Source organism: Streptomyces sp. NPDC002144, assembly GCF_053593695.1.
In genome coordinates, this window is sequence record NZ_JBSFDB010000024.1 from 115344 (window position 1) to 172172 (window position 56829).

Here is a 56829-nt window from a genome sequence, read left to right on the forward strand (position 1 = left end):
CACCGGCACCGAGCACGGCCGGGAGATGGAGGAGAACCTGCGCCTGTTCACCGCGGCCGGCTTCACCCTCGCGCAGGCCGTCCGGGCGAGCGCGACCGCCTACGCGTACACCATCGGTTTCGTCACCGAGGAGCAGGGCGTCCAACCCGCCCCGGGGGAGCGCCGGGAGGGCTACGACGTGGCGGAACGGGCCCGGCTGCTGGCCGAGTTCCCGCTGTCGGCGTCCGCGGGCGCGGAGATCTTCGAGGACTACGACCGGCACTTCGAGGAGGGCCTGGCGCTGCTCGTCGCGGGGATCGAGGCCCGTTACAAGCCGAAGGGGTGAGGCCCCGATGCGAAGGTCAGGACCTCACCCCACGAGGAGCACCCTCAGTCGGACTTCAGCAGCCGCGCCGAGCGGTTGGCGAGGTCGATCCGGATCGACTCCTTGCGGGCGAGCTGCCGTATCGCCTTGCCGCGCGCCCCGAGGCCGCCGGCCACCCGGTAGATCTCCGACCAGACCCGCATCCGGTCGCCGCCCGCGATCGCGGCGGCGGACAGCAGCCGGCACGCCTCGTCGACGTCGCCGCGCCCGGAGCGGATCTCGGCCATGCCGATCAGCACGTCCACGGGCTGCCGGCGGCGCAGGATCTCGGTGCCGACGCGCAGCGCGTCGTCGTGCTTGCCCGCGGTGAAGTGCCGGGTGAAGTCCTCGGCGAGGTACTTGCCGTGCCGGGAGAGCACCGCGGAGAAGGGGCCCTCGCCGTAGGCGGTCTCGCCGTCCGGCTCCTCGGGGGCCGCGGCGGGCGCCACGTCCACGGGGCCGGCCAGGCCCAGCGCCGTCGTCATCCGGGCGGTGAAGGCGGAGATGTCGAACAGCGCCTCGACGTCCTGGTACTCCTCCTCCGAGACCTCCTCGTCGAGGACGTGCCGCAGCGCGTCCAGCGCCGCCTCCGGCGTGTACTCGGCGAAGGAGCGGTAGCCGGGCACACCCTCCAGCACCTCGCGCGAGCCCACCCGGTGGTAGGTGACGGTCCGCAGACGCTGCTGCACCGCCTCGACCACCGACAGCGGCATCGGGTCGTCCACGCTGGAGAGGAAGAAGACGTCGGAGGCGGCGAGTTCCTCACGCACCCGGTCCCGGGAGAGCGCTCCCATCCACTCGACGCGGTCCGACAGCAGCGTCGAGGGACCGATCCGCCAGGTCTTGTGGCCGATCCAGGCGAACCGCCACGGCAGCCCCTGCGCGTACGCCAGTTCCGCGACCCGAGAGAACAGGTCCAGCCCCTTGCGGTCCTGCATCGAGCCGACCATCACGATCCGCGGCCGCTCACCCGGTGTCTGCCGGGCCCGGGCGCGGTGGGTGTCGAGCGGCACGGTGTTGTAGACGACGACCGGATCGCTCACGCCGATCTGCCGGAACATGTCGGCCTGCGCGGTGGACACGCACAGCACCTTGATCTTCGGCAGCACCTTGAGCATCTCGGCGTGCCGCAGCGCGTGCTGCTCGCCCTCGAAGTTCATGACGTACTCGGTCTCGTGGGCGTACAGCACCACGGACTTGCCCAGCGCGACCAGCGCCTCGGTGAGTTCGTTGGCGAGCGCCGAACGCCAGAACGGGGCAAGGCTGTTGATCAGGACGACCTCGGTGCCCTCCAGGTCGGCCAGCACGTCCTCGGTGCGCGAGTACACGCCGAGGTCGAAGTAGCGGATGTCGACCGGGGACTGCGCGAGCAGGGCCTGGGTGTAGGTGAGCACGGGGATCGCCACGCCGGTGACGTAGGAGAAGCCGAGACCCAGGATCGCCAGCGAGCGCGGGCGGTTCATCCGGCCCTCGACCGCCCGCAGGGCCCGCTCGGCGCGCGAGAGGTGGCCCCGCGGCCCGTCCTCGGGGGCGGACCAGCGGGGCGCCGGGCGCTCGAGGGGGATCTCGGCCTCCTCGATGCGGCGCAGCACACGGGCCGGGACGTCGTCGTGGAAGGTGATGAAGTGCTCGACCGGCTCGCCGTGCGCGTTGGCCGTGAACTTGCCCGAGCGCTGCAGGTCGGCGGCGACGTCGACGAGTTCGCCGACCGTGCCGACGTTGCGCAGCAGCGGGTGGTTGACCGTCGGGAAGACGATGTTGAGCGCGGGCGGGCTGAACAGGATCAGCGGGGTGCCCGCGCGCAGGGTCTGCAGATAGGTGGTGGAGAAGAAGGTGATGGCGAGGTCGTAGCCGTCGAGGGCCTCGGCCTCCAGCAGCGCGCTCTCGTCCAGCACGGTCACATCGGGCAGGGTCCGCAGCCATTCGAGGTGGCCGCGCAGGGTGGAGGGGTGCGGCTTGATCTCCACCTCGCCGAAGGCGGTGAGCGCCTCGCACAGCTCCGTCAGCTGCTCGCGGTGGTCGTTGCGGGAGAGCTTGCGCTGGTCGCTGAGCGGCTGGTCGAGGACGACCATGCGCAGCGGCTCACCGGGGCGTCCCGCGTGCCGGTGGGTGGTGGAGCGGGCCGCGCGCAGCAGCAGCGGGTCGTCGCTGTGGCCGAGCGCGCCGGTGATGTGGACCGGCGCGTCGGCGTCCGCGGAGCGGAACAGCAGGTGGTGCGCGGTCGCGGGGCCCCAGACGCAGACGGCGGCGGGGGAGGAGGAGCCGTAGTACCAGTTCTGGTCGCGCAGGCCCGCGTCGGTCCTCTTGAAGTGGAAGTCGAGGTGCCCGTCCTGGACGAGGACCAGCGGCAGGGTCCGGCCGAGTTCCCCGGCGACCCGGCGGCCGCGCTGCGACTGGTCGTTGAAGAACACCAGCCGGTCGATGTGCTCCTGCTCGGTGAACGCGCGGATACGGCGGCCCACCTCCTCGAGGAACTCGGCGGCGCTGAGCGGCTCGTCGACCTGGAAGAGGTTGTGCACCTTGAGGTCGTCGAAACGGGCCGCGGCCTCCTGCTCGATCCAGCCCGCCACATCCCCGTCCCGGTCGGCGGTGACCAGGTGGAACGAGTGGGCGTGGGCTCCGGGGGCCTTCATGATCTCCGCCGCGAGACCGACACCGTTGCGGTTCTCGACGAAGACTGCGATGCGCATAACCTTCATAAGAGGGCATGAAATACGAACGGGTTCCCTCCGTAATCGAACTTCGGGGGAACCATCGGTGAACAACTGGGGATACGAGCCTATGGGATTCCTATGCGGGAGACCAAAAGGAACAAAAAAGTAGGAAGCTCCTTGCGGTCGCGCGGTGTCGCCACCGTGCGACCGCAAGGAGCTTCGTGGGCCGAGCCCGGCTCAGCGCTTGACGGCCTTCTTCAACGCCCGTGCGCGCCGCACCACCCGGCGCGCGGTGGAGTTGTGCGGCAGGAAGGCGAGCCGTTCCGGAATGCCGCCCGGCAGGCCCAGCGAGGTCAGCCGGCGGCGCCTGAAGTACCGCTTGGTGCGCGCCGCGAGGTTCTTCGACAGATAGCGTTCCGCGTCCCGGCGCAGCGACGGGTAGATCTGCGGCTGCATCGCGAACCCGACCGCCTTGACCAGACCGTCCAGGGTCTGCGCGGGGATCGTTTCCTCGCCCTTGCGGCCCTCCAGGTCCGGGATCAGCGCGTCCGCCAGTACCGCCGGGACCCGGTTGCTGTTCTGGTACGGCGTCAGCCGCTCCAGGAGCGGCTCGGTGCCGATGCGGGCGACCGGGAGGTCGTAGAACGCCGACGCCGTGAACAGCGCGGTGGAGAAGCAGCCGACGACCAGTGAGGGCGGTGACTTCTCGAACAGCACCTCGGCGAGAACGGGCATGTCGAGCACGGTCAGCTCGACGCCCAGCTTCTCGGCCTCCGCCTCCAGGGCGCGGCTGTAGCGGGCCGGCGCGGTGGGGTGCGGCTTGAACACGATCGCGCGGTGACCGCGCTCGACGGCCCCGCGCATCATCCGTACGTGCAGGTTCTCCTCGTCCTCGGGGGAGAGGATGTCCAGCGCGGACAGGTACTGGCCGAGCAGCAGCGCCGCGTTGTCCGGCAGTGCGGGCAACTCCGCTACGGCGGCGGTAAGTTCGCCCATGACCTTGCGGAAGGCCTCGGTCGGCAGGAGCTGCGCGGGGACGTCGAACTCGGTGAGCAGCAGCGGCTTCAGACCCGGCACCAGGTCGAGGTGGAGCAGTCGGCGCACCCGGGTGCCGACCAGCGGGTCGAGCTTGTTGCGGGTGGGGCCGTAGCTCATCAGGCCGTCGGCGTAGACGTGGATGGGGGCGTCCGTGAACAACTGGGCCACGGACAGCGCCGGGGCGACCTGGATGGACTCCAGGACCAGCTCCACCCGGTCCTCGCCCAGCTCCCACAGCATGCGCAGATAGCGTTCGAAGAGCGGGACGTCGTCCTGGCGGGGCGTCCAGGCACCGGGATGGAAGGGGCGGATCGCCTCGTTCCAGGACAGTATGCCGTCGAAGTGGTGGCGCAGCGGCTCGAAGCCCGGCATCTCGTCGACCGGCAACGTCACTTCCGGCGTCGTGGAGTTGTTGAACACCAGCAGCAGTCGCCGGGCCTCCTCCTCCCCGTCCCGCTCCGGGAAGCAGCCCGAGTCCAGCGCGGCGGCCAGGGTGGCGGCGCCGTACAGCGTCGAGACGCAGAAGATACGAGTGGTACGGGACATCAGGCGGCCGCCTTCGCAGTGGTGACCCGGCGGCGCAGCCGCCGCAGCTTGGTGGAGCGGTGGAAGTCCATGGTCTCCAGGACGTCACCGAGCATGTCCTGTGGCATCCGCTTGATCGCCGCCGCGCTCATCGCCCGCAGCTGCCGGTGCACCGACGGCTCCCACTTCTCCTCGTCGGAAAGATGGTGGGCGATGATCGCGCAGTAGGTGCGTACGGCCTTCGGCAGCAGCTGGTCTGCGTCCGGGTCCTGCGCCGTCTCCTCTATCACCTGGTCGAAGGCGCGGATGAAGTCCAGCTGGCGGGCGTCGCCGATCTGGGTCAGCGAGGAGGCGACCCCACGGCGGTAGAACACACCGAGCAGGCTCACCACGGCGAACGACTCCGCCTCGCGGTGCAGCTTCCAGATCCACGGCCGGTCCTCGGCCGTGCGCAGCCCGTCGGTGAAGTGCAGCAGGCCCTTGTCGAGCAGCCGGCGGTGATAGGCACCGGCCCAGGCGAAGGCGTAGTCCACGGAGGTCGAGCGGTCGGCGGGCAGGATCGCCGCACGCGGGTCGAACACCTCCCAGCGCCGCCCGATCGGCACCCTTTGCACCGTGCGCGCGCGGGCGGTCGCCTGCACATGGTCGGTGCGTACGAAGTCGCAGCCCAGGCCCTCGATGGCCGCCACCAGTTCGGCGAAGTAGCCGGGGGCCAGCCAGTCGTCACCGTCCAGGAAGGTGAGGTACTCGCCCTGCGCCGCGTCCAGGCCGGTGTTGCGCGCGGTGGCGAGTCCCCCGTTCTTCTCATGGCGGATATAGCGCACCTGCGCGACATCGGAAAGCTCGTCGGCCGCGCGTTCGAGAATCGCCGGAGTCTCGTCCTTCGAATGGTCGTCGACCAGTACGAACTCGAAATCCTTGCGGGCGTTCAGTCGAAGGCTTCTGAGGGTGTCCGGGGCGTATTGCTGCACGTTGTAGAACGGCACGATCACGGAAAGCTTTGGCACGCCTGAGAGCCTATGAGGCGGCCCAGCTGGGTACTTTTCCGGTGTCCGTCCAGGGGGTGAACTCCATGTGACGGAACGGTGCATCCCCTGTGCTTCCGGCGATTCCGCGGGCCAGTTCGGCTCTCGGCGGGCTGCTGTTAACTTTTTGGACAAGTGCGGTTGGGCCGCTCCTAGGAATTGCTTCCTAGCGTCGTGGACGTGCCACCAAGTACAACGAAGCCCACGCGAATCGCCGTGCTCGCGGACTCCGACACCCGCTGGAAATGGGGTGCGTTGACCGCTGCTCGGATCGCTCCGGGCACGTCCATGGAAGCCGCACCCGACGAGGACGCGCAAGTCGGTCTCGAGCTGAGCGGATTCCTGCTGCGTGGCCGTGCCACGCCGACCGCGCGCCAGCTGGCCGAGGTGGGCGTGCGAGCCGACTCCCTGCAGGAGGTCACCGCCGTCGAGTTCCTGCGCGCCATGGGCGAGCAGGAGTACGACGTCGTCGTGCTCGCGCTCGTCGGCGGCGGCGTGCAGGCGATGCTGCACGGCCTCAAGCGCGTGTGGGAGGGTCGCAGCTCGCGACCCGTGGTGGTCACCGGCTACGTCGGCGTCGTCTACGAGAAGCTCGCCGACGGCCTGCTGCTGCGGCACGGCGCCGACCTCGTGCTCGCCAACTCCCGTCAGGACGCGGAGCGCTTCCGGGCGGTGTACGAAGGGGTGGGCACCGACGCCTCGTCGGTGACCGAGGTGGCACTGCCCTTCCTCGGCGGAGCGCCCTACGAAGGCGAACACGACCCGTACACCGTGGTGTTCGCCGTCCAGCCGTCCGTCCCGGACAACCGCAAGGACCGGGTGTACCTGCTCGACCGGCTGATCCGGCACGCCCGGCTGCACCCCGACCGCGAGGTGCTGCTCAAGCTGCGCTCCCGGCCGGGCGAACACACCACCCACATCGAGGAGCTGCCCTACCAGAAGCTGGTCCAGCGGCTCGATCCGCCGGCCAACTTCCGCCTGGTGTACGGGAACATGGGCGAGGTCCTCGACCGCACCGACCTGCTGGTCACCATCAGCTCGACCGCCGCGCTGGAGTCCCTGCACCGGCGCATCCCGACGGTGATCCTGTCCGACCTGGGCGTGCGCGAGGTGCTGGGCAACCACCACTTCGTCGGCTCCGGCTGTCTCGCCTCCTGGGACCAGCTGGACGCCGGGCACCGTCCGGTGCCGGACGAGGAGTGGGTGGCCCGCCAGGGCGTCGTGGCGGACGGCTCGTACGCGACCGCCTTCGACGCGGCGCGTGTGCGCATCGCCAAACTCCTCGGCCGGCCGGGCGGGCTGGCGCCGCTGACCCCCTACTACACGCCCGCGACGGCGCCCGGCTATCTGCCCGGCATCCTCGCCCGCCACCACTTGGGTCCGGACGGCAGTCCCCTGCCGGGGGCTCCCGCCGCGGACAAGGAGCCGGGGCCGGTCCGCCAGATCGTGCGGCGCGCTGCTCGGGGTGCGTACCGGCACGGGGTGCAGCGGGTGGCGCCTGTCATTCGGCGGATGGGGGAGCTGTGAGCGCCGCGTCCCCGGAGGGCGGCTTCGCCGCCCGTGAAACCTCAGCGAACCCCGCACAAGGAGTGCAAGCCATGTCCGACTCGCCGGTCCGTGCCGGGGCCTCTGTGCGCCGTGTGCTCGCCGTCATTCCCGCGCGCGGTGGCTCCAAGGGCGTGCCCGCGAAGAACCTCGCCCCCGTCGGCGGGGTGCCGCTGGTGGCTCGGGCGGTGCGCGAGTGCCTCGCGGCCCGTCTCGTGACCGATGTCGTGGTCTCCACCGACGACCAGGCCATCGCCGCCGCCGCCCGTGAGGCCGGCGCCGAGGTCGTGCTGCGCCCGGCCGCCATCGCGGGCGACACCGCGACCTCCGAGGCCGCCGTCCTGCACGCCATGGACGCGCATGAGGCGCTGCACGGCGCGGCCGTCGACGTGGTGGTGTTCGTGCAGTGCACCAGCCCGTTCATCATCCGCGAGGACATCGACGGGGTGGCGTCCGCGGTCGTCGAGAACGGCGCCGACACCGCCGTGACCGTCGCCCCCTTCCACGGCTTCATCTGGCGCGACGCCGAGGACGAGGTCGCCGCCGGCACCGTCTCCGAGGCCGACGCGGCCACCGGCGGCGGCTACGGCGTCAACCACGACAAGTCCTTCCGCCCGCGCCGCCAGGACCGCCCCCAGGACCTCCTGGAGACCGGCGCCGCCTACGCGATGGACGCCCCCGGCTTCCGCAAGCACCAGCACCGCTTCTTCGGCCGTACGGAACTCGTCCGTACCGACCCCGCGCGCGTGCTGGAGATCGACGACCCGCATGACCTCGCCCGCGCCCGCGCGCTGGCGCCCCTCTTCGACGCGGACCGCCCCGGTTCGCTGCCGACCGCCGCGGACATCGACGCGGTCGTACTGGACTTCGACGGCACCCAGACCGACGACCGGGTGCTGATCGACGCCGATGGAAAGGAGTTCGTCTCCGTGCACCGCGGGGACGGGCTCGGCATCGCGGCGCTGCGCAAGAGCGGCCTGCGGATGCTGATCCTCTCCACGGAGCAGAACCCGGTCGTCGCCGCGCGCGCACGGAAGCTGCAGATTCCCGTGCTGCACGGCATCGACCGGAAGGACCTCGCGCTGAAGCAGTGGTGCGAGGAGCAGGGCATCGCGCCCGAGCGCGTGCTCTACGTCGGCAACGACGTCAACGACCTCCCGTGCTTCGCCCTCGTGGGCTGGCCCGTGGCGGTCGCGAGCGCCCACGACGTGGTACGCGGCGCCGCCCGTGCGGTCACCACCGTCCCCGGTGGCGACGGCGCGATCCGAGAGATCGCCAGCTGGATCCTCGGCCCCTCTCTCGACTCCCTCGACAAGTAAGGACAGTTCACGCCCATGAGCACCAACACCCGCATCCGCACGTTCGGTTCGCGTGAGGCCGGCCCGGGTCGCCCCGTCTACATCTGCGGCGAGATCGGCATCAACCACAACGGCGAGCTGGAGAACGCGTTCAAGCTCATCGACGTGGCCGCCGAGGCCGGCTGTGACGCCGTGAAGTTCCAGAAGCGCACGCCCGAGATCTGCACCCCGCGCGACCAGTGGGACATCGAGCGCGACACCCCCTGGGGCCGGATGACGTACATCGACTACCGCCACCGTGTGGAGTTCGGCGAGGACGAGTACCGCCAGATCGACGAGTACTGCAAGGAGAAGGGGATCGACTGGTTCGCCTCCCCGTGGGACACCGAGGCCGTCGCCTTCCTGGAGAAGTTCGACGTCCCCGCCCACAAGGTGGCCTCCGCCTCCCTCACCGACGACGAGTTGCTGCGCGCCCTGCGCGCCACCGGCCGCACGATCATCCTGTCCTCGGGCATGTCGACCCCGAAGCAGATCCGTCACGCGGTCGAGGTCCTGGGCAGCGACAACATCCTGCTCTGCCACGCCACGTCGACGTACCCGGCGAAGGCCGAGGAGCTCAACCTGCGCGTGATCAACACCCTGCAGGAGGAGTACCCGAACGTCCCGATCGGCTACTCCGGCCACGAGACGGGCCTGCAGACCACGCTGGCCGCCGTCGCCCTCGGCGCCACCTTCATCGAGCGCCACATCACCCTCGACCGCGCGATGTGGGGCTCCGACCAGGCCGCCTCCGTCGAGCCGCAGGGCCTGCAGCGCCTCGTCCGCGACATCCGCACCATCGAGGCCTCCCTCGGTGACGGTGTCAAGAAGGTCTACGACTCCGAGCTCGGCCCGATGAAGAAGCTGCGCCGCGTCGCGGGCGTCGTCGCCGAGGCGGAGATCGCGGCGGCGGCCGGCGAGCCGGTTTCCGTCTGAGTCCGAACGCACTGGGTCCGAACGCACTGGGTCCGAACGCACTGGGTCCGAACGCACTGAGTCCGAACGCACCGAGTCCCAACGCACCGGGCCGGGACGCGACCACCGCGGTCGCCCCCGGCCCGGGCGCTCGGACCCCGCATCCTCCGCGCGCCTCATGAGCGCCTTACGACGGGACGGTCGTACGTCGATGAGCCCCCGCGCCGGGAACACCGGCCCCCACACCCTCGCGTTCGTCGAGAGCCCGGTACAGCTCCTGAACGTGCTGGAGTGGGCGCACGCGCACGCGCCCGACGTGGCGCTCACCCTCGTCGTGCTGTCCCCGACCGACCCCATGACCCGGGGCCAGCTGCGCCGGATGGCCGAACTGGCGCGCGAGGAGGGGCACCAGGTCCGCTGGGAGGAGGCCCGGGGCGGCCCCGCGGCCCCGTTCCAGACGATCGGCGGTCTCACGGCCAGGCTCCGGCGCGCCGACCGGATCGTCCTGGGCGACCCCTTCTCCCGCTACGTGCAGCTTCTGCTGACCATCACCCGGGCCCGTGACCTGGTCGTCGTCGACGACGGCACGGCGACGATGGAGTTCGTCGCGCAGCTCGCCCGGGGTGAGCGGCTGGTGCGCTGGCACCGCAAGGGCGGGCGGCCGGGCCCGCGCGACCTGATCTTCGCGCCGGTGTCCTCCAAGGCCCGGCGCCGGCTGACCCCGAGCGACAAGCGCCGTGTGACGGTGTTCTCCTCGATGCCGATGGACGAGACACCGCCCGGTGTCACCCTCCTCGCCAACGACTTCTCCTGGACCCGTTTCCGTTTCGGGCCGCCGCGGATCACCAAGGGCGCCGACATGGTGGGCACCTCGCTGGTGGAGACCGGTGTCGTGGACCCCGACCGCTACCTGGAGGCGGTGCGCACCCTGGCCAAGGCCCACGGCGCCACGCGCTACTTCGCCCACCGCCGGGAGAGCACCGCGAAACTCCACCAGCTGGGACTGGAGACGGGGCTGGAGATCGTCCGTCCCGACCTCCCCCTGGAGCTGATCGCCCGCCGGGGCCCGGTGGGCCGCACGATCCTCAGCTTCCCCTCCACGGTCGTCCACACCCTCCCCCTGGCCCTGATCGGCACGGAGGTCCGCGTGGCGGTCTGCGACATCGACCCCACCTGGCTGACGGAAAAGGCCTCCCCCCGAGCCCAGGGCTTCCTCTCAGACGTCACAGGAACGGCCCGAGACGTAACCCGCCTACAGACGTTGACCACGACAGCCTGACGCCGGGCGGGGGGCCTGGACGCCGGACGGGAGCCGGGGACGCCGGGCCGGGCATACCACTGCGGGGGAGCGGGGGGATGGCCTGATGACGTCGGCCTTTGCCCCGGGCCGCAGGCGGGCGGCGTGCCGTGGCGTGGTGATCGACGCTGCTCCGCGGGGAGTCGTGAGGCGTGCCCTAACGGCGTCGGCCTGTGCCCGGGCCGCAGGCCGGCGGTGTGCCGGGCTCTGGTGCAGCTGGATGCCGCTCCGCGGGGAGTCGGGGGATGGCCTGATGGTGTCGGGCTGCGCCCTCGGGCCGCAGGCGGGCGGTGTGGAGGGGCGTGGTGGGGCTGGATGCCGCTCCGTGGGGGCCGGGGGACGTGGCCTGATGGTGTCGGCTGGGCCCGGCTACAGGCGAGCGGCTGCCGGGGCGTGGTGATGGATGTCCTTCCGTGGGGGGTCGGGGGCATGGTCTGACGGGGTCGGCCTGTGCCCTCGGCTGGAGGCGGGCGGTGTGCCGGGCTGTGGTGGGGCCGGATGCCGCTCCGCGGGGAGTCGGGAGACGTCGTCTGACGGGGGCGACCTGTGCCCCCGGCCGCCGACGGGCGGTGTGCCGGGGCGGGGTGGGTCGGATGCGGCTCCGCGGAGCGGCCCGCGGGGAGTCTGCGGCTGGACGCGGCCCTTGCCCCGCCCCGTAACCGTGGACACTCGCCCTTGGCCCTGCGGGCATGGAAGGTCCCGGTCGGTGCAACGTGCTGCGGCTGTTCCCGTCCGGCCGAAGGGGACAGCCGCGGCGCGTTCGGGCCGACCTGTGCCCCGGCTGCAGGCGGGCGGTTGGCCGGGACGGCGCGGATGCCGCTCCGCGAGCAGTCGCGAGAGGTGGTCTGACGGGGGCGACCTGCGTCCCCGGCCGCAGGCGGGTGGGTGTGCCGGGGCGGGGTGGGTCGGATGCCGCTCCGCCGAGCGGCCCGCGGGGAGTCGGCGGCTGGACGTTGCCCCCCGCCCCGCCCCCCGGGCGGAGGGACCCGCCCTTGGCCCTGTGTCCCGTCCTGCGGGCCTGGGAGGTCCCGGTCGGGCCAACCCGCCGCTCCTGGACCCGTCGGGGCGGAGACAGCCGTTCCTGGTCATCACCGCCCGCACCAGTCAGGGTGTGCGTCGTCGGTCAGCTGGCTCGTCCGTGCGCCGGCAGGACCAGCCGCGCCCTCGGTCAGGCGTCCTTGTGGGCCAGTACGTAGGCGCGTGGGCGGGTTTCGTCGGGGGCTGGTTCGCGGAGGGTCTGGGCGTCCACGCGGAGGCCTGCCTTGGTCAGGTGTTCGGTGACCGTTTGCGGGGTGCGCCAGTAGTAGTCCAGGGAGATCCGCTGGTCGAAGCGCTCCGTGAGGTGGAGGTGGGTGTCCTCCTCGCCGGTCTGGAAGCCGAGCAGGACATGGCCGCCGGGGACCAGGACGCGGTGGAACTCGGCGAATATCGTGGGGAGTTGGTCGTCCGGGACGTGGATGACCGAGTACAGGGCGAGCACCCCGCCCAGCGTCTCGTCCGGCAGGTCAAGCGCGGTCATCGAACCGACGTGGAACCGCAGCCCGGGATGCGCCTGACGGGCCAGAGCCACCATCCGGGGTGAGAGATCCACCCCGAACACCGGCACCCCGAGGGCGTCCAGCCGGGCCGTGACATGCCCGGGCCCACTGCCGACGTCGGCCACCGGCGCCGTACCCGAGGAACGGACCAGCTCCGCGAAGGCGGTGACCAGCGCGAGATCGAGGGGTCTGTCCCCGAGCCAGTCGGAGAGCTGCTCGGCGTACGGACGGGCGATCGCGTCGTACGACGTCCTGGTGGCATGCAGGAAATCCGGGCTACCCGGTATCTCGGAGCTCACGGGCCCGCACCTTACAAGGACCCCGCGTCCGACAGGTGAACAGAACCGACTTGAGTCGACGGGGCGTGGTATGCGTAGAGAAACAAAAGGTTTACCCATCCCGAACCGCACCCATGCGTCGAGTGACCAGATTTTCTTCCCCAGACGGGTTGAAGTTTTGTTGATCGAGGGTCACCCGGCCGTCCCGGCGTCATAGCCTTTAGAGGGTGAAGCAACTGATGTCACTGGAGTCCGAAGCCGTCGCTCCCGGGGATGCAAAGCTCCCCGGCACGCTGCCCGAGTCGCTGCGTGCCGAGCTCGTGGCCTTCCGCCGCGATCTGCACATGCACCCCGAGCTGGGCAACCAGGAGTTCCGTACCACCGCCGCGATCAAGGCCCGTCTGGAGAAGGCGGGCCTGAAGCCGCGGGTGCTCACGCTGGGAACCGGGCTCATCTGTGACATCGGGGACTGGGACGGCGGCCGCCCCATGCTGGCCCTGCGCGCCGACATCGACGCCCTGCCCATCCCGGACATGAAGACCGAGTGCCCCTACCGCTCGACCGTGCCCGACCGCGCGCACGCCTGCGGTCACGACGTGCACACCACCGTCGTGCTCGGCGCCGGCCTCGTGCTCGCCGAGATGCACCGGCAGGGCAGGCTGCCCCGCCCGGTCCGGCTGCTGTTCCAGCCCGCCGAGGAGGTGCTGCCCGGCGGCGCCGCGGACGCGATCGAGTGCGGGGCGCTGGAGGGCGTCGGCCGGATCATCGCCGTGCACTGCGACCCCCGGGTGGACGCCGGCCGCATCGGACTGCGCGAGGGCGCCATCACCTCCGCCTGCGACCGCCTCGAGGTCGCGCTCGACGGCCCCGGCGGCCACACCGCGCGCCCGCACCTGACCACCGACCTGGTCACCGCCGCCGCCCGTGTCGTCACCGACGTGCCCGCGCTGGTCGGCCGCCGGGTCGACACCCGCGCCGGTCTCGCGATCACCTGGGGCCGCATCGAGTCCGGCCACGCCCCGAACGTGATCCCGCAGCACGCCGAGCTCTCCGGGACCGTCCGCTGCCTCGACCTCGGCGCCTGGCGGCAGGCCCCGGACCTGGTGGTCGCCGCCATCGACGAGGTCGCCAACCTGCACGGCGCCAAGTCGGAGATCAACTACGTCCGCGGTGTCCCGCCCGTCGTCAACGACCCGGACGTCACCGAGCTGCTGCGCGAGGCCATGACCGCCCGCCGCGGCGCCCTCTCGGTCGAGGGCACCGAGCAGAGCCTGGGCGGCGAGGACTTCTCCTGGTACCTGGAGCAGGTCCCCGGCGCCATGGCCCGGCTCGGGGTGCGCACCCCCGGCGACCGGACCGTGCGCGACCTGCACCAGGGCGACTTCGACGCCGACGAGTCGGCCATCACCGTCGGTGTGGAGCTGTTCACGGCGGCGGCCCTGCTGGACGCGGCGGAGTGACCCGCAGGTGACACGACGGCCCCTCCGGGGGCCGTTGCGCTGTCCGGCGCAACATGGTTGTAAGCCAATCGTGCACTCTTCGAAATCACGGCGTGTGAGGGCCGAAGACCCGGAGTTCAGGCGGCGTTTGCCTCGAATCGATAACGGCTTCGGAAGAGGTCTTTTTCTGACATCTACGCGCGTTACGATGCCGCGAAGCCGACGCCGCAGGGGCGTCCGGGCCCGAGCACTGGCATGGTGCTCACATGAAGCGCCGACAAGGCGCTCAGGTCAGGTGAAGGAGCCTTCCCGTGCGCCGGGTAGCCAAGCTTTCCGCTGCGTGTATCGCCACCGCAGCTCTCGCACTGACTGCCACAGCCTGTGGCAGCACCTCGTCCGACAGCAACAGCAGCTCGTCCTCCGCCTCCTCCTCGGGGGGCGGCGGCAAGGGCATCAAGATCGGTCTCGCCTACGACGTCGGCGGCCGCGGTGACCGCTCCTTCAACGACTCCGCCGCGCGCGGTGCCGACAAGGCCGAGAAGGAGTTCGGCGGCTCCATCAAGGAGCTGACGGCGAAGACCTCCGACACCGAGGCCGACCGCGAGCAGCGCCTGACCGACCTGGCCAGCGCCGGCTACAACCCGATCGTGGCCGTCGGCTTCTCGTACGCCACCTCGGTCGACAAGGTCGCCAAGCAGTTCCCGAAGGTCAGCTTCGGTCTCATCGACTCGGTCGCGACCTCCCCGAACGTCGACAGCATCACCTTCACCGAGGAGCAGGGCTCCTACCTGGCCGGTGTGGCGGCGGCGCTGAAGACCAAGAAGGACCACGTCGGCTTCATCGGCGGAGTCGACACCCCGCTGATCAAGAAGTTCGCCGCGGGTTACGTCCAGGGCGTCAAGGACACCAACTCCAAGGTCAAGGTCGACGTCCAGTACCTGACCCACGGCTCGGACCTGTCCGGCTTCTCCAGCCCCGACAAGGGCAAGGAGGCCGCGTCCGGCATGCTCGACAACGGCGCCGACGTGATCTACTCCGCCGCCGGCTCGTCCGGCAACGGCTCGATCGAGGCCGTCCACGGAGTGAAGGGCGCCTGGGCGATCGGCGTGGACTCGGACCAGTACAACATCCCGGGTCTGGCCGCGTACAAGACCTCGATCCTCACCTCGATGGTCAAGAACGTGGACGTCGGTGTGTACGACTTCATCAAGTCCGTGCACGACGGCAAGCCGCTGACGGGCAACCAGGTCTACTCCCTCGCCAAGGGCGGTGTCGGCCTGGCCACCAGCGGTGGCTACATCGACGACATCAAGGCCCAGCTGGACGCCGCGAAGAAGAAGATCGTCGACGGCACCGTCAAGGTCAAGACCAGCTGACCTGACGGTTCCCGCCGGAACCCGGGCTCGGCGAGGGGGCCTCGACAGACCCCCTCGTCGAGCCATAACAATGTGTCAACTCTACGCGTGTAGCACGGAGTTGCCGCGCTAGCGTCGCCGACGCCTGCCCTCCCCCTCAGCCCCCTTTGCCCCCCGAGGAGAGTGCGCCATCAACGCGTCCAGCCCTCCCGCTGCCGTCGAACTGCGCGGCATCACCAAGCGTTTCCCCGGTGTCGTGGCCAACAAGGACATCGACATCACCGTCCGCACGGGAACCGTCCACGCCCTGTGCGGTGAGAACGGCGCCGGCAAGTCCACCCTGATGAAGATCCTCTACGGCATGCAGCAGGCCGACGAGGGCACCATCACCGTGAACGGCGAGACCGTCGTCTTCCACAACCCCGCCGACGCCATCGCCCGTGGCATCGGCATGGTGCACCAGCACTTCATGCTCGCCGACAACCTCACCGTCCTGGAGAACGTCGTCCTCGGCGCGGAGAAGCTGTACGGCATCGGCGCCAAGGCCCGCGCCAAGATCAAGGAGCTCTCCGACGCGTACGGGCTCAACGTGCGCCCGGACGTCCTGCTGGAGGAGCTCGGCGTCGCCGACCGCCAGCGCGTGGAGATCCTCAAGGTCCTCTACCGCGGTGCCAAGACCCTCATCCTCGACGAGCCCACCGCCGTCCTCGTCCCGCAGGAGGTCGACGCCCTCTTCGACAACCTGCGCGAGCTCAAGGCCGAGGGCCTCACCGTGATCTTCATCTCCCACAAGCTCGGCGAAGTCCTGTCCGTGGCCGACGAGATCACCGTCATCCGCCGCGGCACCACCGTCGGCACGGTGAAGCCGGCCGGCACCACGACCAAGCAGCTCGCCGAGCTGATGGTCGGCAGCGAACTGCCCACGCCGGAGACCGAGGAGTCCACGGTCACCGACGTCCCGCTGCTGAAGGTGGACGGCCTGCGCCTGGCCCAGACCGACCTCGACGGCGTCGAGCGGATCATCCTCGACGACATCTCCTTCACCATCCACAAGGGCGAGGTCCTCGGCATCGCGGGCGTCGAGGGCAACGGCCAGTCCGAGCTGGTCGAGGCCATCATGGGCATCCGTGCCCTGAACTCCGGCACGATCGCCCTCGACGGCACCGACATCTCCCACGTCCCCACCCGCCACCGCCGCGAGGCCGGCGTCGGCTACATCCCCGAGGACCGCCACCGCCACGGCCTGCTCCTCGAGGCCCCGCTGTGGGAGAACCGCATCCTCGGCCACGTCACCGAGAAGCCCAACTCCCGCGGCCAGCTGCTCGACATCAGGGGCGCCCGCTCCGACACCGAGCGCATCATCGAGGCGTACGACGTCCGCACCCCCGGCATCGACGTCACCGCCGCCTCCCTCTCCGGCGGCAACCAGCAGAAGCTGATCGTCGGCCGCGAGATGAGCCACGAGCCCAAGCTGCTCATCGCAGCCCACCCCACCCGGGGTGTGGACGTCGGCGCGCAGGCGGCGATCTGGGACCACATCCGCGAGGCCCGCCGCGAGGGCCTGGCGGTGCTGCTGATCTCCGCCGACCTGGACGAGCTCATCGGGCTGTCCGACACCCTGCGGGTGATGTACCGCGGCCGACTGGTCGCCGACGCCGACCCCGCCACCATCACCCCCGAGGAGCTGGGCTCCGCCATGACGGGTGCGGCCACCGGCCACCTGGAGCACACAGAGGACGACGCCCGATGAACAAGCTGACCCAACGCATCGACAAGGAGCGGCTGCTCCTCGCCATCGCGGCCCCGCTGCTCGCGATCGTCGCCGCGCTCGTCGTCACCACCCTGGTGATCCTCGCCACCGGCAAGAACCCGTTCGACGCCTTCAGCGACATGGTGACCTACGGCACCGCAAGCGACAGCCAGGTCTACATCCTCAACAAGGCGACGACGTACTACCTGGCCGGTGTCGCGGTGGCCATCGGCTTCCGCATGAACCTGTTCAACATCGGCGTCGACGGCCAGTACCGCATCGCCGCGTTCTTCGCCGCCGTCCTCGGCGGCGCGCTGACCACGCCCGGCTGGATCTCCATCCCGCTGATCATCCTGTGCGCGATGGGCACCGGCGCCGTGTGGGCGGGCATCGCGGGCGTGCTGAAGGTGACCCGGGGCGTCAGCGAGGTCATCTCGACGATCATGCTCAACGCGATCGCCACCGCGATCATCGCCTACCTGCTGCAGCCCGGGAAGCTCGCCGAGCTCCAGGCCGGCGGCACGGTCGTCTCCACCAAGCCGCTGCGCTCGTCCTCGTACTTCTTCCAGATCAACACCGGCCCGGCGGGCGAGCTGTGGGGCTTCATCTTCATCGCCGTGCTCGTCGGCATCGCGTACTGGTTCGTGCTCGGCCGCACCCGGTTCGGCTTCGACCTGCGCACCGTCGGCCAGTCCGAGAGCGCGGCCGCCGCGAGCGGTGTCTCCGTGAAGAAGATGATCGCGACCAGCATGCTCATCTCCGGCGCCATCGCCGGCCTCATCGGCATGCCGACCCTGCTCAACGACAGCCACCAGTTCAGCAACGACTTCCCGACCGGCATCGGCTTCACCGGTATCGCGATCGCCCTGCTCGGCCGCAACAACCCGGTCGGCATCGCGCTGGGCGCCCTGCTGTGGGGCTTCCTGGAGCGCACCACCAACCACCTGGAGTTCCAGGGCTACGACAAGGAGATCCTCGGCGTCATCCAGGGCGTGATCGTCCTGTGCGTCGTGATCGCCTACGAGGTCGTACGACGTTACGGCCTCAAGCGCCAGCAGCAGCGGGTCGGCGCGGAGCTCGCCGCCCAGGCCGCCGCCCCGACCGAGAAGCAGGAGGTGGCGTGATGACTGCCACGATGACCGACACGCCGCCGCCCGCGGCCCCCAAGACGGACACCGAACGCACCCGGTCGGGCCGTCCGATCGGCCAGATCCTCATGATCGTCGCCGGCGCCCTGCTGCTCGTCGCCGCGGTCCGCGTCATCACCGGGGCGAACCAGCTCACCTCCGACGGGCAGGTCAGCGCCGCGCTGAGCCTCGCCGTCCCGATCGGCCTCGCCGGTCTCGCGGGCCTGTGGTCCGAGCGCTCCGGCGTGGTCAACATCGGCCTCGAGGGCATGATGATCCTCGGCACCTTCGGAGCCGGCTGGATCGGCTGGCAGTCCAGCCCCTGGCTCGGCCTGCTGTGCGGTGTCGGCTTCGGCGTCCTCGGCGGACTGCTGCACGCCGTCGCCACCGTCACCTTCGGCGTGGACCACATCGTCTCCGGTGTCGCGATCAACCTGCTCGCGCTGGGCACCACCCAGTACCTCGCCAAGCTGTTCTTCACCAACGGCAAGGCGGCCGACGCGGGCGGCAACCCCAAGCAGTCCCCTCCGGTCGACTCGCTGCCCACCTTCGACATCCCGGGTCTGTCCGACGCCCTGCAGTCCCTCGAGAAGCACCACTGGTTCCTGATCTCCGACATCGCCGGCATCCTCGGCGGTCTGGTGACCAACCTGTCCGTGATCACGATCCTCGCCTTCGCGCTGTTCGTCGCCAGCTGGTGGCTGCTGTGGCGCACGCCGTTCGGTCTGCGGCTGCGCTCCTGCGGCGAGAACCCGATCGCGGCGGAGTCCCTCGGCGTCAACGTCTACAAGTACAAGTACGCGGCCGTCGCCGTCTCCGGCGGCCTGGCCGGCCTCGGTGGCGCCTTCCTCGCGCTGGTCACCTCGCACATCTACCTCGAGAACCAGACCGGCGGCCGCGGCTACATCGGCCTCGCCGCCATGATCTTCGGCAACTGGCGGCCCGGCGGACTCGCCATGGGCGCGGGCCTGTTCGGCTACTCCGACGCGCTGCAGCTGCGCAACGGCGGCCAGACCGTGCACGCGCTGCTGCTCCTGCTGGTCGTGCTGCTCGTGGCGATGGCGGGCTGGAAGATGTACAAGAAGGCCCACTGGCAGGGCGGCATCAGCCTCTTCGTGGGCGCGCTCGTCCTGCTCTGGTACCTGGTCACCGACGAGGTCCCGAGCGACTTCGTCGGCGCCACGCCGTACGTCGTCACCCTCCTCGTGCTGTCGCTGTCCGCGCAGCGCCTGAGGATGCCGAAGGCCGACGGCATGCGCTACCGCAAGGGCCAGGGCAAGTGAGCCGGCCGGCCGCCGTCGACTGGGAGGCGCTGCGCGAGCTGGCCCGCGAGGCCATGACGCACGCCTACGCCCCCTACTCCGACTACCCGGTCGGCGTCGCCGCCCTGGTCGACGACGGCCGTACGGTCTCCGGCTGCAACGTCGAGAACGCCAGCTACGGCCTCGGCCTGTGTGCCGAGTGCGGGCTGGTCTCGGAGCTGCAGCGCACCGGCGGCGGCCGGCTGACGCACTTCACGTGCGTCGACGGCCGGGGCGAGATCCTGGTCCCGTGCGGCCGCTGCCGGCAGCTGCTGTACGAGTTCGGGGGCCCCGAGCTGCTCCTGGAGACGCCGGCGGGCATCCTCCCGCTCTCCGAGATGCTGCCCCAGGCCTTCGGCCCGGACCATCTCACCAAGTAACTCCCGTACGGCCCCTCCGACCCGAGTCGAGCGGAGGGGCCGCACACTTCCTGAACCACGGAAGGACCGCACGCCATGGCCATGGACGCCATCTCCGTCATCCGCACCAAGCGGGACCGCGGCGAACTCAGCGACGAGCAGATCGACTGGGTCATCGACGCGTACACCCGCGGGGAGGTCGCCGACGAGCAGATGTCCGCGCTCGCCATGGCGATCCTCCTCAACGGCATGAACCGCCGCGAGATCGCCCGCTGGACGGCCGCGATGATCGCCTCCGGCGAGCGCATGGACTTCTCGTCCCTGTCCCGCCCGACGGCCGACAAGCACTCCACGGGCGGCGTCGGCGACAAGATCACCCTCCCGCTGGCCCCCCTCGTCGCCGCCTGCGGCGCCGCCGTCCCGCAGCTCTCCGGCCGAGGCCTCGGCCACACCGGCGGCACCCTGGACAAGCTGGAGTCCATCCCCGGCTGGCGCGCGCTGCTGTCCAACGAGGAGATGCTGCACGTCCTCGACACCACCGGCGCGGTGATCTGCGCGGCGGGCGACGGCCTGGCCCCCGCCGACAAGAAGCTCTACGCCCTGCGGGACGTCACCGGCACGGTCGAGGCGATCCCGCTGATCGCCTCCTCCATCATGTCCAAGAAGATCGCGGAGGGCACGGGCTCCCTGGTCCTGGACGTGAAGGTGGGCACGGGCGCCTTCATGAAGACGATCGAGGACGCGAGGGAGCTCGCGTCCACGATGGTGGGCCTCGGCACCGACCACGGAGTGAAGACGGTCGCCCTCCTCACGGACATGTCCACCCCGCTCGGCCTGACCGCGGGCAATGCGCTGGAGGTCCGCGAGTCGCTGGAGGTCCTGGCGGGCGGCGGCCCGGCGGACGTGGTGGAGCTGACCCTCGCCCTGGCCCGCGAAATGCTGGACGCGGCCGGGGTGAAGGACGCGGACCCGGCGAAGGCCCTGGCCGACGGCTCGGCGATGGACGTCTGGCGCCGCATGATCGCGGCTCAGGGCGGCGACCCGGACGCGGAGCTGCCGGTGGCCCGTGAGCAGCACGTCATCAAGGCCCCGTCCTCGGGTGTCCTGACCCGCCTCGACGCCTACGGAATCGGCGTCGCCGCCTGGCGCCTCGGCGCGGGGCGCGCCCGTAAGGAGGACCCGGTGCAGGCGGGCGCGGGCGTGGAGATGCACGCCAAGCCCGGCGACCAGGTCACCGAGGGCCAGCCCCTCCTGACCCTCCACACCGACACCCCCGAACGCTTCGAGTACGCGCTCCAGGCGGTGGAGGGTTCGTACGACATCGGGGCGACGGGCACCGCCTTCCCGGCGTCGCCGGTGGTGCTGGAACGTATCGCCTGACCAGGGGAGTTCCCCCTTCGAGTGAACGGGATCGGTGGACCCCCACCGGTCCCGTTCGGCATGCTGGGATCGGTGACGCAACCGAAGGAGACCGCCATGAGCGCACTCACCGTGGGCCACGACCCCGAGCAGAGCTGGGACGACCTCGTCCGGTTCTGGGAGGAGATGGACTGGCCCGAGGGCAGCAAGGTGGAGATCATCGAGGGGATCATCACCGTGTCACCTGCTCCTGCGTCCCGTCACAACGTGATCGCGGCCCGCATCCAGCGTCGCCTGTACTCCGTGATCCCCGAGGACTGGGAGATCTTCCAGACACAGGCCATCGCCGTCCCCTCGCGGCTCGGCATGTTCATCCCGGACATCCTGGTCGCCCCGGTCCAGGAGTGCACCGAGGCGGACACCTATCTGCCGGCCGCCGTGGCCGAACTCGTCGTGGAGGTCACCTCCAGGAAGAACGCCCGCCACGACCGTGTGAGCAAGCCGGCCGCCTACGCTTCCGCCGGCATCCCCCTCTACCTCCTGGTCGACCGCTGGGCACCCGAGGGTCCTACCGCGACGCTCTACGGAGAGCCGCACGGGGACGTCTACCGCCCGCTCGCCATCGCCAAGTTCGGCGAGCTGCTCACTCTCCCCGCGCCCTTCGACCTCGTCATCGACACCAGCGAGTTCCCCGAGACCTGAGTCACCCCAACAGCGCCGCAACAACCACCACCACCGGCACCGACAGCACCGTCGACAGCAGGATCGAGTCCCGGGCCAGGCCCTCCGCCACGCGGTAGCGGCTCGCGTACGTGTACAGGTTCTGCGCGGCCGGGAGTGCCGATGTCACCACCACGTCGAGGAGTTGGTGGCCCCGGAGGCCGAACACGGCTGTCGCCAGGGCCCAGGCGGCCACCGGTTGCCCCACCGCCTTCAGCGCTACGGACAGCAGGACGGCCCCCCTGTCGGCCCCCCGCCCCGGCATCGTGCTGCCGCACAGGGAGATGCCGAAGGCGAGGAGGACCGCCGGGACCGACATGTTGCCGATCAGGGTGAGCGGGTCCATGACGGGCGCCGGGACCTTCACGCCGAGCGCCGACACCGCGACGCCCGCCAGCGAGCCCACCGCGATGGGGTTGCGCAGGGGCGTCAGCAGGCGCAGCCACAGCGGGCCCTTCTCGCCCTTGCCGGACAGGTCGAGGATCGTCAGGGCGACCGGAGTGACCCCGATGAGCTGGAAGAGCAGGACCGGCGCGACCAGCGAGGCGTCACCGAGGACGTACACCGCGATCGGGATGCCGAGGTTGCCCGCGTTGACGTAACTGGAGCACAGGGCGCCGATGGTGGTGCGGCCCACGCCCCAGTCCCGCGCCGCCCCCACCGCCACGAAGACGCCCGCCGCCGCGGCCGTGCTCATCGCCGTCACCAGCAGCCGGCTGGAGAAGACCACCGACAGATCGGCCCGGGCCAGCGTGGTGAAGAGCAGGGCGGGGGAGGCCACATGGAAGGCGAGCTTGGTCAGCACCTCCCGGCCGTGTTCGCCGAGATGACCCTGCTTGCCGATGACGTACCCCACCCCGATGACGACCGCGATCACCGCGAATCCCGTCAACACGCCCTGCACGGCGCCTCCTCGGCGGGCAGAAGGAGGCCGGGTGTGCGGGGCGGTGCTGGTCGGTGGCGCATACAGGCAACCCTCCGGGGCGGGAGGGCGGACGGTCAATGTGATTCCGTCCGGCGCCCCGCGGACACGCCTCGTGGGCGGTGCGCTCCGATGAGTTCCGACCGCGCGCCGGGTCTACCGGTCGTGGACGCCATGACACCCGCCGTACTCGTGCTGCCCGGCCCCGTCACCCGTGACGAGGTGGCGCGGCTGTGCGACGACGTACGGGCGCTGCTGGAGGCCGGCGGGGCGGGAGTGGTCGTGGTCGACGTCGCCGGCATCGGGCCGCCGGGCCTGGCCGCCGTGGACCTGCTGGCCCGGCTCCAGCTGGCCGCCCGGCGGGCCGGCGGTCGGATCCGGCTGCGGGACCCGGCGCCCTCCCTACGCGCCCTGCTCGACCTGGTCGGGCTCCGCTTCGAGGTGGAGGGGCAGCCCGAACAGCGGGAACCACCGCTTGGTGTCGAGGAAGAAGTGGAACCCGGTGAGCCGGCCGTCTGAGATCTCCAGCACCTGCACCGCCCAGGGCGCGTAACCGCCCGCCTCCGGGTCCGGCTTGTACTGGGCGAACCCGGGCAGGCCGTTGACCCGGACCGGCACCAGTCGCGAGCCCTCGCAGGCGGAGCCGAGCGTGGTCATGAATCCCGTGATGTCGTCGTGGCCGGTCAGCCACAGGTCGAACGGCGGCATCGTCATGACGGCGTCCTCGTGCAGCAGGGCCGTCAGAGCGGTCATGTCGTAGCCCTCGAAGGCCGCCACATACCGCTCCAGGAGCTTCTGCTGTTCCTCGTCGAGCGGGTCGGAGACGGCCGCCGAGGCCGCCTTGTCGCCCTGCTCCCGCTCGGCGAGGGTGGCCCGGGCCCGCTGCAGCGCGCTGTTGACCGAGGCGACCGAGGTGTCGAGCAGCTCGGCGACCTCGCTCGCCTTCCAGGCCAGCACCTCGCGCAGGATCAGCACGGCGCGCTGCTTGGCGGGCAGCTGCTGCAGCGCCGCCATGAAGGCCAGCCGCACGGACTCCTTGGCGACGGCCGCCTCCGCGGGGTCGTCGGTCGTGGGCAGCACGCGGTTGTCCGGCATCGGCTCGAGCCAGGTGTTGTCCGGGCGGGGGGAGAGGGCGGCCTGGGCGAGCGGGGTCGACTCGCTGAGGTCCATCGGGCGGGCGCGCTTGTTGCCGGCGGTCAGCATGTCGAGACAGACGTTGGTCGCGATGCGGTAGAGCCAGGAGCGCAGACTGGAGCGGCCCTCGAACTTCTCGTAGCTCCGCCAGGCGCGGACCATGGTGTCCTGCACCGCGTCCTCGGCCTCGAAGGAGGAGCCGAGCATGCGGTAGCAGTACCCGGTCAGCTCGACGCGGTGTTTCTCCAGCTTGAGGTCCAGGTCCGCCGTCGTGGTCGCCGCCGTGCTCTCGCCCATCGTCCACCCACCCCTGTGGCCGTTCTGTGTCGCGCCTTTGCGCCCAGCACTTCGGAAGCTACCGCAGGGCACTGACAATGGCGTGTCGAGCGGGGAAAGGAGCAGGTCACAGGGGGTGGGCGGAGAGGGGCTACGCCGTGATCGGGCGGCGCGCGGCGACCCTCGCCGCCCGCGTGCCGAACACCGTGATCGTCACGACCCCCAGGACCGCCAGCAGCCCGACGCCGACCGTCCCGGCCCAGCCCCCGGCGTGGAAGGCCGTCGCCCCCACCGTGCTGCCCGCGCTGGAGCCGACGTAGTACGCCGACTGGTACAGCGCCGACGCCTGCGCGCGCCCGGTCGTGGCCGTCTTGCTCACGGCCGAGGAGGCGACCGCGTGGCCCGCGAAGAAGCCCGCCGTGATCAGCACCAGGCCCAGCAGGACCAGCGGCAGCGACGGCGCCAGGGACACCAGCAGCCCCGTGGCGGTCGTACCGCCCGCCAGGTACAGGGCCCCGCGGCGGCCCAGCCGGCCCACCAGCCGTCCGGCCGTCGACGCCGAGACCGTGCCGACCAGGTAGACCAGGAAGATCGACCCGATGATGCCCTGGGGGAGCGAGAAGGGGGCCTCGGTCAGGCGGTAGCCGATGACGGTGTAGACCCCCCCGAACACCGTCATGAACAGCGCGCCGATCGCGTACAGCCGGCGCAGCAGCGGGTCGGAGAGGTGGTCACGGACCGTCCGGGCCAGGACACGCGGCCGCAGCGATCCGGCGACGAAGTGGGCCGGCGCCGGCAGCAGCATCCGGAAGGCGGCCGCGCAGACGACGGCGATCACCCCGATGACGCCCACCGCGACCCGCCAGCCCCACTCCTGAGCGACCCAGCCGGTGACGACCCGGCCGCTCATCCCGCCGACGCTGTTGCCCGCCACGAACAGCCCGATCGCCGTGACCAGGGCCTTCGGCCGGACTTCCTCGGCGAGGTAGGCGGTCGCGGACGCCGGAAGCCCGGCCAGCGCGGCGCCCTGCAGGCCCCGCAGCACCACCAGCACGCCCAGTGACGGAGCGAACGGCACCAGCAGTCCCACCGTCACCGCCACCGCGAGCGAGGCCGTCATCACCGTACGACGTCCGAACCGCTCCGACAGCGCGCTCATCGGCAGCACGAACAGCGCGAGCCCGCCCGTCGCCGCCGCCACCGTCCAGCTCGCCTCGCTCGCCGCCACCCCGAACTCACCGGAGATCAGCGGCAGCAGGGCCTGCGTGGAGTACAGCAGCGCGAAGGTCGCGACCCCCGCGAGGAACAGCGCGAAACTCATCCGGCGATAGCCGGGCCCACCGGGGGCCATACGAGAATCGACGACAGGGACGGACGTGGTGGCGCCCACGGCGGTGGACGCCCCGGTACTGGCGGGAGACATGCCTCGAAGCTACGCACGCCCCCGCTCATCCGTCCAATGCACGGAATCGCCATAATCGTTCCCATGGTGCATCAACCGAGCTCACAGGCCCGCCTGTCACCGACCGGTGACACACAAGACGCGACGGACATGGTGATGCTGCTCGCCCCGCGCCTCGCCCACTTCGCCGGCGTGGCCCGCACCGAGCACGTCACCCGCGCCGCCCAGGAACTCCAGGTCCCCCAGTCGACGCTCTCCCGCGCGATGGTCCGCCTCGAACAGGACCTCGGCGTCGACCTGTTCGCCCGCCACGGCCGCACCCTCTCCCTCACCCCGGCCGGGCGCACCTTCCTCACCTCCGTCGAGCGCGCCCTCGCCGAGATCGAACGCGCCGCCGACGAGGTCCGCGCCGACGCCGACCCCGCCACCGGCAAGGTCGCCTTCGGGTTCCTGCACACCATGGGCGCGGAAACCGTCCCCGGGCTCATCCAGGCCTTCCGCGTCGACCATCCCCGGGTCCGCTTCAGCCTCGTCCAGAACTACGGCGAGGCCATGCTGGAGAAACTCCGCGCCGGCGAGCTGGACCTCTGTCTGACCTCGCCCGTCCCGGACGCCCCCGACCTCGTCGCCCGCCGCCTCGACGAACAGAAACTCCGTCTGGTCGTCCCCGCCGACCACCGCCTCGCCGCCCGCAGACGCGTCCGCCTCGCGGAAGCGGCCGACGAGACCTTCGTGACCCTGGAACCGGGGTACGGCCTGCGCCGCATCACGGACGACCTGTGCAAGGAGGCCGGCTTCAAGCCCCGGATCGCCTTCGAGGGAGAGGAGGCGGAGACCCTCAGGGGCCTGGTCGCGGCGGGCCTGGGCGTCGCCCTGCTCCCTCCGCCGGCCTTCCCCCGTCCCGGCGTCGTGGAGCTGACCGTCACCTCCCCGAGGGCCGCCCGCGAGATCGGCGTGGCCTGGCTCGACGGCCACCCGGACACACCCCCGGTGGCGGCCTTCAAGAAGTTCCTGCTGTCCAGGAGGGGCGGCCTCCTGCCCGCCTAGCTCACCGGTGCTACGGCCGGCTCACCGGCGCGATGATCAGCTCACCGGTGCAACGATTTTCCGAACCCGACGGCGAGCGGCATCCGCAGCCCCAGCGGCGGCGGAGCCGCCAGCGCGTCCTGGACGGGCCGCGACACCACGCCTCCGAACAGCGCGCCCATCACGAAGTCCTCGGCGAGCGCCTGCACTTCGGCCCGGTACTGGTGCAACCCGTGTCCGTCGGAGTGCACTTCGAACCGGCACACGTCCCGGTTCGCCTTCTTCGCCCGGGCCGCCAGCCGGAAGGACAGCTCGGGGTCGCACACGTCGTCGTTGGTGCCGTGCACGATCAGCACCCGCCGTCCGACGAGCTGTTTCACCGGTTCGGGCGAGGCCGCCATGTCGTCCTCGGGGAGCCAGGGCGCGATCGCCACCACGGAGTTGACGGCCTCGTGCCCGCCCGCCCTGAGCGCGGCCCGGCCGCCCATGTCGAGACCGACGAGGCAGACGGGGACGTCGCCGTAGCGTCGTAGGACCTCGTCCGCGGCCCAGGAGGCGTCCTGGGCCAGGTGCGCCTCGCTGCCGTTCCATCCCCGGTACCGGTAGTGGACGACATGCGCGGCCAGGCCCTGCTCCCGGCCCGCGCGGGCCAGCCGGCGGCCCAGCGCCCGTACGGATGCCGTGGCGAGCATGGGGGACGGTCTGCGGCCGGACTCCTCGTCGCCGCCGGGGAGCAGCAGCACCACTCCGCTCACCGCCGTCGGCTCCGGGCCGAGCGCCCTCCCCAGCCGGGCCCGTCGAACCGGCGTCGCTTGGTGTGCCATGACAGAACAGTGTCAGAAGGACGGGTGTACGCGACCCGTCCTTGCGGTCACCGTTACGTATCGACGCAGCTGTACACCGCGCTGTCTACGCGCGTAGGAGGTACAGTGCGGAAATGACGAGCCAGACCATCTCGAACACCCCGACGCCGGACCAGATCCGCCGGGCGCCGAAGGTTCTGCTGCACGACCACCTCGACGGCGGCCTCCGCCCGGGGACGATCGTCGAACTCGCCCGCGACACGGGCTACTCCCGTCTCCCCGAGACCGATCCCGGCCGGCTCGGCGTCTGGTTCCGCGAGGCCGCCGACTCCGGATCCCTGGAGCGGTACCTGGAGACCTTCTCCCACACCGTCGGTGTGATGCAGACCCGAGACGCCCTGGTCCGGGTCGCCCGCGAGTGCGCCGAGGACCTCGCCGAGGACGGGGTCGTCTACGCGGAGGTGCGCTACGCGCCCGAACAGCACCTCGAAGGCGGGCTCAGCCTCGAGGAGGTCGTCGAGGCCGTCAACGAGGGCTTCCGGGAAGGGGAGCGGATCGCCCGGGCGAACGGTCACCGTATCCGCATCGGCGCCCTGCTCACCGCGATGCGGCACGCCGCCCGCGCCCTGGAGATCGCCGAACTCGCCAACCGCTACCGGGATCTCGGTGTCGTCGGCTTCGACATCGCGGGCGCGGAGGCGGGTTACCCGCCCACCCGGCACCTCGACGCCTTCGAGTACCTCAAGCGCGAGAACAACCACTTCACCATCCACGCCGGTGAGGCCTTCGGGCTGCCGTCCATCTGGCAGGCCCTGCAGTGGTGCGGCGCCGACCGGCTCGGGCACGGGGTGCGCATCATCGACGACATCCAGGTGCACGCCGACGGCACGGTGAAGCTCGGCCGGCTCGCGTCCTACGTACGGGACAAGCGCATCCCCCTCGAGATGTGCCCCAGCTCCAACCTCCAGACCGGCGCCGCCGCCTCCTACGCCGAGCATCCGATCGGGCTGCTGAGGCGTCTGCACTTCCGGGCGACCGTGAACACGGACAACAGGCTGATGTCGAACACCAGCATGAGCCGGGAATTCGAGCACCTTGTCGAAGCATTCGGTTACACGCTCGACGACATGCAGTGGTTCTCCGTCAATGCGATGAAATCAGCGTTCATTCCTTTCGATGAACGACTGGCGATGATCAATGACGTCGTCAAGCCCGGATATGCCGAGCTCAAGTCCGAATGGCTGTTCCAGCAAACGGCCTCCACCAGCGGTTCTGCGGACTCCGAGGGCTGATCGGGGGACAGCGGGGCGCAGAGAATGCGGGCGGGTGTTCACAACCCGTCCGCATTTCGATGTTTGCGGCGGGCGGGTCGGCATGTTTACGGTCATGGACCGCTCGCATTCCCCGTCATCCCATTTCGAGGACGCATTTTATGAAGCAGTCTGCTGCCAAGACCCTCGGTGTCGCCGCTCTCGGTGCCGCCTTCGCCGCCGTCGGTGCCGGCGCCGCCAGCGCCGCCCCCGCCCTCCCGGACACCTCCGGGGCGCTGGACACCGTCACCAAGACGCTCCCGGCGGAGAACGTCTCCAAGGCGCTGCCGGGTGCCGGTGAGGCGGTGAGCCAGGCGCAGCCCGCGCTCGCCACGGGTCTGGCCGCCGTGCAGCCGGGCGTGCAGCGGGTGCTCGCGGACAAGCCGACCGCGCCCGTCGCCGGACTGCTCGGCGGGCTCCCCGTGGGGCAGACCGGCCTGCCCACCCACGGTCTGCCGGTGAACGGCCTCCCGCTCGGCTGAACCGGCCCCCGGACACGCCGACGGGGCGCACCTCCTGGACACGGGGTGCGCCCCGTCGGCGTACGCGGTCCGGGACTACCAGGCGGTGCGGGCCGCCTTCCCCTCCGAGGGCAGCAGGATCCACAGCGCTATGTAGAGCAGGAACTGCGGGCCCGGCAGCAGACACGACAGCAGGAAGATCACCCGCATCGTGGTCGCGGAGGTGCCGAAGCGACGGGCCAGACCGGCGCACACTCCGCCGATCATGCGGCCGTTGGTGGGGCGGACGAGGGCGGACATGTGCGGCTCCTTCTGTGGTTGATGGCTCGTTCCGGGGGGCCGGTGCGGCCTCCCCGACTGCCTTCAACGCTACGTACCCGAAGCTCGCAGAACGTCACACTACGGAGCCATCCCGACCCTGGGAAACGTCGGGGTCGGACCCTGAGCCGCTTCCTCCTGGCGGAGGGCCGCCCGCTCCCGCCGTTCGGACCTGCGACGGAGCCGGGCGCGGGAGGCGGGGACGACGGCGAGGTGGGCGAGGGCCACCCCCACCGTGTTGAGCAGCAGCGAGTCGATGTCCGGGACCCGGCCCGGCACACCCGTCTGCAGGATCAGGATGCCCAGCGAGACCAGGGCGCCCGCGGCCACCGTACGGACCAGGGAGGCGAGCGGGGAGGCACCGAGCCTGCCGTGGGTCATCGGCAGCAGGACCCCGAGCGGGGCGAGCAGGGCGACGCCCTCGGCGATGCGGTGGACCGCCTCCGGCCACCCCAGCGTCAGGTCGGCCCGGATGCCGGCCAGGGGGCGCAGATTGGGCGGCTGCACCCAGGGCACGTCCAGCGGACGCAGCGTGAGCCAGGCGACGAGCGCGAGGTGTGCGACGAGGAGGACACCTCCCGTCACACGGATGCGGATCGCGGCGCTGCCGCCGATGGAGCCTTGACGCTGCACGCCACCCAAGACGCGGCGCCCGGCACGATCGGTTCCGGGTCCACCGACGTACCTGTACGAGGCCTGCGCCACACCCGCATTCCAGACCCGGTTCACCCGCGCGGGCCCTAGGGCCGGTTGCAGACCCTAGCCGGGCCTCAGCCGCCCGTGACCTCGCTGGACGGTGGTGTCTCGCTGCCCGGGCGGGAGCGGAGGTCGCCGGTGCAGGCGTAGCGGCGCGGCGGCTCCTTGCCGGGACCGCCCAGGATGACCGAGCCGTCGCCCTCGGCGGCGGCCGAGTCGGAGAACGTGCACACCAGCTGCGCCAGCGCGTAGGAGGTCAGGTCCCCGGGCTCGGTGCTCAGCCGCAGCGCGTCGTCGGGATCGCCGGGGCGCGGCCCGCCGACGGTCATGCCGCCCCGTACGTCCGTCGTGTACCCGGCCTCCTTCTCGGCCGGGGACGGCGTCGCCGCGAGCTGGTCGAGCAGCCCCTGCGCCACCAGCACCCGCCGCCGCGAGTCCGCCGTGCCGTCCGGGACGCGCACCGACCGGTCGACGGCCACCAGTGAGGAGCCGCACAGCAGGAACACCTGCACGGGCAGCCCGCGCGAGGCCTGCGCGGTGACGTCCGGCCCGGCCAGCGAGCACAGCACCCGCGAGGGCGCCGCGCCGAAGTCGGTGGGCACCTGGGTGGAGCGGATGCCGCACCCGGTGAGCACCACACCCAGCAGGGACAACGCCGTCAGCCGGCGTACGTTCCTCACGCCTCCCCCTTCTTCACGTCGCCCTCGGCCGCTTCCTGCGCCAGCGCCGAGGCGTCGCGCGGCAGCCGCAGCGTGAACACCGCGCCTCCGTCGGGCGAGTTGGCGGCGGTGATCTCGCCGCCGTGGATGTGCGCGTTCTCCAGCGCGATGGACAGACCGAGGCCGCTGCCGTCGGAGCGGGGCCGGGACGCGCTCGCCTTGTAGAACCGGTCGAAGACGTGCGGCAGGACGTCCTCCGGGATGCCGGGCCCGTGGTCGCGTACGGCGATCACCACGTGGTCGTCCGCGGTCCGCACCGACACCCGCACCGGGGAGCCGCCGTGCTTGAGGGCGTTGCCGATCAGGTTGGCGAGGATGACGTCCAGCCGACGCGGGTCGAGCCGGGCGTGGATGCCGCGCTCGGCGTCCAGGTCGACCGCGTCCAGCCAGGCGCGCGCGTCGATGCACGCGGTGATCTGGTCGGCCACGTCCACGTCGTCCAGCACCAGCCGGGCCGTACCCGCGTCGAAGCGGGTGACCTCCATGAGGTTCTCGACGAGGTCGTTGAGTCGCCGGGTCTCGCTGACGACGAGCCGCACGGCCGGCTCGATCATCGGATCGATCGACCCGGACTCCGCCTCGAGCTCCTCCTCCAGGATCTCCGTCACCGCCGTGATCGCGGTGAGCGGAGTACGCAGCTCGTGGCTCATGTCGGCGACGAACCGCCGGGACGCCTCGTCCCGCGCGGCCATGTCGTCCACCCGCTTCTCCAGCGCCTCGGCCGCGTCGTTGAACGTCCGTGACAGATCGGCGAGTTCATCGGTCCCGGACACCCTCAGCCGGGTGTCCAGTCTGCCCTCGCCGAGCCGGCGCGCGGCGGCCCCCAGCCGCTGCACGGGCTTGAGCACGGTCGAGGCGGCGGCCTGCGCGAGCAGCGCGGAGCCGACCAGGGCGAGACCGGTGGCGATGCCCAGCGACCAGGCGAGCGAGTTGAGGTCCTTGGCCTCCGGCTCCAGCGACTTCAGCATGTAGCCGGTCGGCCCGCCGTCGATCATCCGGGTGCCGGCCACCAGATAGGGCGTGCCGTGGTCGACGACCCGCTGCCAGTACAGGTGGTACGCGTACTTGTTGCCGGAGTCGACCTGCTGCCGCTTGTTCACCGCCGCGCGCAGCGACGCGGGCACGTCCTGCAGCGAGAAGCCGTCCAGGGCGCCCGAACTGCCGTACACCGTACGGCCGTCGGAGTCCTGGGCGACGAGCAGCACGCTGAAGCGCTGGCTGCTGTTGGCCATCTGGCCCGCGGTGTGCTGCAGTTCGTCCTGCGTGGGGTGCGGGGGCAGGGTGCCGGCCCGGGTCTGCATCGCCTGCCGGAAGTCGCCGAGCACGGCGTCCTGGGTACGGGTGAGCACGGCCTCGCGGTTGAGCCAGTACGCGATGCCGGACGCGGAGACGGCGGCCGTGAGCGCGACCAGCCCGAACACGACGACCAGCCGCAGCCGCAGGCTGGTGAACCGCAGTCGTGACAGATGTCCCTTACGCGTCGCGGCCCAGCCGCGAACCCCCCCTTGCACTGATGTCACTGAGGCGTGTCCAGCCGGTAGCCCACGCCCCGCACGGTACGGATCAGCGTCGGGGACGAGGGGACGTCCTCGACCTTGGCGCGCAGCCGCTGGACACACGCGTCCACCAGCCGGGAGTCGCCGAGGTAGTCGTGCTCCCACACCAGCCGCAACAACTGCTGGCGGGAGAGCGCCTGACCGGGCCGCCTGCTGAGCTCCAGCAGCAGCCGCAGCTCGGTCGGGGTGAGCTGCAGGTCCTCGCCGTTCTTCGTCACGGTCATGGCCGCGCGGTCGATGACGAGGCTGCCGAAGGTCGCCGCGTCGTTCGCCTCCCGCTCGCCGCGCCGCAGCACGGCCCGGATCCGGGCGTCGAGCACCCGTCCCTGCACCGGCTTGACGACATAGTCGTCGGCGCCGGACTCCAGCCCGACGACCACGTCGATGTCGTCGCTGCGCGCGGTCAGCAGAATGATCGGCAGCTGGTCCGTGCGCCGGATGCGCCGGCACACCTCGAACCCGTCGATGCCGGGCAGCATCACGTCCAGCACGATCAGGTCCGGCCGCTGCTCGCGCAGCAGCTTCAGGCCGTCCTCACCAGTGGCAGCGGTGGCCACACGGTGTCCCTGGCGCGTCAGTGAGAGCTCCAGGGCCGTGCGGATGGCGTCGTCGTCCTCGATCAGCAACAGGGAAGGCACGGGGGTCATTCTGGCCCATGGCGGGGTGGTGTTTCGACTCCTGATACGCACCTGTACGACTGTGTGCCCGTACCGCTCTTCTCTGTGACCGGACTGTGCGTCCGCTGCGACCGACCCCTGTGACAGGTCTGTGACAGTCGGCGGACACGGCCATGAAGGTGCGAGGGCAAGCTTTTCGGCACAGGCAAGGAAGCACCGCAGAGATCCACCGCCTGAGCAAGCAGAACACCGGAAGTCCACGACGGGGGGCGCGAGATGAACACGCTGCACAGCACCAGCAATAGCGCAGTGATCACGCGCCTGCACGACGTGAACGGGGGCCGGGGTTCGAAGGAGTCCGGCGCCGTGAGCGGGCGGGGGTGCGCTCGCGGCGCCGGGCGTCAGCACACCGCGTACATGACGGTGGTTGACGGTTACACGGGGGAACCGCACGGGGGAAGCGCGTACGGGGAGGACACGGGGGAGCGTCGTTCGCTGTCGGAGGCGGAGTTCACCGCCTACGTCCAGGAGCGCCGCGCCTCCCTGTACGCCACCGCCTATCACCTGACCGGTGACCGCTTCGAGGCCGAGGACCTCCTGCAGAGCGCGCTGTTCTCGACCTACCGGGCGTGGGACCGGATCAGCGACAAGGCCGCGGTCGGGGGCTACCTCCGCCGCACCATGACGAACCTGCACATCAGCGCGTGGCGCCGCCGCAAGCTGAACGAGTACCCGACCGAGGAACTGCCGGAGACGCCCGGCGACACGGACGCGATGCGCGGCACCGAACTGCGCGCGGTCCTGTGGCAGGCGCTGGCCCGGCTGCCCGAACTCCAGCGGACGATGCTGGTCCTGCGCTACTACGAGGGCCGCACCGACCCGGAGATCGCGGAGATACTCGACATCAGTGTCGGCACGGTGAAGTCCAGCATCTGGCGGTCGCTCCGCCGGCTGCGCGAGGACGAGGTCCTCAGCTTCGGCCGTGACGAGGAGAACGCCTTCGGGGAGCTCGTCGCCTGAGGGTCGGGGGGAAGCAAGTCACGGGGGAGCGGTAACCGGGGGGACCCACGGGGGAAACGGGGTCACGGGGGACCAACGGGGGTTGGACCCACGGGGGAAGCACCACCACGGGGGAACGGGGGAGAGCGGGGCTGGAGGGCCGGGGGGTCCGTCCAGTCCCGCTTTCGCGTGCGCTCACCGGTGCGCGGCTCAGGGGGCCGGGGTCGCCGCCGGGCGGCGGCCCACCGCTGCCGCGGCCAGGCGGCCGAGGGCCTCGTCCTTGTCGCAGGGGTGGGCGCCGAGGGAGGTCTGGCGGGCGATGATCGTGCGTTCCTGACGCATCAGACGCCAGCCGCGCCGGAGGAGGAAGGGCACCGACTTGCGGCCCTCCTTCAGGTCGCGCAGGAAGCGGCGGCGGAACGTGCGCACCGGGCCGCGGTTCAGGCACAGCGCGTCGGCCAGCAGGCCCAACTCCCGGCAGCGGTCGACGATCTCGGCGGCGAAGATGCCCTCGGCGATGAAGAGGCGTGTGCGGCCGATGTCCACGGTCTCCTCGCCGGTGCGGGCGGAGAGGGAGATGTCGTAGACCGGGATCTTCGTACGGCCCGTGCGGCACAGTTCCTCGATCGCCGCGACCGCGACGTCCGTGTCCCAGGAGCCCGGGTGGTCCCAGTCGATGTCGGAGCTTCCCGACACCAGCGGCAGTGTCGGGTCGTCGCCCTCCTTGTAGAAGTCGTCGAGGCGCAGCACGGGGAGGCCGGAGCGGGCGGCGACCAGGGACTTGCCCGAGCCCGAGGGGCCGCAGAGCAGCACGACGCGGGCCGAGGAGGGGAGATGGATGCTCACGGGACACCAGTTTGACGTATTCCGTACGCCTGATCGACCCCGCGGGTCGGCTTTGGAGCGTGCGTCACACCTCAACTACCCTACGTGTCGACCTGATCACCCCGCGCACCAGAAGGTGGCACCCGCGATGGCCCGACACACGTCCTCCCCGACCCCGACCGCCCAGCGCGCCCTCGTCGCCCTCGCCACGGCAGGGGTGGCGCTCGGCGCGGGTGCCGCGACGGCCTCCGCGGACACCGCGCCGGTGGTGAACGAGGTGGTGCACACCCGGCCCACGTCGCTCGGCCGCGTCGACCCCCACGCCGGTCTCCAGGCCGTCACCGGCGTGGTCGGTTACGTCACCGGTCCCGTCGCCGGCCTCAAGCCCAACCCCCTCGCGGGCACCGGCGTCGACCCCCTCGACAACGGCGTGGCCACCCAGCTCGCCGACTTCCAGCCCCTCGCCTCCCGGGCCCTGACCGGCCCGATCGCCGAGGCCCGGTCGATCGGCAGCATCCCGGTCCTCGGCCAGGTCACCACCCTCCTGAACCACTGACCTCCACCGAAGAGCCGCGCTTCCCCGGGCGGACGGGGGGCGCGGCTCTTGGTTCCGGTCGGTCAGGCGGTACGGCCGAGGTGGGTGACCATGATGTGGATCACCTCGTTGTCGATGGCGTACAGAACTCGGTAGTCGCCGACGCGGAGGCGGCGGATGTCAGGTGATCCGTACGGAGTCGAGGTCGCCGGACGGGGGTCATCGGCCAGTTTGTCGATGGTGTCCAGGACCAGGGCCAGGCCGCTCGGATCTTCCTTCAGGACCCGAGCCGGCGAGTCGAGGGCGTGCGGCTCGAAGACGATCTCGTACTTCACTGCTGTTCAAGCCCCAGCCGTCGGCGAACCTCTGCCATCGGGATGCCGGGGCCGAGTGTTCCCTCGGCCTTGCGCCGCTGGTAGTCCGCTACCGCCAGGGCGTCTTCGAAGTCCTCTATCACCTGCGGCGATACGAGGAGTGCGGCCACGTGTCCATGGTCGGTGAGGGCGATGGTCTCGCGGCCGTGGGCGGCGCGACGGACCAGGTCGCCGAGCTGGGAACGGGCGGCGCTGATGGCGATCTCAACCATGCGTCGATCTTCGCACGATGTGTATCTAGTGGTCAATTTATCAAACTAGTGAGCCGCGCTCCCCTGGACGGAGGGGGGCGCGGCTCGGTATGTGGGGGTCAGTAGGACGAGCCCGAGGCGCCCAGGGAGCCCGTGGGGTGCCAGACCGTCTTCGTTTCCAGGAACGCCGTCAGACGGTCGGTGCCGGGGGCGGCGAGCCAGTTGTCCACAGGCTGTGGACGAAGAACCCGCTTCAGGTTGTCCGCCGCAGCGATCTCCAGTTCCTTCGCCAGCACCTCGTCCGCCCCCGCGAGATCGATCGCGTTGACGTCCTGGTGGGCCGCCAGCGGCGTCGCGATCTCCGCCGTACGGCCGGACAGGACGTTGACCACACCGCCGGGAACATCCGAGGTGGCCAGGACCTCGGCGAGGGACAGGGCCGGGAGCGGGGACTTCTCGCTCGCCACCACCACCGCCGTGTTGCCCGTCGCGATCACCGGCGCCACCACGGAGACCAGGCCGAGGAAGGACGACTCCTGCGGGGCCAGTACGGCCACCACACCCGTCGGTTCGGGCGAGGAGAGGTTGAAGTACGGGCCCGCAACCGGGTTTCCGCCGCCCACCACCTGCGCGATCTTGTCCGTCCAGCCCGCGTACCAGACCCAGCGGTCGATCGCCGCCTCGACCTGCTCGGCCGCCCTGGACTTCGACAGTCCCTCCGCGTCCGCCACCTCGTGGACGAACTGCGCCTTGCGGCCCTCCAGCATCTCCGCGACCCGGTAGAGGACCTGACCGCGGTTGTAGGCGGTCGCTCCGGACCAGGCGCCGAACGCCTTGCGGGCCGCCACCACCGCGTCACGGGCGTCCTTGCGTGACGAAAGGGGCGCGTTCGCCAGCCAGTTGCCCTTGGAGTCGGTCACCTCGTACACCCGGCCGCTCTCGGAACGCGGGAACTTCCCGCCGACGTACAGCTTGTAGGTCTTGAAGACAGACAGGCGATCAGACATCGAGGTATGCCTCCAGGCCGTGGCGGCCGCCCTCGCGGCCGAAGCCCGACTCCTTGTAACCGCCGAACGGCGAGGTCGGGTCGAACTTGTTGAACGTGTTGGACCAGACGACGCCGGCCCGGAGCTTGTTCGCGACCGCCAGGATGCGCGAGCCCTTCTCCGTCCAGATGCCCGCGGACAGGCCGTACGGCGTGTTGTTCGCCTTGGCCACCGCCTCGTCCGGCGTGCGGAAGGTGAGGACGGACAGGACCGGCCCGAAGATCTCGTCGCGGGCGACGGTGTGCGCCTGGGTGACGTTCGTGAACAGCGTCGGGGCGAACCAGTAGCCGGAGGAGGGTAGTTCACAGGCCGGCGACCAGCGTTCGGCGCCCTCCGCCTCGCCCTGCTCCACGAGCCGGGTGATACGGGAGAGCTGCTCCTCGGAGTTGATCGCGCCGATGTCCGTGTTCTTGTCCAGCGGATCGCCGAGCCGGAGCGTGGAGAGCCTGCGCTTCAGGGACTGAAGCAGCTCCTCCTCGATCGACTCCTGGACGAGCAGCCGGCTGCCGGCGCAGCACACCTGGCCCTGGTTGAAGAAGATCCCGTCGACGATCCCCTCCACCGCCTGGTCGATCGGTGCGTCGTCGAAGACGATGTTGGCGCCCTTGCCGCCCAGTTCGAGGGTGAGCTTCTTGCGGGAGCCCGCGACCGTCCGCGCGATCTCCTTGCCGACGGCCGTGGAGCCGGTGAAGGCCACCTTGTTCACGTCCGGGTGCGCGACGAGCGCGGCGCCCGTGTCGCCGTAACCGGGAAGGATGTTGACGACACCCTTGGGCAGACCGGCCTGGCGGCAGACGTCCGCGAAGAACAGGGCGGACAGCGGGGTCGTCTCGGCGGGCTTGAGGACCACGGTGTTGCCGGTGGCGAGCGCCGGGGCGATCTTCCACGCCAGCATCAGCAGCGGGAAGTTCCAGGGGATGACCTGGCCCGCGACGCCCAGCGGCTTCGGCGAGGGGCCGAAGCCGGCGTGGTCGAGCTTGTCGGCCCAGCCCGCGTAGTAGAAGAAGTGCGCGGCGACCAGGGGGAGGTCGCCGTCGCGGGTCTCCTTGATCGGCTTGCCGTTGTCGAGGGTTTCGAGGACGGCGAGCTCGCGCGACCGCTCCTGGATGATCCGCGCGATGCGGAACAGGTACTTGGAGCGCTCGGCGCCGGGCAGCGCCGACCACTTCTCGAAGGCCTTGCGGGCGGCCCGCACGGCACGGTCGACGTCCTCGGCGCCGGCCTGCGCGACCTCCGACAGCACCTCCTCGGTGCTGGGGGAGACCGTCTTGAAGACCTTGCCGTCGGCCGCCTCCACGAACTCGCCGTCGATGAACAGGCCGTAGGAGGGGGCGATGTCGACGATCGCGCGGGACTCGGGTGCCGGCGCGTACTCGAATGCGGATGCCATGGTGATCAGTCCACCGTCACGTAGTCGGGGCCGGAGTAGCGGCCGGTGGCCAGCTTCTGACGCTGCATCAGCAGGTCGTTCAGGAGCGAGGAGGCGCCGAAGCGGAACCAGTGGTTGTCCAGCCAGTCCTCGCCGGCGGTCTCGTTGACCAGAACCAGGAACTTGATCGCGTCTTTGGACGTCCTGATGCCGCCGGCCGGCTTCACGCCGACCTGGACGCCGGTCTGCGCACGGAAGTCACGCACCGCCTCCAGCATCAGCAGGGTGTTCGCCGGGGTCGCGTTCACCGCCACCTTGCCGGTGGACGTCTTGATGAAGTCGGCGCCGGCCAGCATGCCGAGCCAGCTCGCACGCCGGATGTTGTCGTACGTCGACAGCTCGCCGGTCTCGAAGATGACCTTGAGCCGGGCCTCGGACCCGCAGGCCTCCTTCACGGCCGTGATCTCGTCGTACACCTTGAGGTAGTCGCCCGCGAGGAAGGCCCCGCGGTCGATGACCATGTCGATCTCGTCGGCGCCCGCGGCGACCGCCTCGCGCACGTCGGCCAGCTTCACGGACAGCGGCGCGCGGCCGGCCGGGAAGGCGGTGGCGACGGAGGCGACCTTCACGGAGGAGCCGGCGACGGCCGCCTTCGCGGCGGGCACCATGTCGGGGTAGACGCAGACGGCCGCGGTCGAGGGGGTCGTCCGGTCCGTCGGGTCGGGGCGGACCGCCTTGGCGCCGAGCGCCCGGACCTTGCCCGGGGTGTCCGCGCCTTCCAGCGTCGTCAGGTCGACCATCGAGATGGCGAGGTCGATGGCGTACGCCTTCGCGGTCGTCTTGATGGAACGGGTCCCGAGCGAGGCGGCCCGCGCCTCCAGGCCGACCGCGTCGACGCCGGGCAGCCCGTGCAGGAAACGGCGCAGCGTCGCGTGGGACGCCGTGACGTCCGTCAGTGCGTGGGCTGCGGTGGGTGCATTGGTGGGCATGGTCACCAGACGAGCATATCTACGCGCGTAGCGGCTGTACAGCCCGAGGAACGTCTCCGGGTGAGGCTGAAGGGGCTCTGACGGGGAAGCGGAGGAGTGGCTCGCGGTGAAGCCGAGGAACGGCTCGTTGTGAGGCTGAGGCACAATCGCTGCATGACGACCCCCGACCGGATCTACCGATCCTCCGCCGGCATCGCCGGTGGTGTCCTGCTGCTGGCCATCGCAGCCTGGCTCGGCATCGACGCCATCGTCTCGGGCCACGGCCGCACCCCCTGGCTCGCGCTGGCCACCCTGATCCTCGTCGTGCCGTTGGTCGTCGCCTTCACCCTGCGCCCCGCCGTCCACGCGAACGAGGAACGGCTGCGCATCCGCAACCCCTTCCGGGTGATCGTCGTCCCCTGGGGCGAGGCCGCCGCGCTGCGGTCCGGCTACTCGAACGAGGTCGTCGTCAAGTCCGGCACCAAGTACCAGCTGTGGGCCGTCCCCGTCTCCCTGCGCGCCCGCAAGCGGGCGGCCCGCCAGGAGGCCAGGTCGGCGGCCGACCGCTCCGCGGAGGCGAGCGGACGGCCCCGCAGAGGCGGCTTCGGCGGCTTCGGTGGCATGGGCGCGCTGGGCGGTGGCGGGTACACGCGCGGCACCGCCGCACCGGAGGGTCCCGCGCGCGCCGAGACCGACAAGATCATGGACGACCTGCGCGAACTGATGGAGACCAAGGGCGAGGCGGAGACCGCGCAGGGCGAGGTCACGGTCCGCTGGGCGTACGAGGTCGCCGGGCCGGCGCTGGCCGGGGCGCTGCTGCTGGCCATTCTGCTGGCGGTGGGGTGAGGCGGGCCCGGCTGCGGCCGGGGTGGCTCGCCCCTTTTGGCAACGTTGTCCCAGTGGCTCAGCGAGCGCTTTCCCAGCGGCTTTCCTAGGGGTTACCTAGGGGATACTTCGACATGAAGCATGGTCGCGGCCGATGCATTTGTCCGATCGCCGTCATGCGCGTCTCAGTAGATTGCCCATGCCACCCATAGCGCCGTACCTGCGGATTTTACTCAACGATGGGCGGCGGGGGTGGGGACATGGACTGGTCCGGGGGGACGGCACGACCTGCCGTCGCGGCGGGCATGCGATGCCAGATCGACATCAACGGTGCGGGCGGGTTCGGCTGGCGGCTGGTGGCGCCCAACGGGCGCTCGGTCGCGGTCTCGCTGACCTCGCAGGACACCCACGACCGATGTCGCGCCGCGTTCGTGCGGCTGTGCGCGGAGCACGGCGAGATCGGCGGCGGTGTGCAGCACAGCACCGAGGGCGGCTGGGTGTGGCTGGCCTGGGACACGGCCGGCCGGCACGTGGCCGGATCGGCGCGGACGTACGAGCGGCACGCGACCTGCCGGGCCGCATACGACCGCTTCCGCGCGTTGTTACCCGAACTCGTCGGCGCGGGACCTGAGTTATGGGGTGAGACGTGAAGACGCCGAGGTGACGGAAGTTCCCCCCAGGGAACCTCTCGTTCACCTTTCGGGATGGGCATGTCAACCGATGGCACTGAGTGTCTGAAACGTGTCTGTGCTGAGAACCGACGTCGGCGACCCCGACGCACCGAGACGTCTGTACGCCGACCCCGGGCTGACCGACCGGGTCTTCCGTGCGGTGCTGCGCTCCGGCGGCGGCTTCGTGCTCGCCGTCATGCTGCTCGTCGGCGGCTTCCTGCTCTACCGGGCCTGGCTGGCACTGGACAAGGCCGGCTGGTCCTTCCTGACCACCTCCGAGTGGGCCCCGGACGCCGGGCGGTTCGGCATCGCGGCCGTGCTCGTCGGCACCGTGCTGATCGCGACCGTCGCGGTCCTGGTCGCCGTACCCCTGGCCACCGGCGCGGCGCTGTACATCTCCGAGTACGCCCCGGCGCGGCTGCGCCGGACGCTGATCAGCGTCGTCGACCTGATGGCCGCCGTCCCCTCCGTGGTCTACGGACTGTGGGGCGTGTTCTTCCTGCAGGACAAGGTCCTGCCGACCGCCCGCTGGATCTCCGCCTACCTCGGCTGGATCCCCGTCTTCTCCGTCCGGGGCGCCGATCCCGACGACCCCCTCGCGCCCGAGAGCGTCTACACCTCCTCGACGTTCATCGCCGGCCTGGTCGTCGGCATGATGATCGCCCCGATCATCTGCTCGATCATGCGCGAGGTCTTCTCCCAGGCGCCCGCTGGTGAACGCGAGGGCGCCTACGCGCTCGGCGCCACCCGCTGGGGCATGATCCGCAGCGTCGTCCTGCCCTTCGGGCGGGGCGGGATGATCGGCGGCACCATGCTCGGGCTCGGCCGAGCGCTCGGCGAGACCATCGCCATCTTCATGATCATCTCGCTGACCTTCGACATCCAGTGGCACGTCCTGCAGTCCGGCACCAGCTCGGTCTCCTCGCTGATCGCCCTGCGCTACGGCGAGGCAAGCGAGTTCGGCATGTCCGCCCTGATGGCGGCCGGTTTCGCGCTGTTCGTGATGACGCTGATCGTCAACTTCGCCGCCTCCTCCATCGTCGCCCGGTCGCGCTCGGGCGCGGCGAGCGACGCCTGAGGCCCACCCCACCGCCGTACAGGAAGAAGCGACCATGACCGTTGCCCCCGAAGCGCCCGGCGCGCGTCCGGCGGCCGGCCGCCCGCGCACCACGCTGCCCGGCCCGCCGCGCGCCGCCGAACCCGGCGGTGAGCGACGCCGTGCCCTGACGCAGCTGCGCGCCACCGACGTCTGGGCCATGACCGGCGCGGCCGCCTCCGCGCTCGCGCTGACCTGGCTGCTGTTCACCCGGCTGCTGCCGTTCGACGGCGCCGTCGGCTTCGTCGTCGTGGCGTACGGCCTCTTCCTGCTGATCTACGCGCTGCTGGTCTCCTTCGACGAGGACGGACCCGCCGTCGTCGACCGGATCGCGGCGGCGGTGGTGCGGTCGATGGGCCTGCTGCTCGTGGTGATCCTCACCTTCGTCGTCTGCTACGCCCTCGTCGAGGGCCGCAAGGCGCTGGTGCACGCGAACTTCTTCACCGAGGACATGCAACGGGCCGGGCCGCTGGAGCCGCTCAGTGTGGGCGGAGCGCTGCACGCGGCGGTCGGCACCCTGATCATGATCGTGCTCGCGCTGGCGGTCACCGTGCCGACCGGGCTGGTCTGCGCGGTCTTCCTCACCGAGGTGCCGGGCCCCTACGCCCGGTTCGTACGCACCATCGTCGAGGCGATGACCGCGCTGCCGTCGATCGTCGCCGGCCTGTTCATCTACGCCACCGCCATCCTCGGGCTCGGCCTCGACCAGTCGGGACTCGCCGCCGCCCTCGCCCTGTCGGTGATGATGCTGCCGATCATCATCCGGGCCGCCGACGTCGTCATCCGCCTGGTGCCCGGAACGCTGCGCGAGGCGTCGTACGCCATGGGCACGAGCCGCTGGCGCACGGTGTGGCACGTGGTGCTGCCGACCTGCCGCTCCGGGCTGACCACCGCCGTGATCCTCGGCACCGCGCGCGGCATCGGCGAGACCTCGCCCGTGCTGCTGACCGCGGGCTTCACCTCCGAACTCAACCTCGACCCGCTGCACGGCCCGATGGTCTCCCTGCCGCTCGCCACCTTCGAGTTCGTCAAGTCGCCCGAGCCGACGATGATCTCGCGCGGCTTCGGTACGGCGGCCCTGCTGATGGCGCTGGTGCTGCTGCTGTTCGTCGTCGCCCGCGTCATCGGCGGCCGCGGGCCCGGGCAGTTGACGCACCGTCAGGAACACCGCCGGGTGCTCGCCTCGCGCCGTGACGCGCGTCGGTTCGCCGAGCGCCGGGCCGCCCCGCACCCCACCGTCCGTACCGAACCCGGGAGTCCGTCGTGAAACCCGCCACTCGCTTCCGTCTGGCGGCCACCGTGCTGTCACTGCTGTGCGGCCTGCTGGCCGTGCAGACGCCGCCCGCCGCGGCGGCCTCCTACGCCAAGATCACCGGCTCCGGCTCGACCTGGAGCTCCAACGCCGTCCAGCAGTGGGTCCGCAACGTCAAGGCCAACTACGGCATGACCGTCAACTTCACGGCCAACGGCTCCTCGCAGGGCCGCGAGCAGTTCAAGAACGGCACCGTCGACTTCGCGGTCTCCGAGATCCCGTACGGCCTGAAGGAACAGGGCATCACGGACACCCCGCCGAGCCGCGGCTACGCCTACATGCCGATCGTGGCCGGCGGTACGGCGTTCATGTACAACCTCAAGATCAACGGAAAGATGGTCACCAACCTCCGCCTGTCGGGGGACGTCGTGACCAAGATCTTCACGGGCCGGATCACCCGTTGGAACGACCCCGCCATCGCCGCCGACAACCCCGGTCTGACCATGCCGGCCCGCGCGATCGTCCCGGTCGTCCGCTCCGACGGATCCGGCACCAGCGCCCAGTTCACCATGTGGATGTCCAAGCAGTACCCGGCCCTGTGGAACGACTACTGCTCACGCACCGGGCGCGGCGGCGGCAACTGCGGCATGACCTCCAACTACCCGCTGCTCAGCGGCTCCGCGATGATCTCCAAGTCCGGCTCACTGGGCGTCTCCGGGCATGTCCGCCAGCCCTCCGGCGAGGGCGCGATCACCTACGTCGAGTACTCGTACGCAAAGAACACCGGCTTCCCGGTGGCCAAGGTGCTCAACAAGGACAACTACTACGTCGAGCCGACCGCCGCGAGCGTCGCGGTGGCCCTGACCAAGGCCGAGATCAATCAGAACAGGTCGTCCGTCAACTACCTGACGCAGATCCTCGACAAGGTCTACGCCAACCCGGACGCCCGCACCTATCCGCTCTCCAGCTACAGCTACATGATCCTGCCGACGAAGGAGGAGTCCGGCTTCACCAAGGCCAAGGGCAACTCCCTGGGCACGTTCGCCCGTTACTTCCTGTGCGACGGCCAGCGGCAGGCGGACGACCTCGGCTACTCGCCGCTGCCGAAGAACCTCGTCCAGGCCGGCTTCGATCAGATCCGCCGGGTGCCGGGCGCCCCGGCCGGCTCGATCAACATCAACGACTGCCGCAACCCCACCTTCTCCGGCGGCGTCAACACCCTGATCAAGAACGCCCCTTACCCCCGTTCCTGCGACAAGAAGGGGACGACGCAGTGCACCACCGGCACCGCGGGCGCCGCGGGCACCGACACCCCGGTGAAGCCGGGCGCGCGGGGCGGTAACACCTCGGGCGGCACCGGGAGCTCGGGCGGTTCCTCCTCGACGGGCGGTTCCGCCACGACCGGCGGCACGGGCGCGGGCGGCGGTGGAACGACCGGCGGCACCACGTCCGGCGCGTCCGGCGGCTCCGGCGGCGGCAGCGTCGACCCCGACACCGGCGAAGTGGTCAGCGGCGACGGCACGGGCACCGGCGACACGTCCGTCGCGGCCAACCCCGTGGCGCTCGCCGCGGACAACGGCCTGGGCATGCGCGGCGCCCTGATGGCCCTGTCCGCCGTCCTGCTCCTCGCGGTGGTCGTCGGACCGCCGCTCACCGCGCGGGTGCTGGCGGCCCGCACCCGCCGCAAGGGAGAGCAGTGATGAGACGGCCGACGACCAAGGGGTCACCCGGCCGTCGCCGGGTGGCCGCGGGCCTCGGCTGCCTGCTGTCCGCCGTACTGCTGGCGGTGCTGCCGCTGCCCCGGGGCGCCGACCGGGCGCAGGCCGCCACGGAGAGTTCCGCGGTGACCAAGAGCGGCACGAAGGCGGCGAACGGCGACGACTTCTCCGGCCTGAAGGTCACCGTGCACCAGACGAAGGGGCTGACCGGACAGGCCGTGCGGGTGACCTGGGCGGGCGGGGAGCCGGCCACGCGCTCCGACACGGACTTCCTGTCCGTCATGCAGTGCTGGGGCGACGAGGCGTCCGGGCCCGACCGTACGCAGTGCGAGTTCGGTACCTCGTCGGTCGCGCAGTCGGGCAGCGGCCGGTCCGTGTTCCTGGCCGGGCACGGCTCCGTCGGCGACCCGCTGGAGACCGGGTCCGCGACTCCCCTGGACCACAACGGCACCCACTTCGTGCCCTTCCGGCCGGTCCCGGGGCAGGGCGAGCCCACCAAGAGCGGCACCGACACCACGTACTTCACCGGCGGGGACACCAACGCCCTGCCCTACCTGCCGAACGACGGCAACGGCGGCGGCGACGTGGCCTTCGAGCTGAAGTCGTCCCTGGAACAGCCCGCGATGGGCTGCGGGGCGCGCAGGACGGCCTCGGGCGGGATGGAGCCCTGCTGGCTGGTGGTCGTGCCCCGCGGCAGCCACGACCCCGACGGCGGGACCCACCCCGCGGGCAACCAGGCCGCCTCCTCGCTCAGCCGGTCGAACTGGGACCAGCGCATCGTCTTCCGGCTGGACTTCGAGCCGGTCACGGACAACTGCGACCCCGACAAGCCCGAGCGCGGCATCATGGGGTCCGAGCTGGCCACCGACGCCATCACGTCCTGGCAGAGCGCGCTGTGCGCGACCGGGAACCACCGGTTCAGCTTCACCCAGTCCAGCGAGGACCAGGCCCGCTCCGCGGTGACCTCGGGCGACTCGGTGGCCGGGCTCGCACTGACGGTGAACCCCGTCGAGCCGGTCGACGGGGCGGCGCAGGTGGTGCACGCACCGGTCGCGGTCACCGGCCTCGCGATCGGTTTCGTCTGGATGTACGACAGCGCGGACGACCGGAGCCTGCCGCTGGCGGGGCTCAAGCTCAACCAGCGGCTGCTGGCCAAGGTCCTCACCCAGTCCTACCCGTTCAGCCTCGTCCAGCCCGAGGAGGGCGTCCCCGCGTACGTCTCCGGAAATCCGGAATCGATCGTGAAGGACCCGGAATTCCGCGAACTCAATCCGGAACTCGCGGGTCAGGCGGCCGTCAACGCGCCCGTGGGTCTCGCCGTCGCCCTGCAGAACTCCGACTCCGCCCGCCTGGTGTGGAAATACATTCTGGCGGACCGCGCCGCCCGTGACTTCGTCGCGGGAAAGGCCGACCCCTGGGGAATGAAGGTCAATCCCGCGTACAAGGACGGCGTGGTCTCGGACACCCTGGACTTTTTCCCCAAGGCGGATCTCACGCCCACGAAGGTCGACTGCGGGGTGGCCACGGGCCAGACCGTCACCCGCACCCCGCAGGACGTGGTCCCCTACGTCAACGACATGCACGACGGAGCGCTGCGGATCCGCCGCGGCGACATCGGGACCGCCTACAAGTGCGCCATCGACCAGAGCGGGCCGAAACTCTCCGCCGTGGGCCGGCAGACCCTGACGGCCCAGCGCCAGTACGGCGTCGTGGACAACGCCTCCGCGGTGCGCTACCTGCTGGGCACCGCCGCCCTGCCCGACGCCGACGGGACGTACGTCAGGCCGACCGACGCGTCCCTGCTCAAGGCGGTCGCCGAGATGCCCGACTCGGACGTGGCCGGCGTCAAGGCGCCCGACCCGGCGAGGATGCGGGACGGCGCCTACCCGCTGACCGCGGTGGTCTACGCGGCCGCCTCCGTCGACCAGGGCAAGGACGCCCGGCAGGACTACGCCAAGGTGATGCGCTACGCGGCCGGCGCCGGGCAGACCCAGGGCACCGAGAAGGGCCGGTTGCCGTACGGCTACGCGCCGCTGCCCGCGGCTCTGCGCACCCAGGCGCGGCAGGCGGCCGAGCGGCTGGTGAAGGGCGTGCCGGACACCGGGACGCCGTCCGGCGGCACCTCACAGGGAGGCGGCGGCCTCGGCGGCACCGGTGGCGGGGCGGCGGGTGGCGGCCTGGCCGGCGGCTCCGGGACCGGCGGTTCGGCGGGCACGTCCGGCGGCACGGCGGGCTCCGCCGCGCCGGACGCCGGCCGGCCCTCGGCGGCCCCGACGGAGACCGGCCCCGCCCAGCAGAACGTGGCCCAGTCCGGCGGACACACACCCGCGGAGGTGCTCGGCCTGATCCGCTGGGTCCTGCTCGGCGTGCTCGTCGCCGGCGGCGCGGCCTCGCTGGCGGGCCCGGTCATGCTGCGGCTGTCGGTGCGGGGGGCGGCCGGCGGCTGAGAAATCCAGCGCGCGGATTTCCGGCACGTATTTTTCCGGAAATCCGTGTTCCGTAAAACGGTGTGCCGTTCGATCTGTCGAAATCTGTGCGCCGTCCGGTGAATTCCCTAGGAGTGATGTAGGAAACGGACTCGTAACCTGAATACCGGCTGGATTTTGTGGCCGCCGGTACGAGTCTGCGGAATTGTTCTGCGTGGCCGGCCGACGGGTCGGCGGCGAAAAGGAATCCGGATTTGCTTGTACGTCCATTGCTCGATCCGTTTCCACGGAGGAGAACCCAAGTGAACGTCAAGTCCCGCCTGCGTCTCGGTGCCGGTGTCGGTGCTCTCGCCCTCGGCCTCGGCGCCGCCGTGGCCGCCCCCGCCCACGCGGACCCCTCCTCGGCCACCGACTACCGTCAGCTGGCAGGTGTCGGCTCCGACACGACCCAGGACGTCATGAACGCCCTCGGCGACGCGATCACCAACGGCAACGGCAAGGTCATCGCCTCCTGGAACGCCACCGGCTCCAGCACGGTCAAGACCAAGTCCGCCGGCTGCTCGATCACCCGCCCCGACGGTTCCGGCGCCGGCATCACCGCGCTGAACACCGCCCTGGACGGCAGCACCGGCTGCGTCGACTTCGCCCGCTCCTCACGCGGTCCGTCCGACACCTCCACCACGGACCTGACCTTCATCCCGTACGCCAAGGACGCCGTGTCCTGGTCGAAGCTGTCCGGCAGCGCCCTGCCCGACAACCTGATGACCGCTCAGCTCAAGGCGATCTACGAGTGCAGCCTGACCTCGCTCAACGGCGTCACGCTCACCCCGATCCTGCCGCAGTCGAGCTCGGGCACCCGCGCCTTCTTCCTCAACTCGATCGGCGTGGCCACCCCCGGCTCCTGCGTCACCACCAACTCCGGCATCCAGGAGAACGACGGCTCGGTCGTCGACAGCGCCGGCGACATCTTCCCGTACTCCGTGGCCCAGTACACCGCCCAGGAGTCCCTCGTGGTCGACGACCGCCGGGGCGACGCGGTGCTCGGCTCCGTCGACGGAAAGTCCGCGCGCAACGGCGACCTCACGCTGAACACGTCCTTCCCCTACCTGCGCAACGTCTACAACGTCGTCCCGACCGCCAAGCTGTCGAACGCGCTGATCGCGGACACCTTCGTGGGCACCGGCTCGAAGGTCTGCGCGAACACCTCCCTCATCACCACCTACGGCTTCGGCTCGCTCGGCAGCGCCTGCGGCAGCACGACCCTGACCGGCGAGAAGTGATCACAACCTCCTGACCGCACGCCGGCCGGGCACCTCCCAGGTGCCCGGCCCGACGGCGTTTCCGCGCCGACCTCGACACAGACCGACCTCGACACAGACCGACACCGACACAGCCGGACCCCGGCCCGATCCCGACCGATGCAGACCCGCCCCGACCCTGACCGAGACCCTTGGGGGGACCGCCGATGAACCCACGACCCGTGCAACTCAGATCTCCCGTCGCGCTGTTGACCTGCTTCGCCCTGCTGTGCGCCGCCCTGGCGGCCGTCGTCGGCCTCTCGGGACGGGCCAGCGCGGCGACCGATCTGGGCAAGCTCACGGTCAGCCCCGCCTCGGGCAGCATCACGGACGTCCCCATGACGACGTCCGTCACCACGAGCAGCGGCTGCAACGCGACCACCGCGCAGACCCTCGTGCTCCGGCTGGTGAACCCGACCACCCCGACGTCGTCCCTGCCGCTCGCACAGTCGGTGGCCAAGACCGGCGTCGGCGCGGACCCCGTCACCGTCGGCCTCCAGGCGACGGCGGCCAAGCCGAGCCTGCAGTCGGCGCTCACGTCCTCCGGGGTCCCGGCACCCTACGACGGCACGTACACGGTGATCCTGACCTGCGGCACCAGCGCCGCCGCCGACCGGTTCCTCGCCAAGGTCCGGGTCACGGGCGACCGTTGGACCCTGCTCGAACAGCAGGCCACGACCCTCGTGCTGACCGCGGACACCGGCGTACCCGTGGGCGGGGACGTCAAGCTCACCGCGACGGTGACGCCCCCGGCGGCGGCAGGCTCCGTGGAGTTCACCGGCGGCGGCACCTCGCTGGGCACGGCCCCGGTCACCGGCGGTACGGCCACGCTCACCGTCAAGGCCCCCGCGATCGGCGGCCCCCTGACCTACGGCGCCGCATTCACGCCCACGGACGCCGACGCCTACGTCGGCGCGACCGCCACGGCCAGCACCAACATCGACTACGTCGTCTCCGCCCAGGACGCCGACGGCAAGGTCCTCGCCGCCAAGCCGACGCTGACGATCGGCCAGAAGGTGAAGGTCACGGTCAAGGGCTTCACGCCCGCCGCCACCGCGAAGGTGAACCTCACCGACTCCACCGCCACCTACGGCGACGTGACCGCGAACGCCGAAGGGGCCGTCGCCGACTACGCGTTCACCGTGCCCAACGCCCTGCCCAACGGCGACCACTCGCTGCACTTCTCCGAGAAGACCGGCGTCTTCGCCTCCTTCGACTTCGTCAGCACCGACGAGGTCAGCCCCAGCCCCAGCCCCACCGAGAACCCCGACCTCACCGTGACCGACGAGGACGGCAACCCGCTCGACACCGATCCGGCCCTCGACGCCGGCCAGACCGTGAAGATCACCGCCCGTGGTTACGGCGCCGGCGCCACCGTCAAGGTGACCCTCGCCGACAGCGAGGCGACCTTCAAGGACGCCAAGGCGGGCTCCGACGGCACGGTCGAGAAGTACGCGTTCACCGTCCCCAAGGACATCGAGGACGGCGACCACACACTGATGCTCGCCGAGGACAGGACGGACGGGCACAGCGTCGCCTTCGCGTTCACCACCGGTACGGACGCCGGCGGCTCCCCCGAGCCCAGCACCTCCACCTCGGACACCGGGGGCACGGACACCGGGGGCGCCGGGGGCGGTTCGGACACCGGCGGCGCCTCCGGCTCCGGCTCGGGTGGCGGTGGCGGTGGCGGTGGGTCCATGGCGGCGACCGGCACCCAGGTCGGCGCCATTGGCCTGGGCTCCCTCGCCCTGCTCTCCGCCGGCTCGGCCCTGGTGCTCCACATGCGCCGCAGGGGCCTGCTCACCTTCGGCGGCGACTCCCCGCAACACCGCTGACCGGCCGACGGACGGGCGGGAGGCGCGGCGCGGCGCGAACACGGACGAGGCGCCACGAACCCCGCCCGCCGCCGGGAGCCACACGTCGTAGGAACACCCGCTTTCGAGGAGCGCCATCGTGACCACCCTCGCCCCGCCGCCGGCCGACGCGTCGGCCCCCCTCGGCGGACCGCCCGGTCCGCCGCCGTCCACGCCCGTCCCGCTGCCGCGGCGGCGCGCTCCCCGGCCCTCCGCCCGCCCCGGGCTCGCGCTCGCCGGGGCGGCCGTGTGCGTGCTCGCCGCCGTGCTCCTCGGCTTCGCCGCGAACCTCACGGTCGTCGGCCACCTCCAGCACGCCCGCGACCAGCGCACGGCCTACGCCGAACTGCGCCGCCAACTCGCCCTGGGAACCGCCCCGGTGGGCCAGCGCGACTACGAGGGCAGACTGCTGAAGCCCGGCGCGCCGGTCGCCCTGCTGAGGATCCCCGCACTGGGCGTCAAGGAGGTCGTCGCCGAGGGCACGACCTCGGAGGTCCTGATGTCGGGACCCGGTCACCGCCGCGACACCCCGCTGCCGGGCCAGGCCGGAACCTCCGTCATCATGGGCCGCCAATGGGGCTACGGCAGCCCCTTCCTCCATCTGCGCGACGTGCCCGCCGGCACCCGCGTCGAACTCACCACCGGCCAGGGCAGGTCGGTCTACGAGGTCACCGGCGTCCGCCGGGCCGGCGACGAGCTGCCCGCGCCCCTCACCGGCAGCCAGGGACGGCTCACCCTCATCACCGCGACCGGAGCGCCGTACACCCCGAGCGGTGTCCTCCGGGTCGACGCCCGGCTGGTCACGCCCGTCCGGCCCAACCCTCCGCGCGACCTGCGCCCCGGCTGGATCGCCGCCTCCGAACAGGCCCTCGGCACCGATCCCCGGGCCTGGCTCGGGGTCTTCCTGTGGACGCAGGGCCTGCTGCTCGCCTCGCTGCTCGCGGTGTTCGCCTTCCGCGTCTGGGGCCGCTGGCAGACCTGGATCTGCGCCGGCCCCGTCCTCCTCGCGCTGGGCCTCGCGGACTCCCAGTCCCTCACCGCCCTGCTGCCGAACCTGCTGTGAACCCCGGGCCCCGGAATCCCCGGCCCCCGCACGGAAGTTGACCGACCGAATGACCGAGAACAGCGATCTCGTCGACACCCTGGTCCAGCCGCGCGTCGAAGACGCCGTCCCGACAGGCGGGTTGGGCGGCGGGCCCGCCACCCTGCGTGCCGACTCCGTCTCCGCCTGGTTCGGCGACCACAAGGTCCTCGACCGGGTCTCGCTCACCATGCCCGCCCGCGAGGTCACCGCGCTCATCGGCCCCTCCGGCTGCGGCAAGTCGACCTTCCTGCGCATCCTCAACCGGATGCACGAACTGATCGGCTCCGCCGCCCTGTCCGGCCGGGTGCTCCTCGACGAGCAGGACATCTACGACCGCGGCCGGCGCATCACCCACGCCCGCCGCCAGATCGGCATGGTCTTCCAGAAGCCCAACCCGTTCCCGGCGATGTCCATCTACGACAACGTCGTGGCCGGCCTCAAGCTCAACGCCATCAAGGCCGGCCGCGACGGGAAGGACGACCTGGTGGAGGAGTGCCTCACCAAGGCGGGCCTGTGGAAAGAGGTCAAGGACCGGCTGCGGCAGCCGGGCGGTGCGCTCTCCGGCGGGCAGCAGCAACGGCTGTGCATCGCCCGCTCGTTGGCCGTACGGCCCCGGGTACTGCTGATGGACGAACCGTGCTCGGCGCTCGACCCGACGTCCACCCGGCGTATCGAGGAGACCATCGCCGAGCTGAAGTCCGAGGTCACCATCGTCATCGTCACCCACAACATGCAGCAGGCCGCGCGGGTCTCCGACACCTGCGCCTTCTTCCTCGCCGCGCAGGGCACGCCCGGTGTGATCGTCGAACACGGTGACACCGACGCGATGTTCAACTCGCCGCGGGACGAGCGGACTTCGGACTATGTGAACGGGCGGTTCGGGTGACGGGTTGGGGTGGGGGTGGGCCGGACACGGGGTTCAGTTGTCCGGTTCGGGGGCGGACATCGATACCGACCTCGTGATGAACCCCGGGAACGGTTCGCTTCGTCAGATGCCCGCCGCCGTCGAGAGGTCTCGTTTGATCGACGTCAGGAGTTCCGTCGCCCTGGCGCGGGCCGCCGGGAGGTCCGCGTGGGTCCGCACGGGGATCACCACCTCGAGGTAGCACTTCAGCTTCGGTTCCGTACCGCTCGGGCGGACGATGACGCGGGCGCCGGTGAGGGTGTAGCGGAGGCCGTCGGTGGGGGGCAGTGTGTCGGTGCCTCGAGTGAGGTCCTCCGCCCTGGTGACGGGCAGGCCCGCGAGTTCGGTGGGCGGCTGTTCGCGCAGGCGGCGCATCGCGTCCGCGATGACGGAGAGGTCCTGGACGCGGACGCTGAGCTGGTCGGTCGCGTGCAGACCGTGCTCCACGGCGAGGTCGTCGAGCAGGTCGAGGAGGGTGCGGTTCTCCTCCTTGAGGACCGAGGCCAGTTCCGTGATCAGGAGGGCCGCCGTGATGCCGTCCTTGTCCCGTACGCCGTCCGGGTCCACGCAGTAGCCGAGGGCCTCCTCGTAGCCGTAGCGCAGACCCTCCACGCGGGCGATCCACTTGAAGCCGGTCAGGGTCTCCTCGTAGGGGAGGTTCGCCTTCTCGGCGATGCGGCCCAGGAGGGACGAGGAGACGATCGACTCGGCGAAGGTGCCCTGGGCTCCGCGGCGGACCAGGTGGGCGGCGAGGAGGGCGCCGACCTCGTCGCCCCTGAGCATGCGCCAGTCCGTGCCGGTTTTGACGGCCACCGCGCAGCGGTCCGCGTCGGGGTCGTTGGCGATGACCAGGTCAGGGGCCGTTTCGCGGGCCTTCGCGAAGGCTAGGTCCATGGCGCCGGGCTCTTCCGGATTGGGGAAGGCGACGGTCGGGAAGTCGGGGTCGGGGTCGGCCTGCTCGGCGACGAGGGCTGGTTCGGGGAAGCCGGCCCTCGCGAAGGCCGCGAGGAGGGTGTCCTTGCCGACGCCGTGCATCGCCGTGTAGACGGTGCGGGCGGTGCGGGGGGAGGTGGGGGACAGGACGGCGTCCGTGCGGGCGAGGTAGGCCGACAGGACCGTGTCGTCGAGGGTCTCCCAGCCGGTGTCGGGGCGGTTGACGTCCTTGAGGGACGTGATCGCCTGGATCTCCGCCGCGATCTCCGCGTCCGCGGGCGGCACGATCTGGGAGCCGTCGCCGAGGTAGACCTTGTAGCCGTTGTCGCGGGGCGGGTTGTGGCTGGCGGTGACCTCTACGCCGGCGGCCGCGCCCAGGTGCCTTATGGCGAAGGCCAGGACGGGGGTGGGGAGGGGGCGGGGGAGGACGGCCGCTCTGAGGCCGGCGCCGGTCATGACGGCGGCGGTGTCTCGGGCGAAGTCGGCGGACTTGTGGCGGGCGTCGTAGCCGATGACGACCAGGCCGGCGTCGTCGCCGTGGGGGGTGCCGTGCTTCTTGAGGTACGCGGCGACGCCGGCGGCCGCGCGGATGACGACCGAGCGGTTCATGCGGTTGGGGCCGGCGCCGAGTTCGCCGCGGAGGCCCGCGGTGCCGAACTGGAGGGTGCCGTCGAAGCGGTCGGCGAGGTCGGTGAGGTCGCCGGCCTCCAGGAGCTTGGCCAGTTCGTCGCGGGTGTCCGGGTCGGGGTCCTCGGCGAGCCAGGTCTTGGCCTGTGCGATGAGGTCGTCGTGCACGGTCGGTCTCCGGTCTCGTGTGGTGCGGGTGCGGATGCCTGCGGCGCCTGTGCGGAGTCGGTGGGGGCGTGCGTAGCGCCTACGGTTCGATTGTGGGTCGGGGCCGGGGCGGGGGGTGTCCGTCCTCGGTCGGGCGGTGCCGGTGGTCATGCGGTGCTGTCTGTTGACGCCCGACACTGCGGGCGGACACCCCCCGCCCCGTCCCCTTCTCGCCGTGGGCGACTGGGACCCCTTCAGGGGCGCGGGGAACTGCGCGACCAGCCACGGCGGACCCGCAGACGTCCCAGGGTTTACAGACGGCCCAGGACCTGCGCCAGCAGTGAGCCCATACGGGTCGCGCTGTCCCGGCCCGCCTGGAGGACCTCCTCGTGGTTCAGGGGCTCGCCCGTCATGCCCGCCGCCAGGTTCGTGACCAGGGAGATGCCCAGGACCTCGGCGCCTGCCTCACGCGCGGCGATCGCCTCCAGGACCGTCGACATGCCCACCAGGTCCGCTCCGATGACGCGGGCCATGCGGATCTCGGCCGGGGTCTCGTAGTGCGGGCCGGGGAACTGGGCGTAGACGCCCTCCTCCAGGGTGGGGTCGATCTCCTTGCACAGGGCGCGCAGGCGGGGGGAGTACAGGTCCGTGAGGTCGACGAAGTTCGCGCCGATGATGGGGGAGGTGGCCGTGAGGTTGATGTGGTCGCTGATCAGGACCGGCTGGCCGGGGCGCATGCCCTCGCGGAGGCCGCCACAGCCGTTGGTGAGGACCACCGTCTTGCAGCCGGCGGCGACCGCGGTGCGGACGCCGTGGGCCACCGCCGCCACGCCGCGGCCCTCGTAGTAGTGGGTGCGGCCCAGGAAGACCAGGGCGCGCTTGTCGCCGATGGCGTATGAGCGGATCTTGCCGCCGTGGCCCTCCACCGCCGGGGGCGGGAAGCCGGGCAGCTCGGTGACCTGGAGCTCGGCCTCGGGGGTGCCGAGGGCGTCCACGGCCGGGGCCCAGCCGGAGCCCATCACGAGGGCGACGTCGTGGGTCTCGGCGCCGGTCAGTTCGCGCAGGCGCGCGGCGGCGGCGTCGGCGGCGGCGTGCGGGTCGCCCTGGATGTCGTCCGGAAGAAGAGATGCGTTCACGCGACTGAGGGTAGCTGGTCTGGGCCTACGCGCGTAGATGACGGAGCTCACGGGATGGCGATCGTTGTCTTGTCGTTTCCAACGAATGGGGGATCAGCACGGGCGCTTGCGGAGTTCCATGACGTAGTCGTGGGGTGCGCCGGCCGATTCCGCCGCGTCCGCGATCTCGCCCAGGTAGCGGGCCGAGGGGAGGCCGCCCTCGTAGCCGTTGAGGACGTAGAGCCAGGCCGACTCCTCGCCCTCCAGGGTGTGGACACGGACGCGCGTGCGGCGGTAGATGCCGAGGCCCACGCCCTCCCAGCGGTCCAGCGAGTCCTCGTCGGGCGGCGCGATGTCGTACAGGGCGACGAAGACCTGGGAGAAGGGGTCCTCGGCGATGGTCGCCAGGGCGCCCTCCCAGCCCATGTGCTCGCCCCCGAACGTCAGCCGCCAGCCGTTCAGCCAGCCCGTGGCGCGCATCGGCGAGTGCGGGGCGCGGCGGGTCATCAGCCGCGCGTCGAGGTTGCCGGCATACGCGGCGTAGAGCGACATGGGGAGAGGGTACGGCAGGGAGAACAGGGGGCTCACAGGGAACAGCCGCCCCTTGCCCAACCCGTTGCCACGGCCCCGGGCAGTAGCACCTTGAGCGGTGCGGGACAATGGGGTACGTGACTCGGATCGTGATCATCGGTGGCGGACCCGGCGGATACGAGGCGGCCCTGGTGGCCGCCCAGCTCGGCGCGGAGGTGACCGTCGTCGACTGCGACGGTCTGGGCGGGGCGTCGGTGCTGACCGACTGCGTGCCGTCGAAGACTCTCATTGCTACGGCCGAGGTGATGACCACCTTCGACTCGTCGTATGAAGAGCTGGGGATCATCGTCGCCGACGACACTCCGCCGCTGGAGCAGGCCGCCCGGGTGGTGGGTGTCGATCTGGGGAAGGTCAACCGGCGTGTGAAGCGGCTCGCGCTGGCGCAGTCGCACGACATCACCGCCTCCGTCACGCGGGCCGGGGCCCGGGTCATGCGCGGGCGCGGGCGGCTGGAGGGCATGCAGGCCCTCGACGGGTCCCGGAAGGTCGTCGTCTCCGCTGTCGACGGGAGCGAGGAGACGCTGACCGCGGACGCCGTGCTCATCGCGACCGGTGGACACCCCCGTGAGCTGCCCGACGCCCAGCCCGACGGCGAGCGCATCCTGAACTGGACCCAGGTCTACGACCTCGACGAGCTGCCGGAGGAGCTCATCGTGGTCGGGTCGGGTGTCACCGGTGCCGAGTTCGCCGGCGCCTACCAGGCGCTCGGGTCCAAGGTGACCCTGGTGTCGTCGCGGGACCGGGTGCTGCCGGGTGAGGACCCGGACGCGGCCGCGGTGCTGGAGGACGTCTTCCGTCGGCGCGGCATGAACGTCATGGCGCGCTCCCGGGCCGCCG

52 protein-coding genes (2 of these 52 running past the window's edge) are annotated in these 56829 nt (G+C 71.1%); 30 read left to right on the forward strand and 22 right to left on the reverse strand.

Annotation, left to right across the window (positions count from 1 at the left end):
- Positions 1–325, forward strand: partial view of a TetR/AcrR family transcriptional regulator gene (locus ACWCQ1_RS31550; RefSeq protein WP_358593313.1) — the 3' end only. 329 nt of this gene lie to the left of the window's left edge; 325 of the gene's 654 nt are visible here — the last part of the coding sequence; its start codon lies beyond the left edge, outside the window; its stop codon occupies positions 323–325.
- Between the two features lie 44 nt (positions 326–369).
- Here the strand turns inward: ACWCQ1_RS31550 and ACWCQ1_RS31555 are convergent, their stop codons facing one another.
- The 3 genes from ACWCQ1_RS31555 to ACWCQ1_RS31565 form a co-directional block, all read right to left on the reverse strand.
- Positions 370–3033 (reverse strand): glycosyltransferase family 4 protein, encoded by a 2664-nt coding sequence (locus tag ACWCQ1_RS31555; RefSeq protein WP_451027897.1) that lies wholly within the window; start codon positions 3031–3033, stop codon positions 370–372.
- A 201-nt stretch (positions 3034–3234) separates the two neighbouring features.
- Positions 3235–4581, reverse strand: coding sequence for an alpha-2,8-polysialyltransferase family protein (locus ACWCQ1_RS31560; RefSeq protein WP_451027898.1), 1347 nt, complete (start codon positions 4579–4581; stop codon positions 3235–3237).
- On the reverse strand, positions 4581–5567 hold the full coding sequence (locus tag ACWCQ1_RS31565) for a glycosyltransferase family 2 protein (protein ID WP_133043111.1): 987 nt from the start codon (positions 5565–5567) through the stop codon (positions 4581–4583). Before ACWCQ1_RS31565 ends, ACWCQ1_RS31560 begins: the two co-directional genes overlap by 1 nt.
- A 198-nt stretch (positions 5568–5765) precedes the next feature.
- On the opposite strand from ACWCQ1_RS31565, the gene ACWCQ1_RS31570 reads away from it, so the two are divergent.
- From ACWCQ1_RS31570 to ACWCQ1_RS31585, 4 genes are all read left to right on the forward strand, one after another.
- Entirely contained in the window at positions 5766–7112 is a 1347-nt protein-coding gene (locus tag ACWCQ1_RS31570) for a DUF6716 putative glycosyltransferase (protein ID WP_451027899.1), read from the forward strand.
- 71 nt (positions 7113–7183) lie between these two features.
- Entirely contained in the window at positions 7184–8449 is a 1266-nt protein-coding gene (locus tag ACWCQ1_RS31575; protein ID WP_133043109.1) for a cytidylyltransferase domain-containing protein, read from the forward strand.
- A gap of 15 nt (positions 8450–8464) precedes the next feature.
- Entirely contained in the window at positions 8465–9403 is a 939-nt protein-coding gene (locus tag ACWCQ1_RS31580; protein ID WP_133043108.1) for an N-acetylneuraminate synthase family protein, read from the forward strand.
- A 190-nt stretch (positions 9404–9593) separates the two neighbouring features.
- Entirely contained in the window at positions 9594–10661 is a 1068-nt protein-coding gene (locus tag ACWCQ1_RS31585) for a hypothetical protein (RefSeq protein WP_133043510.1), read from the forward strand.
- Between the two features lie 1186 nt (positions 10662–11847).
- On the opposite strand, the gene ACWCQ1_RS31590 is transcribed toward ACWCQ1_RS31585, so the two are convergent.
- Positions 11848–12516 (reverse strand): class I SAM-dependent DNA methyltransferase, encoded by a 669-nt coding sequence (locus ACWCQ1_RS31590; RefSeq protein WP_358593316.1) that lies wholly within the window; start codon positions 12514–12516, stop codon positions 11848–11850.
- A gap of 218 nt (positions 12517–12734) precedes the next feature.
- Here ACWCQ1_RS31590 and ACWCQ1_RS31595 point away from each other — a divergent pair, with 218 nt between their 5' ends.
- The 8 genes from ACWCQ1_RS31595 (at position 12735) to ACWCQ1_RS31630 (ending at position 21887) form a co-directional block, all read left to right on the forward strand.
- Entirely contained in the window at positions 12735–13955 is a 1221-nt protein-coding gene (locus ACWCQ1_RS31595; protein WP_133049990.1) for a M20 family metallopeptidase, read from the forward strand.
- Between the two features lie 290 nt (positions 13956–14245).
- Positions 14246–15310 carry a BMP family lipoprotein gene (locus ACWCQ1_RS31600; RefSeq protein ID WP_133049957.1) on the forward strand — a complete coding sequence of 355 codons (1065 nt, stop codon included), beginning with the start codon at positions 14246–14248 and terminating at the stop codon, positions 15308–15310.
- Between the two features lie 124 nt (positions 15311–15434).
- On the forward strand, positions 15435–17039 hold the full coding sequence (locus tag ACWCQ1_RS31605) for an ABC transporter ATP-binding protein (protein WP_451027922.1): 1605 nt from the start codon (positions 15435–15437) through the stop codon (positions 17037–17039).
- The gene (locus ACWCQ1_RS31610) at positions 17036–18163 is read left to right on the forward strand and encodes an ABC transporter permease (RefSeq protein ID WP_208782069.1); all 1128 of its coding nucleotides are present in this window, start codon (positions 17036–17038) and stop codon (positions 18161–18163) included. The genes ACWCQ1_RS31605 and ACWCQ1_RS31610 overlap by 4 nt, the downstream gene beginning before the upstream one ends.
- Positions 18163–19449 carry an ABC transporter permease gene (locus ACWCQ1_RS31615; RefSeq protein WP_358593317.1) on the forward strand — a complete coding sequence of 429 codons (1287 nt, stop codon included), beginning with the start codon at positions 18163–18165 and terminating at the stop codon, positions 19447–19449. The genes ACWCQ1_RS31610 and ACWCQ1_RS31615 overlap by 1 nt, the downstream gene beginning before the upstream one ends.
- On the forward strand, positions 19446–19847 hold the full coding sequence (locus ACWCQ1_RS31620; RefSeq protein ID WP_133049961.1) for a cytidine deaminase: 402 nt from the start codon (positions 19446–19448) through the stop codon (positions 19845–19847). Before ACWCQ1_RS31615 ends, ACWCQ1_RS31620 begins: the two co-directional genes overlap by 4 nt.
- A gap of 81 nt (positions 19848–19928) precedes the next feature.
- Complete coding sequence (locus ACWCQ1_RS31625) at positions 19929–21206, forward strand: thymidine phosphorylase (protein ID WP_358593359.1); 1278 nt, start codon at positions 19929–19931, stop codon at positions 21204–21206.
- 96 nt (positions 21207–21302) lie between these two features.
- Entirely contained in the window at positions 21303–21887 is a 585-nt protein-coding gene (locus ACWCQ1_RS31630) for a Uma2 family endonuclease (protein WP_358593318.1), read from the forward strand.
- Position 21888: 1 nt separating this feature from the next.
- Here the strand turns inward: ACWCQ1_RS31630 and ACWCQ1_RS31635 are convergent, their stop codons facing one another.
- Positions 21889–22809: an AEC family transporter gene (locus ACWCQ1_RS31635; protein ID WP_451027900.1), complete on the reverse strand. Its 921-nt coding sequence runs from the start codon at positions 22807–22809 to the stop codon at positions 21889–21891.
- A gap of 150 nt (positions 22810–22959) precedes the next feature.
- On the opposite strand from ACWCQ1_RS31635, the gene ACWCQ1_RS31640 reads away from it, so the two are divergent.
- Positions 22960–23346, forward strand: a complete 387-nt coding sequence (locus ACWCQ1_RS31640; protein WP_358593319.1) for an STAS domain-containing protein — start codon at positions 22960–22962, stop codon at positions 23344–23346.
- On the opposite strand, the gene ACWCQ1_RS31645 is transcribed toward ACWCQ1_RS31640, so the two are convergent.
- A complete protein-coding gene (locus tag ACWCQ1_RS31645) occupies positions 23230–24258 on the reverse strand; it encodes a sigma-70 family RNA polymerase sigma factor (protein WP_133049966.1) in 1029 nt (342 codons plus the stop codon). The two genes, ACWCQ1_RS31640 and ACWCQ1_RS31645, sit on opposite strands and share 117 nt — an antisense overlap.
- Positions 24259–24388: 130 nt before the next feature.
- Entirely contained in the window at positions 24389–25660 is a 1272-nt protein-coding gene (locus ACWCQ1_RS31650) for an MFS transporter (RefSeq protein ID WP_358593320.1), read from the reverse strand.
- 63 nt (positions 25661–25723) lie between these two features.
- Between ACWCQ1_RS31650 and ACWCQ1_RS31655 the strand changes: the two genes are divergently transcribed.
- Positions 25724–26686 carry a LysR family transcriptional regulator gene (locus tag ACWCQ1_RS31655; RefSeq protein ID WP_451027901.1) on the forward strand — a complete coding sequence of 321 codons (963 nt, stop codon included), beginning with the start codon at positions 25724–25726 and terminating at the stop codon, positions 26684–26686.
- A gap of 41 nt (positions 26687–26727) precedes the next feature.
- On the opposite strand, the gene ACWCQ1_RS31660 is transcribed toward ACWCQ1_RS31655, so the two are convergent.
- The gene (locus ACWCQ1_RS31660) at positions 26728–27489 is read right to left on the reverse strand and encodes an alpha/beta hydrolase (protein WP_133049969.1); all 762 of its coding nucleotides are present in this window, start codon (positions 27487–27489) and stop codon (positions 26728–26730) included.
- Positions 27490–27602: 113 nt separating this feature from the next.
- On the opposite strand from ACWCQ1_RS31660, the gene ACWCQ1_RS31665 reads away from it, so the two are divergent.
- Together ACWCQ1_RS31665 and ACWCQ1_RS31670 are read left to right on the forward strand one after the other, a co-directional pair.
- Positions 27603–28760: an adenosine deaminase gene (locus ACWCQ1_RS31665; protein WP_358593322.1), complete on the forward strand. Its 1158-nt coding sequence runs from the start codon at positions 27603–27605 to the stop codon at positions 28758–28760.
- 140 nt (positions 28761–28900) lie between these two features.
- Positions 28901–29260, forward strand: a complete 360-nt coding sequence (locus ACWCQ1_RS31670; RefSeq protein ID WP_358593323.1) for an ATP-binding protein — start codon at positions 28901–28903, stop codon at positions 29258–29260.
- A 75-nt stretch (positions 29261–29335) separates the two neighbouring features.
- Here the strand turns inward: ACWCQ1_RS31670 and ACWCQ1_RS31675 are convergent, their stop codons facing one another.
- From ACWCQ1_RS31675 to afsQ1, 5 genes are all read right to left on the reverse strand, one after another.
- Entirely contained in the window at positions 29336–29539 is a 204-nt protein-coding gene (locus ACWCQ1_RS31675) for a PspC domain-containing protein (protein WP_133049972.1), read from the reverse strand.
- 99 nt (positions 29540–29638) lie between these two features.
- Positions 29639–30190 carry a VanZ family protein gene (locus ACWCQ1_RS31680; RefSeq protein ID WP_133049973.1) on the reverse strand — a complete coding sequence of 184 codons (552 nt, stop codon included), beginning with the start codon at positions 30188–30190 and terminating at the stop codon, positions 29639–29641.
- Positions 30191–30327: 137 nt separating this feature from the next.
- Positions 30328–30933 (reverse strand): hypothetical protein, encoded by a 606-nt coding sequence (locus tag ACWCQ1_RS31685; RefSeq protein ID WP_133049974.1) that lies wholly within the window; start codon positions 30931–30933, stop codon positions 30328–30330.
- The gene (locus ACWCQ1_RS31690) at positions 30930–32492 is read right to left on the reverse strand and encodes a HAMP domain-containing sensor histidine kinase (protein WP_358593325.1); all 1563 of its coding nucleotides are present in this window, start codon (positions 32490–32492) and stop codon (positions 30930–30932) included. The genes ACWCQ1_RS31685 and ACWCQ1_RS31690 overlap by 4 nt, the downstream gene beginning before the upstream one ends.
- Entirely contained in the window at positions 32489–33166 is a 678-nt protein-coding gene (gene afsQ1, locus ACWCQ1_RS31695) for a two-component system response regulator AfsQ1 (protein ID WP_013001223.1), read from the reverse strand. The genes ACWCQ1_RS31690 and afsQ1 overlap by 4 nt, the downstream gene beginning before the upstream one ends.
- Before the next feature lie 255 nt (positions 33167–33421).
- Between afsQ1 and ACWCQ1_RS31700 the strand changes: the two genes are divergently transcribed.
- Positions 33422–34165 carry a SigE family RNA polymerase sigma factor gene (locus tag ACWCQ1_RS31700; RefSeq protein ID WP_133049976.1) on the forward strand — a complete coding sequence of 248 codons (744 nt, stop codon included), beginning with the start codon at positions 33422–33424 and terminating at the stop codon, positions 34163–34165.
- A 189-nt stretch (positions 34166–34354) separates the two neighbouring features.
- On the opposite strand, the gene ACWCQ1_RS31705 is transcribed toward ACWCQ1_RS31700, so the two are convergent.
- Complete coding sequence (locus tag ACWCQ1_RS31705; protein ID WP_451027902.1) at positions 34355–34990, reverse strand: uridine kinase family protein; 636 nt, start codon at positions 34988–34990, stop codon at positions 34355–34357.
- Positions 34991–35117: 127 nt separating this feature from the next.
- Here ACWCQ1_RS31705 and ACWCQ1_RS31710 point away from each other — a divergent pair, with 127 nt between their 5' ends.
- A complete protein-coding gene (locus tag ACWCQ1_RS31710) occupies positions 35118–35525 on the forward strand; it encodes a hypothetical protein (protein WP_451027903.1) in 408 nt (135 codons plus the stop codon).
- 62 nt (positions 35526–35587) lie between these two features.
- On the opposite strand, the gene ACWCQ1_RS31715 is transcribed toward ACWCQ1_RS31710, so the two are convergent.
- From ACWCQ1_RS31715 to deoC, 5 genes are all read right to left on the reverse strand, one after another.
- Positions 35588–35839 carry a type II toxin-antitoxin system RelE family toxin gene (locus tag ACWCQ1_RS31715; protein WP_451027904.1) on the reverse strand — a complete coding sequence of 84 codons (252 nt, stop codon included), beginning with the start codon at positions 35837–35839 and terminating at the stop codon, positions 35588–35590.
- Entirely contained in the window at positions 35836–36090 is a 255-nt protein-coding gene (locus ACWCQ1_RS31720) for a type II toxin-antitoxin system Phd/YefM family antitoxin (RefSeq protein ID WP_133049980.1), read from the reverse strand. Before ACWCQ1_RS31720 ends, ACWCQ1_RS31715 begins: the two co-directional genes overlap by 4 nt.
- A gap of 98 nt (positions 36091–36188) precedes the next feature.
- Positions 36189–37076: an aldehyde dehydrogenase family protein gene (locus ACWCQ1_RS31725; RefSeq protein WP_358593328.1), complete on the reverse strand. Its 888-nt coding sequence runs from the start codon at positions 37074–37076 to the stop codon at positions 36189–36191.
- On the reverse strand, positions 37069–38505 hold the full coding sequence (locus ACWCQ1_RS31730) for an aldehyde dehydrogenase family protein (protein ID WP_133049982.1): 1437 nt from the start codon (positions 38503–38505) through the stop codon (positions 37069–37071). The genes ACWCQ1_RS31725 and ACWCQ1_RS31730 overlap by 8 nt, the downstream gene beginning before the upstream one ends.
- A 5-nt stretch (positions 38506–38510) precedes the next feature.
- Positions 38511–39473, reverse strand: a complete 963-nt coding sequence (deoC, locus tag ACWCQ1_RS31735) for a deoxyribose-phosphate aldolase (protein ID WP_451027923.1) — start codon at positions 39471–39473, stop codon at positions 38511–38513.
- 153 nt (positions 39474–39626) lie between these two features.
- On the opposite strand from deoC, the gene ACWCQ1_RS31740 reads away from it, so the two are divergent.
- The 10 genes from ACWCQ1_RS31740 (at position 39627) to pstB (ending at position 52561) form a co-directional block, all read left to right on the forward strand.
- On the forward strand, positions 39627–40298 hold the full coding sequence (locus ACWCQ1_RS31740) for a PH domain-containing protein (protein WP_133049983.1): 672 nt from the start codon (positions 39627–39629) through the stop codon (positions 40296–40298).
- A gap of 239 nt (positions 40299–40537) precedes the next feature.
- A complete protein-coding gene (locus ACWCQ1_RS31745) occupies positions 40538–40927 on the forward strand; it encodes a hypothetical protein (RefSeq protein WP_358593329.1) in 390 nt (129 codons plus the stop codon).
- 91 nt (positions 40928–41018) lie between these two features.
- Entirely contained in the window at positions 41019–42026 is a 1008-nt protein-coding gene (pstC, locus tag ACWCQ1_RS31750) for a phosphate ABC transporter permease subunit PstC (protein WP_358593330.1), read from the forward strand.
- A 34-nt stretch (positions 42027–42060) separates the two neighbouring features.
- Entirely contained in the window at positions 42061–43311 is a 1251-nt protein-coding gene (gene pstA / locus ACWCQ1_RS31755) for a phosphate ABC transporter permease PstA (RefSeq protein ID WP_451027905.1), read from the forward strand.
- Complete coding sequence (pstS, locus tag ACWCQ1_RS31760; protein ID WP_358593332.1) at positions 43308–44996, forward strand: phosphate ABC transporter substrate-binding protein PstS; 1689 nt, start codon at positions 43308–43310, stop codon at positions 44994–44996. Before pstA ends, pstS begins: the two co-directional genes overlap by 4 nt.
- Positions 44996–47461 carry a hypothetical protein gene (locus tag ACWCQ1_RS31765; RefSeq protein WP_451027906.1) on the forward strand — a complete coding sequence of 822 codons (2466 nt, stop codon included), beginning with the start codon at positions 44996–44998 and terminating at the stop codon, positions 47459–47461. Before pstS ends, ACWCQ1_RS31765 begins: the two co-directional genes overlap by 1 nt.
- A gap of 281 nt (positions 47462–47742) precedes the next feature.
- Positions 47743–48720 (forward strand): substrate-binding domain-containing protein, encoded by a 978-nt coding sequence (locus ACWCQ1_RS31770; RefSeq protein WP_451027907.1) that lies wholly within the window; start codon positions 47743–47745, stop codon positions 48718–48720.
- Between the two features lie 185 nt (positions 48721–48905).
- Positions 48906–50573 (forward strand): hypothetical protein, encoded by a 1668-nt coding sequence (locus tag ACWCQ1_RS31775; RefSeq protein WP_451027908.1) that lies wholly within the window; start codon positions 48906–48908, stop codon positions 50571–50573.
- Positions 50574–50691: 118 nt separating this feature from the next.
- Positions 50692–51654: a sortase gene (locus ACWCQ1_RS31780; RefSeq protein ID WP_451027909.1), complete on the forward strand. Its 963-nt coding sequence runs from the start codon at positions 50692–50694 to the stop codon at positions 51652–51654.
- Between the two features lie 49 nt (positions 51655–51703).
- Complete coding sequence (pstB, locus tag ACWCQ1_RS31785; RefSeq protein WP_451027910.1) at positions 51704–52561, forward strand: phosphate ABC transporter ATP-binding protein PstB; 858 nt, start codon at positions 51704–51706, stop codon at positions 52559–52561.
- Between the two features lie 102 nt (positions 52562–52663).
- Here the strand turns inward: pstB and ACWCQ1_RS31790 are convergent, their stop codons facing one another.
- The 3 genes from ACWCQ1_RS31790 to ACWCQ1_RS31800 form a co-directional block, all read right to left on the reverse strand.
- Positions 52664–54307: a phospho-sugar mutase gene (locus ACWCQ1_RS31790; protein WP_451027911.1), complete on the reverse strand. Its 1644-nt coding sequence runs from the start codon at positions 54305–54307 to the stop codon at positions 52664–52666.
- Between the two features lie 290 nt (positions 54308–54597).
- Complete coding sequence (locus ACWCQ1_RS31795; RefSeq protein ID WP_451027912.1) at positions 54598–55422, reverse strand: purine-nucleoside phosphorylase; 825 nt, start codon at positions 55420–55422, stop codon at positions 54598–54600.
- 93 nt (positions 55423–55515) lie between these two features.
- Entirely contained in the window at positions 55516–55953 is a 438-nt protein-coding gene (locus tag ACWCQ1_RS31800) for a gamma-glutamylcyclotransferase (protein WP_133049986.1), read from the reverse strand.
- 107 nt (positions 55954–56060) lie between these two features.
- On the opposite strand from ACWCQ1_RS31800, the gene ACWCQ1_RS31805 reads away from it, so the two are divergent.
- A protein-coding gene (locus ACWCQ1_RS31805; RefSeq protein ID WP_358593340.1) for an NAD(P)H-quinone dehydrogenase crosses the window boundary here: on the forward strand, positions 56061–56829 show its 5' portion. The gene runs 680 nt beyond the window's last position; the window shows 769 of its 1449 coding nt (coding positions 1–769); the start codon lies at positions 56061–56063; the stop codon falls past the right edge of the window.

Excerpts from the sequence above, each read along its gene's own strand:
- ACWCQ1_RS31800 (WP_133049986.1), bottom strand. The coding sequence starts at position 55,953 with ATGTCGCTCTACGCCGCGTATGCCGGCAACCTCGACGCGCGGCTGATG.
- ACWCQ1_RS31555 (WP_451027897.1), bottom strand. The coding sequence starts at position 3,033 with ATGCGCATCGCAGTCTTCGTCGAGAACCGCAACGGTGTCGGTCTCGCG.
- ACWCQ1_RS31630 (WP_358593318.1), top strand. The coding sequence starts at position 21,303 with ATGAGCGCACTCACCGTGGGCCACGACCCCGAGCAGAGCTGGGACGAC.
- ACWCQ1_RS31745 (WP_358593329.1), top strand. The coding sequence starts at position 40,538 with ATGGACTGGTCCGGGGGGACGGCACGACCTGCCGTCGCGGCGGGCATG.
- ACWCQ1_RS31560 (WP_451027898.1), bottom strand. The coding sequence starts at position 4,581 with ATGTCCCGTACCACTCGTATCTTCTGCGTCTCGACGCTGTACGGCGCC.
- ACWCQ1_RS31580 (WP_133043108.1), top strand. The coding sequence starts at position 8,465 with ATGAGCACCAACACCCGCATCCGCACGTTCGGTTCGCGTGAGGCCGGC.
- ACWCQ1_RS31615 (WP_358593317.1), top strand. The coding sequence starts at position 18,163 with ATGACTGCCACGATGACCGACACGCCGCCGCCCGCGGCCCCCAAGACG.
- ACWCQ1_RS31710 (WP_451027903.1), top strand. The coding sequence starts at position 35,118 with ATGGCCCGACACACGTCCTCCCCGACCCCGACCGCCCAGCGCGCCCTC.
- ACWCQ1_RS31625 (WP_358593359.1), top strand. The coding sequence starts at position 19,929 with ATGGACGCCATCTCCGTCATCCGCACCAAGCGGGACCGCGGCGAACTC.
- ACWCQ1_RS31665 (WP_358593322.1), top strand. The coding sequence starts at position 27,603 with ATGACGAGCCAGACCATCTCGAACACCCCGACGCCGGACCAGATCCGC.
- ACWCQ1_RS31650 (WP_358593320.1), bottom strand. The coding sequence starts at position 25,660 with ATGTCTCCCGCCAGTACCGGGGCGTCCACCGCCGTGGGCGCCACCACG.
- ACWCQ1_RS31765 (WP_451027906.1), top strand. The coding sequence starts at position 44,996 with ATGAGACGGCCGACGACCAAGGGGTCACCCGGCCGTCGCCGGGTGGCC.
- pstB (WP_451027910.1), top strand. The coding sequence starts at position 51,704 with ATGACCGAGAACAGCGATCTCGTCGACACCCTGGTCCAGCCGCGCGTC.
- ACWCQ1_RS31725 (WP_358593328.1), bottom strand. The coding sequence starts at position 37,076 with ATGTCTGATCGCCTGTCTGTCTTCAAGACCTACAAGCTGTACGTCGGC.
- ACWCQ1_RS31775 (WP_451027908.1), top strand. The coding sequence starts at position 48,906 with ATGAACCCACGACCCGTGCAACTCAGATCTCCCGTCGCGCTGTTGACC.
- ACWCQ1_RS31610 (WP_208782069.1), top strand. The coding sequence starts at position 17,036 with ATGAACAAGCTGACCCAACGCATCGACAAGGAGCGGCTGCTCCTCGCC.
- ACWCQ1_RS31720 (WP_133049980.1), bottom strand. The coding sequence starts at position 36,090 with ATGGTTGAGATCGCCATCAGCGCCGCCCGTTCCCAGCTCGGCGACCTG.
- deoC (WP_451027923.1), bottom strand. The coding sequence starts at position 39,473 with ATGCCCACCAATGCACCCACCGCAGCCCACGCACTGACGGACGTCACG.
- ACWCQ1_RS31595 (WP_133049990.1), top strand. The coding sequence starts at position 12,735 with ATGTCACTGGAGTCCGAAGCCGTCGCTCCCGGGGATGCAAAGCTCCCC.
- ACWCQ1_RS31655 (WP_451027901.1), top strand. The coding sequence starts at position 25,724 with ATGGTGCATCAACCGAGCTCACAGGCCCGCCTGTCACCGACCGGTGAC.
- ACWCQ1_RS31740 (WP_133049983.1), top strand. The coding sequence starts at position 39,627 with ATGACGACCCCCGACCGGATCTACCGATCCTCCGCCGGCATCGCCGGT.
- ACWCQ1_RS31675 (WP_133049972.1), bottom strand. The coding sequence starts at position 29,539 with ATGTCCGCCCTCGTCCGCCCCACCAACGGCCGCATGATCGGCGGAGTG.
- ACWCQ1_RS31575 (WP_133043109.1), top strand. The coding sequence starts at position 7,184 with ATGTCCGACTCGCCGGTCCGTGCCGGGGCCTCTGTGCGCCGTGTGCTC.
- ACWCQ1_RS31730 (WP_133049982.1), bottom strand. The coding sequence starts at position 38,505 with ATGGCATCCGCATTCGAGTACGCGCCGGCACCCGAGTCCCGCGCGATC.
- ACWCQ1_RS31645 (WP_133049966.1), bottom strand. The coding sequence starts at position 24,258 with ATGGGCGAGAGCACGGCGGCGACCACGACGGCGGACCTGGACCTCAAG.
- pstA (WP_451027905.1), top strand. The coding sequence starts at position 42,061 with ATGACCGTTGCCCCCGAAGCGCCCGGCGCGCGTCCGGCGGCCGGCCGC.
- ACWCQ1_RS31660 (WP_133049969.1), bottom strand. The coding sequence starts at position 27,489 with ATGGCACACCAAGCGACGCCGGTTCGACGGGCCCGGCTGGGGAGGGCG.
- ACWCQ1_RS31640 (WP_358593319.1), top strand. The coding sequence starts at position 22,960 with ATGAGTTCCGACCGCGCGCCGGGTCTACCGGTCGTGGACGCCATGACA.
- ACWCQ1_RS31670 (WP_358593323.1), top strand. The coding sequence starts at position 28,901 with ATGAAGCAGTCTGCTGCCAAGACCCTCGGTGTCGCCGCTCTCGGTGCC.
- ACWCQ1_RS31585 (WP_133043510.1), top strand. The coding sequence starts at position 9,594 with ATGAGCCCCCGCGCCGGGAACACCGGCCCCCACACCCTCGCGTTCGTC.
- ACWCQ1_RS31700 (WP_133049976.1), top strand. The coding sequence starts at position 33,422 with ATGAACACGCTGCACAGCACCAGCAATAGCGCAGTGATCACGCGCCTG.